At 61.9% G+C, this 41011-nt stretch carries 34 protein-coding genes and 1 pseudogene (1 of these 35 running past the window's edge); 19 read left to right on the forward strand and 16 right to left on the reverse strand.

Features of this window, described 5'->3' with window-relative positions; all coding sequences use genetic code 11:
• The 4 genes from P3T42_RS36275 to P3T42_RS36290 all read right to left on the reverse strand — a co-directional run.
• On the reverse strand, positions 1 to 20 hold the 5' portion of the coding sequence (locus tag P3T42_RS36275; protein WP_429308746.1) for a DUF932 domain-containing protein. Its footprint begins 946 nt before the window's first position; 20 of the gene's 966 nt are visible here — the first part of the coding sequence; it begins with the start codon at positions 18 to 20; its stop codon lies beyond the left edge, outside the window.
• A 97-nt stretch (positions 21 to 117) separates the two neighbouring features.
• Positions 118 to 585 carry a hypothetical protein gene (locus P3T42_RS36280; RefSeq protein ID WP_429308747.1) on the reverse strand — a complete coding sequence of 156 codons (468 nt, stop codon included), beginning with the start codon at positions 583 to 585 and terminating at the stop codon, positions 118 to 120.
• A gap of 684 nt (positions 586 to 1269) precedes the next feature.
• Entirely contained in the window at positions 1270 to 1920 is a 651-nt protein-coding gene (locus P3T42_RS36285) for a hypothetical protein (protein WP_429308748.1), read from the reverse strand.
• A gap of 75 nt (positions 1921 to 1995) precedes the next feature.
• Positions 1996 to 2433, reverse strand: coding sequence for a hypothetical protein (locus P3T42_RS36290; RefSeq protein WP_429308749.1), 438 nt, complete (start codon positions 2431 to 2433; stop codon positions 1996 to 1998).
• 336 nt (positions 2434 to 2769) lie between these two features.
• On the opposite strand from P3T42_RS36290, the gene P3T42_RS36295 reads away from it, so the two are divergent.
• Genes P3T42_RS36295 through P3T42_RS36320 form a run of 6 tightly spaced genes read left to right on the forward strand, consistent with a single transcriptional unit; the run spans position 2770 to position 9627 of the window.
• Positions 2770 to 3000 (forward strand): CopG family transcriptional regulator, encoded by a 231-nt coding sequence (locus P3T42_RS36295; protein ID WP_429308750.1) that lies wholly within the window; start codon positions 2770 to 2772, stop codon positions 2998 to 3000.
• Between the two features lie 45 nt (positions 3001 to 3045).
• Positions 3046 to 4515 (forward strand): hypothetical protein, encoded by a 1470-nt coding sequence (locus tag P3T42_RS36300; protein ID WP_429308751.1) that lies wholly within the window; start codon positions 3046 to 3048, stop codon positions 4513 to 4515.
• A 5-nt stretch (positions 4516 to 4520) separates the two neighbouring features.
• Complete coding sequence (locus P3T42_RS36305) at positions 4521 to 5930, forward strand: hypothetical protein (RefSeq protein ID WP_429308752.1); 1410 nt, start codon at positions 4521 to 4523, stop codon at positions 5928 to 5930.
• Positions 5927 to 7126, forward strand: coding sequence for a hypothetical protein (locus P3T42_RS36310; protein WP_429308753.1), 1200 nt, complete (start codon positions 5927 to 5929; stop codon positions 7124 to 7126). Before P3T42_RS36305 ends, P3T42_RS36310 begins: the two co-directional genes overlap by 4 nt.
• Positions 7113 to 8354 (forward strand): AAA family ATPase, encoded by a 1242-nt coding sequence (locus P3T42_RS36315; RefSeq protein WP_429308754.1) that lies wholly within the window; start codon positions 7113 to 7115, stop codon positions 8352 to 8354. Before P3T42_RS36310 ends, P3T42_RS36315 begins: the two co-directional genes overlap by 14 nt.
• Positions 8338 to 9627: a hypothetical protein gene (locus P3T42_RS36320; protein ID WP_429308755.1), complete on the forward strand. Its 1290-nt coding sequence runs from the start codon at positions 8338 to 8340 to the stop codon at positions 9625 to 9627. The genes P3T42_RS36315 and P3T42_RS36320 overlap by 17 nt, the downstream gene beginning before the upstream one ends.
• A gap of 834 nt (positions 9628 to 10461) precedes the next feature.
• Here P3T42_RS36320 and P3T42_RS36325 read toward each other — a convergent pair.
• Together P3T42_RS36325 and P3T42_RS36330 are read right to left on the reverse strand one after the other, a co-directional pair.
• Positions 10462 to 11826 carry a tyrosine-type recombinase/integrase gene (locus tag P3T42_RS36325; protein WP_429308756.1) on the reverse strand — a complete coding sequence of 455 codons (1365 nt, stop codon included), beginning with the start codon at positions 11824 to 11826 and terminating at the stop codon, positions 10462 to 10464.
• Positions 11827 to 12297: 471 nt separating this feature from the next.
• Positions 12298 to 13110, reverse strand: a complete 813-nt coding sequence (locus P3T42_RS36330) for a mechanosensitive ion channel family protein (protein ID WP_074301025.1) — start codon at positions 13108 to 13110, stop codon at positions 12298 to 12300.
• A gap of 304 nt (positions 13111 to 13414) precedes the next feature.
• Between P3T42_RS36330 and P3T42_RS36335 the strand changes: the two genes are divergently transcribed.
• Both P3T42_RS36335 and P3T42_RS36340 read left to right on the forward strand, forming a co-directional pair.
• Positions 13415 to 13756: a DUF190 domain-containing protein gene (locus P3T42_RS36335; RefSeq protein ID WP_074301024.1), complete on the forward strand. Its 342-nt coding sequence runs from the start codon at positions 13415 to 13417 to the stop codon at positions 13754 to 13756.
• Between the two features lie 57 nt (positions 13757 to 13813).
• Positions 13814 to 14203, forward strand: a complete 390-nt coding sequence (locus P3T42_RS36340) for a DUF190 domain-containing protein (RefSeq protein WP_074301023.1) — start codon at positions 13814 to 13816, stop codon at positions 14201 to 14203.
• Positions 14204 to 14237: 34 nt separating this feature from the next.
• Here the strand turns inward: P3T42_RS36340 and P3T42_RS36345 are convergent, their stop codons facing one another.
• Positions 14238 to 16163, reverse strand: a complete 1926-nt coding sequence (locus P3T42_RS36345) for a hypothetical protein (RefSeq protein WP_429308757.1) — start codon at positions 16161 to 16163, stop codon at positions 14238 to 14240.
• A 764-nt stretch (positions 16164 to 16927) separates the two neighbouring features.
• Between P3T42_RS36345 and P3T42_RS36350 the strand changes: the two genes are divergently transcribed.
• The 4 genes from P3T42_RS36350 to P3T42_RS36365 all read left to right on the forward strand — a co-directional run bounded on the left by P3T42_RS36350 (position 16928) and on the right by P3T42_RS36365 (position 20108).
• Complete coding sequence (locus P3T42_RS36350) at positions 16928 to 17500, forward strand: TetR/AcrR family transcriptional regulator (RefSeq protein WP_074301021.1); 573 nt, start codon at positions 16928 to 16930, stop codon at positions 17498 to 17500.
• A 69-nt stretch (positions 17501 to 17569) separates the two neighbouring features.
• Positions 17570 to 18433 (forward strand): SDR family NAD(P)-dependent oxidoreductase, encoded by an 864-nt coding sequence (locus tag P3T42_RS36355; protein WP_429308758.1) that lies wholly within the window; start codon positions 17570 to 17572, stop codon positions 18431 to 18433.
• An 11-nt stretch (positions 18434 to 18444) separates the two neighbouring features.
• On the forward strand, positions 18445 to 19395 hold the full coding sequence (locus tag P3T42_RS36360; RefSeq protein WP_429308759.1) for an oxidoreductase: 951 nt from the start codon (positions 18445 to 18447) through the stop codon (positions 19393 to 19395).
• A complete protein-coding gene (locus P3T42_RS36365; RefSeq protein ID WP_429308760.1) occupies positions 19392 to 20108 on the forward strand; it encodes an NAD-dependent epimerase/dehydratase family protein in 717 nt (238 codons plus the stop codon). Before P3T42_RS36360 ends, P3T42_RS36365 begins: the two co-directional genes overlap by 4 nt.
• Before the next feature lie 29 nt (positions 20109 to 20137).
• Here P3T42_RS36365 and P3T42_RS36370 read toward each other — a convergent pair whose 3' ends face one another.
• Positions 20138 to 21541 carry a GGDEF domain-containing protein gene (locus P3T42_RS36370; RefSeq protein WP_074301017.1) on the reverse strand — a complete coding sequence of 468 codons (1404 nt, stop codon included), beginning with the start codon at positions 21539 to 21541 and terminating at the stop codon, positions 20138 to 20140.
• Between the two features lie 300 nt (positions 21542 to 21841).
• Here P3T42_RS36370 and P3T42_RS36375 point away from each other — a divergent pair, with 300 nt between their 5' ends.
• From P3T42_RS36375 to P3T42_RS36390, 4 genes are all read left to right on the forward strand, one after another.
• Positions 21842 to 23353, forward strand: a complete 1512-nt coding sequence (locus P3T42_RS36375; RefSeq protein WP_429308770.1) for a sensor domain-containing diguanylate cyclase — start codon at positions 21842 to 21844, stop codon at positions 23351 to 23353.
• Between the two features lie 98 nt (positions 23354 to 23451).
• Positions 23452 to 24057: a DUF2239 family protein gene (locus tag P3T42_RS36380; RefSeq protein WP_429308761.1), complete on the forward strand. Its 606-nt coding sequence runs from the start codon at positions 23452 to 23454 to the stop codon at positions 24055 to 24057.
• 322 nt (positions 24058 to 24379) lie between these two features.
• Positions 24380 to 25930: a methyl-accepting chemotaxis protein gene (locus P3T42_RS36385; RefSeq protein WP_429308762.1), complete on the forward strand. Its 1551-nt coding sequence runs from the start codon at positions 24380 to 24382 to the stop codon at positions 25928 to 25930.
• A gap of 271 nt (positions 25931 to 26201) precedes the next feature.
• The gene (locus P3T42_RS36390) at positions 26202 to 27509 is read left to right on the forward strand and encodes a solute carrier family 23 protein (RefSeq protein ID WP_074301014.1); all 1308 of its coding nucleotides are present in this window, start codon (positions 26202 to 26204) and stop codon (positions 27507 to 27509) included.
• Positions 27510 to 27518: 9 nt separating this feature from the next.
• Here the strand turns inward: P3T42_RS36390 and P3T42_RS36395 are convergent, their stop codons facing one another.
• Complete coding sequence (locus P3T42_RS36395; protein WP_429308763.1) at positions 27519 to 29186, reverse strand: Na+/H+ antiporter; 1668 nt, start codon at positions 29184 to 29186, stop codon at positions 27519 to 27521.
• Between the two features lie 334 nt (positions 29187 to 29520).
• Here P3T42_RS36395 and P3T42_RS36400 point away from each other — a divergent pair, with 334 nt between their 5' ends.
• Positions 29521 to 30798, forward strand: a complete 1278-nt coding sequence (locus tag P3T42_RS36400) for a sensor domain-containing phosphodiesterase (protein ID WP_074301012.1) — start codon at positions 29521 to 29523, stop codon at positions 30796 to 30798.
• A gap of 98 nt (positions 30799 to 30896) precedes the next feature.
• Here P3T42_RS36400 and P3T42_RS36405 read toward each other — a convergent pair whose 3' ends face one another.
• From P3T42_RS36405 to P3T42_RS36435, 7 genes are all read right to left on the reverse strand, one after another.
• A complete protein-coding gene (locus tag P3T42_RS36405; protein WP_429308764.1) occupies positions 30897 to 34490 on the reverse strand; it encodes an indolepyruvate ferredoxin oxidoreductase family protein in 3594 nt (1197 codons plus the stop codon).
• A gap of 183 nt (positions 34491 to 34673) precedes the next feature.
• The gene (locus tag P3T42_RS36410) at positions 34674 to 35690 is read right to left on the reverse strand and encodes an ion channel (protein ID WP_074301010.1); all 1017 of its coding nucleotides are present in this window, start codon (positions 35688 to 35690) and stop codon (positions 34674 to 34676) included.
• A 162-nt stretch (positions 35691 to 35852) separates the two neighbouring features.
• On the reverse strand, positions 35853 to 36098 hold the full coding sequence (locus P3T42_RS36415) for a hypothetical protein (RefSeq protein ID WP_074301009.1): 246 nt from the start codon (positions 36096 to 36098) through the stop codon (positions 35853 to 35855).
• 76 nt (positions 36099 to 36174) lie between these two features.
• Positions 36175 to 36396 (reverse strand): hypothetical protein, encoded by a 222-nt coding sequence (locus P3T42_RS36420; RefSeq protein WP_074301008.1) that lies wholly within the window; start codon positions 36394 to 36396, stop codon positions 36175 to 36177.
• Between the two features lie 112 nt (positions 36397 to 36508).
• The gene (locus P3T42_RS36425) at positions 36509 to 37420 is read right to left on the reverse strand and encodes a carbohydrate kinase family protein (protein WP_429308765.1); all 912 of its coding nucleotides are present in this window, start codon (positions 37418 to 37420) and stop codon (positions 36509 to 36511) included.
• Between the two features lie 5 nt (positions 37421 to 37425).
• Positions 37426 to 38718 carry an AGE family epimerase/isomerase gene (locus tag P3T42_RS36430; RefSeq protein ID WP_429308766.1) on the reverse strand — a complete coding sequence of 431 codons (1293 nt, stop codon included), beginning with the start codon at positions 38716 to 38718 and terminating at the stop codon, positions 37426 to 37428.
• Positions 38715 to 39710 carry a LacI family DNA-binding transcriptional regulator gene (locus P3T42_RS36435; RefSeq protein ID WP_074301005.1) on the reverse strand — a complete coding sequence of 332 codons (996 nt, stop codon included), beginning with the start codon at positions 39708 to 39710 and terminating at the stop codon, positions 38715 to 38717. Before P3T42_RS36435 ends, P3T42_RS36430 begins: the two co-directional genes overlap by 4 nt.
• A gap of 400 nt (positions 39711 to 40110) precedes the next feature.
• On the opposite strand from P3T42_RS36435, the gene P3T42_RS36440 reads away from it, so the two are divergent.
• Positions 40111 to 40428 (forward strand): RHS repeat domain-containing protein, encoded by a 318-nt coding sequence (locus P3T42_RS36440; RefSeq protein WP_429308767.1) that lies wholly within the window; start codon positions 40111 to 40113, stop codon positions 40426 to 40428.
• A 50-nt stretch (positions 40429 to 40478) separates the two neighbouring features.
• Positions 40479 to 41011 (forward strand): annotated as a pseudogene (locus P3T42_RS36445) (RHS repeat-associated core domain-containing protein); the annotation flags it as partial.

A 41011-nucleotide genomic window follows, 5' to 3' on the forward strand; every position in this document is an offset into this window, starting at 1 on the left:
ATGTTGCGAACGAGATGCATGTTTGACTCCTTGGAAAAGACGAGCGCATACAGCCCGGCACGTGGCCGGGCGAAAGCGCGGTGATGGGAAGAAACTGCGGAAGGAAAAAACGACAGCTTAGGCAGATGCTTTGGGCCGACTGAAAGTGTGGCCGCAGGCGTGACAGCGGAAATTATCGAGTACCTTGTCATCGACGATTTCTCCGAAGACGGAGCCCGTGGCGCATCCTGCAGCGCCGCCGATCAGGCCAGCGATCACAGCTCCGGCAATGGCGCCGCAAACGGCACCAGCGGGACCGGCGAGCAGGCCGACGGCTGCACCGGTTTCCGCGCCGGAGAGCGCAAACGCAATGCCGCTCGTGGTGCCCGCCACCGTGCCGATGGCGCTGCCGGTCTTGCGTGCCAGATTACGCGCATCGACACGGGAAGAGTGGCATTTCGGGCAGGGCGGCACAGTGCCGGAAATCGACGCTGAGCTGTCGCGTGGCGGCGGCACCAAGGCATGTTCGAAAGGCTCGTCATCATGCCCGGCGAGATACATATCGTCCTGGTCGAACGGTGCGTGGGAAAGGCGCGGATCATGCATGAGCGATTGCCTCCCGACGAACTTTCTCAGTGTATTGGCGCAAGCCAACCGACGTGAGTGCGCCGGCTGTGAAGACGATCGAGAAGACGATCAAATAATCGAATGGGGACGGGTAGGTGGGCATCACGAGCTCCCAGGGGGTTCGCCAGCAAGGAATTGTGCTGACGGAGCGGCAGACTGATGCTGTGCTCGGAGCTGTGATATAGGTTTGAAAAGATCTAGGATCGCTGCCGAAACTTTGAGCCAGGAAGCCGGTAGGGAAAGCGGGACCTAACCGGCGTCCCACACCCAGGAAGATGGTGACGCCTCCGCATAGTGGGCGTTAATTCGATGGTCGGGCCGCGAGTCGCTCATACAGGTGGCTCTATCCGAGCGATCTCCATCCAGCCCCGGTCGAAAGTGAACGTCCGAGCATGGGCGACGGGGTCCTGAATCATGAGCGCCCGAGCCTTCGCGGGGTCGGTCGCGTGCTCGACCACGTATAACCAGTACCCGGCCCGGTGCCTCGTTGGCGGGCGCAGTCGAACTGGGTGCGCGAGTGCCCTACGGGGCGATCCTCCAGGCTGCCCGTCATTGACTCGACCTCGACCCAGCGAACCGGCTTGCCTCCGTCGTCAACGTCATATAGGACATATCCAGGGTTGCCTTCCGGAGTGCGGCGCAGTGTCGGCTCAAGCCGGGTGATCAGGTCAATGGCGTGCTCCTCGATCCGCATCCGCGTCGCCTGATCGAGCCCGTCCGGATCACGCTCCTCCTTATCAAGATGAGTGCCGACGTAGGAAATGAAAGGGCGCCCTCCCGCTTGGCCGGGAGATCTCTTTCCTTTGTTACCGTCACGCGTTTCGCCTTCCCTCCCGCCACACTCGCCAGGTCGTCCCGAGCCTCCGGTGCCTTTGCTGCCGCCTGACCCACTGTGGAGCCGCTATGGCCTTCCCCACCACGTCCCGTGCCGCCTCCCGCCACGTTGTCGCCTCCGTCTGGATCAGGCGTCCCGGGTGGAATGTCCGGCATGTCGTCGCCGTACAAATCCTTCGCGTCGTCGTAGACGTCGCCGTCCGATGATGTATCAGGTTCAGCCTCCACTCCCGGCTCGTCTTCGCCCCCGGGCGGCAGGTCGGCAATGCCGAGTCGTGACGTTAAGTCGGCGACGCTGGTTATGCCTAGCTTTCGCAACAGATCGAGAGCCGCTGGATCGATTCCTGCTTCTTTCGCGAGCTGGTCGACGATCGGCGGTTTGAACTCGATCTTGGTGAGCAGGAAGGGATTCGGCTTCCATCCCAGGCTGTCGAAGATCACCAGTCTATGAGACCGGAGCTCACCATTTGCATCTGGCACCTATGCTGGCTCATTGAGCAGTCGAACGTAGGCGGCATCAAATCGGGCCACCTTTGACTCATGCGAATAGCCCCATCAATAGGTTCCATAGAAGGCTCCGGTCCCGCGCGTCTCAAGGTCAACCAGTGAGTCCCAGAGCAGCTTGGCTCGTGCCTTTGCATCATCGGCTGATAGCAAGGGAATCTGCGCAAGGAGCTGTGTCAAACCACGGAGGGTGAAATCCTCCGGCTCGCTCTCCCAACTTGCTCGTTCCAACCCCGCTTCTCTTCTGATTCGCGCTCGATCTTGCGAACTCAGCGTTGTCTGGATCGGTGCAGGGTTTAGGTACCGGCTTGCACCACAAGCCACGAGCAGATCTCGAACATCTTCGCCTCGAAAGCAGTCGTAGGCGTTATCGACGATCATCACGTCTGGTACTCCGGCAAACAGCTCCTTCAGCCGATCGGTGGCGATGTAAGCATTCATTGGCTTGTTGACATAGCCAGCCCCATCCCCCGCGTCGACGACCGTCACGAATGCCGTCTCGCGCAAGGCTGTCAGCAGCTTTTCCCGCTGCGTCTTGGAGTCCGTGGTAAATGCCGCGAGGATGTCCGCCAGCCGTCCTTGCCAGTATTACTCTACAGCCGCTACCAAATTATTTACCCATCTTCTTACCCATTCCCTATGGCGCTGTGACGACGAAGTAAGTCGCCCTCCCACCGTTCCCTGCAGGGTTTACAAGAAGCATGGATGCGAATCAAATCGGATGAACGTCTCTCAACCGGCGCGGATCGGAGGGCCCGCCTTGGCAACGCTAGGTGGCCGGGGTTATCATGACGCCCGAAAAGTGATGCAAATAACCGCAATCTGATGACAAGACCGCGCGCAAATCGGAAGACCGTCCGTACGACCGTATCACTCGATGAACGGATGTACTCCGACGTCCTCGCACTAGCGACGGAAAATGACGTGTCCGTTGCGTGGCTTATGAGAAAGGCGCTTGCGGAGCTGCTGGCTCGTCGAGGAGGACCTGATGGTGGGCGAAATATTCGCGACAGCTCTGCGTCGCCCTCCAGCTCGGAAAGTAAAGAACTTGGTTAAAGACTGCACGTTTGCCACCTGCGTCCTCTAAATAAGAAGCGATCTATGATCCCTGAAGACAGCGCACTGCTACTACACTCCTCCCACACGGTCGATCTAACCAGCGTACAAGCGCGCGACTTGCTTTGCCACACAACCCCTACTAGTCGCAAGCGCCTTGGCGCACTGCAACCACCGTACACCGGGACCAAGAACGTGCACGAAAGGTTGAGGGACATCCTCGAGCCGCTCGACACCTTATTCCCTATTCAAGAACGCCTCGATCTGGGACCCTTTGTTCACTGGAAAGGAAACGCTTCTTCGCCAATGCACAGATGGTTACGCTATCGCGAAGCGTATTCGCCGGAACTCATCGACAAACTAGGCCTGGGAGAGCGCATTCTCGATCCGTTCAGTGGTTGCGGCTCAATCCCCATTGGGGCGGCGACAAGAAACCGGAAAGCGTTGGGCATCGACCTAAACCCCATTGCCGCTTTCTCATCTAAAGTTAAGCTGCATCCTCTGAACGATACCCAGTTGGAGCGAGTACGTGTTTTCACGAGAAAACTCCCCAAGCTTATCGAGACGCATGACCGTGCGCCGCTGCCAGAGCTGAGTATTTCAAATAAAGTCTTTGAGCCTCTGATTTTGGATTCAGTATTACGAGCGCGGACAGCATTAGAAAACGTATTTTCTAATGATGCGGAGATCCGCGATTTCGTGTTCCTCGGATGGCTATCGATCCTTGAGATTGTCGGCAGTTATTTCAAAGAAGGCAATGGAATCAAGTACCGAAATAAAAAGAGGCAGAAGGGCCGCTATGAAGACCGCCTAGACGGGGAGTGGCAACTTGCACGTTTCGGGGCAGACCAACGTCAGTTTTACAATGAGACGCTTGCAGCGCAACTGAACATGATGTTGGACGATGCGTGCGCTTGGCGATCAGGGACATGGGATAAACAACAAGTCGTCAAGGGAACTGCATTCGAGCTTAAGAAAATTGTCGGCCGTCGCCGTTTTGATTCCATCATATTCAGTCCGCCATACGCAAATCGGTTCGACTATTTCGAATCATTTAAGGTAGAACTATGGTTTGGTAACTTCGTTAACTCCTACGAAGAACTGAATGCTTTGCGAAAGGCATCTTTACGGTCTCATTTGGGTGCTGACTTTGCACGCCAGTCGGATTATCTGGAGCCGCTCGAAAGGTTAATTCACGTCATGGACCGAGGGGCTAGCAGCTGGCGAATGGGAGTTGCAGAACTGGTTCGCGGTTACTTTCACGATTTGCGGGTCGTGCTGGAGCAGTGCCGCGATGTGTTGCCGACGGGCGGTTGCCACGTTGTAGTCGGAAACTCTGCATTTGCCGGAGTGATTATTCCTACTGACGTGTTAACTGCGCTGGTCGGGCGACAGGCAGGTTTTAAAAAAGCACGGATCATAGAGACCCGACATCTCACGGTCGCCCCTCAGCAACGAAATCAGTTGCGCGGATTTGAGAAATACATGCGCGAATCAATTGTAGTATTAGAATGAAAGATATGTCCCAACTGGCGCTTCTTCCCCTTGACGAACCCGAAGCGGAGCACCGACCTGAAGACCTTTCCTCGGCCGCACTCGCATCGAGCGACTCGTTGCAACCGGTCAACGACTTTCCCGCCTTTGATGAGATTCGGCATGGCGATCTATTAGCTCTTGCCTTATCGACGAACACGACCAGACTGACGCATGGGCTTCATCGTTTCCCGGCAAAGTACATTCCCCAAATTCCCCGATGGGCCATGCGACAGTTCACGACGCAAGCCAGCGTCGTTTTAGACCCATTTATGGGGTCCGGAACAACCCTCGTAGAAGGGTTATGCTCGGTGAACCAAACGTTTGGAACCGACATTGATCCCCTCGCCAGACTGATTTCGGCCGCCAAGACCGCAAAGTACAACGCCCAAAGACTGGCGCGTTTGACGGCGGTCCTGCTCGAGGCACGAAAAGGCCCAAAAGGCGCTTTCGTCCTTCCGATGTCAGAGGTGAAGAACGTTGGTCACTGGTTCAATGACGAGGCGTGGCAAACGCTATCCAGTATTTTCGCGGCAATTGAGCGTTTAGACTGCTCCGAAACAGAGCGAAACTACTTCTTTTGTATTTTCAGCTCGATTTTGCGGTGGGTATCAAACGCTGATGACCAGACGCAAAAAACATACGTCTCGGGGACCCTCAAAAAAAATCCACCGCCTGTTTGGGAGACGTTCGAGAAAGCCTTAATAAAATCGTTAAATGCAGTCAAGTCTTTAGATGACCAACGGGGGCCCGGGGCTGCCAGCCTGCTCGACGGATCAGCCCTGTCGATACCGCTCCCAGACGGTGCGGTTGACCTCGTTGTAACGAGTCCTCCCTATCTCGACTCGGTGGACTATATGTACAATTTTATGCTTGAGTATTTTTGGCTCGGGCCAAAAATAGGGGTACCTTCTCGGTCGGACTTCAACGCTCGTCGACGCACGCCGGTCGGGGCGAAAAATCCGTTGTCTAGAGACCGGACGCTACCTCGCGAGCTTCTCGACCTCGTGAATCTCAACGAGGTCCCGGGCTATCGGAAAGAAGCAATTTTGAACTACTTCGGTGCAATGAAAGCGCATTTCGAAGAGGCGGCTCGCGTTATGAAGACTGATGGCCGCTACGTCCTGGTAATCGGCAACAGCCAAGCCCAATCCGGAGTGATTGCCGTCCACGATTGCTTGCTTCGCCTTGCTCGAAGTGCGGGCCTTCATCTAGAAAAGGCGTTCGCTTATCGCATCCGACGCCACTATATGAAGTTCCCGCGGAAAGGGCGAGGCGGAATCATATTGATGGACTGGGTGATAACCTTGCGCAAAACTGATCGCGCGATCTTACCGGTCGAAGACAGGTTGCCGTTGCCGAACATCACTATTGGGCATGACGAGGTAGCACATTGAGCGCTATATTTCCCGCTCCTCGGGTTCCGCATTTTTGGCGGGTAAATGGTTACGGTTATCCGTGTTTTTTTGGGGAAAGCCAAAACGCTAAAGAGGCGTGGGAGACGCTTCTTACGTTCTACGAATACACCGACTACGACCAACTAAAGTCATTCTGGGATTCAAAGGACGCGCCGCGCCGCCTCAGCTCGCAAGCTGTTGAGAGTTGGAAGGCGGCATTCGAAGAATTCGGTCTCCTTTTCGTTCAATCCAGATCCAACGTAATATCAATTACGCCAGCGGGTGCTCAATTACGCAATGCCGCCGAGCGGGGGGGGCGAGAAGAATTTGCATGGATAGGCCTGAAGCTCCTACTGCGGTACCCCTTGCGTGGATCCCGACGATCGAGAAGCGACTCGCATCGAACTGCTGACCTTCTACTCTACAGATTTTTGTACGGAGCATTGCTCGATTTGGATGGCTATGTTTGGCGCACTGAACTGGAGCGGATATTATGCCGAGTGTTTCGGACCGAGGAAGGACGTGACGCTATCGATGACGTTAAAACATTGCGTGCAAGTCCTGAATTGCTCGGACAGGTACAGCTGCCTGCTGACAAACGCGCGGGGGTCTTTTACAACTCAATTAATCAGGTCGTCGTGCACGCGGGAATGAATCAATTGCTCCTCGGAAGCGAAACGTTGCAAAGTCCCTACGGCGTCACCGAACCGAGGCAGCGAAACTTGATTCGTCAGGAATGGCTAGGAATGGTCCGGCGAGCGCTCTCGGATAATGGTGACGCTGATCAATGTGGCACTGGGGGATATGCCATTGCCAGATTACCCAAAGCACCCGTTTTCACCGACGAAATTGACTACTTCGACTACCTTGGTGCAAAGGTCGAGCCCATGAGTAGCAGTATAAGTGCGCCTTTGTCTAGCATGAGCTTGCAGGGTGAAATCGTGTTCTTTCTCGATTTGAACGCCCAATATGTCATCGAATCGGAGACAGCGATCATTGGGCCCATCAGCGCTCTTTGTCAAATTGCCCGGGGCCAACGCTTGATACTAAGCCACGACGAACGATGGACTTATAAAGTTGTCGAGAAGCAGCTCACCGAGGCGGACCGGGTGGTCGTTCAAGTGCAACGCGCCAGACCAATATCTGACATGGCGATTATTCGAAAGCTTCGAGGAACCGACGATGCCAAACCTTAACGAGTCTGAACTTGTGGAACAGGGCGGCATTCCTCCCATCGATTTCCATGGATCAATAGAGCGTTTGCGCGAGATTGCAGAGTACGACTTGGAAGTACCTGCCGACTTTAATGAGCGGCTTTCAGACGCTGTAAAGGGCCTCGTAATACCGGAACACGTGCTTCGTGCTGCGTCGGCGGCTCTGCGCGTGGGACACGTCGTTTTACAAGGACCGCCTGGAACTGGCAAAAGTTCGTTGGTGAGAGCACTTGCCGAAGCGTTCAACGTGTCAACGTTCGCTGTCACCGCGCATGAAGATTGGACAACTTACGATGTCATCGGGCGCTTGGAACTTCGCCTAACTGAAGACCGAAAAGAGGAAATCACGCCCGTTAATGGCGCTTTGACAGAAGCCGTTATCCGGTGCGGAAACCATATTGTCCAACATTTCGACGAGCCATCCAGCCCGCAAGCTGAGTGGCTCATTATCGACGAATTAAATCGTGCCCATCTCGACAAGGCGTTCGGCGAGCTTTTCTCGGTGCTGGGGACCGACGATCTGGTTCCGATCAATCTGCCGCATCAGCAGGATGGGAATCGGGAGCTGGTGATTCCGCGTCGTTTTCGAATTGTTGCCACACTGAATTCGTATGATAAGCAATTTGTGCAAAGTCTTAGTCAAGCAATACGCAGGCGTTTTACCTTCATCTCTCTAGACTCGCCTGCGCGACGTCCAAAGGATATTCCGTGGGTGTATGACCCCGAGCATCAAGCACCTGCCATTCGGGAGTTCTCTTATGTCATCCAACGAGCGGCGGCGCGTGTCGCGAGGAGGGAGCATTCGATGGATCACAAAGGTGCCGACGAGACAGAAGTGCATTTGCTGGGGCAGCTCAAATCGCTGCACGTTGGCCGTATAGGCTTACTTTTTGATGTCGTAGAGGCAGTGAGGTATGCGGAGGACGGTAGTGAGATACCTCATCTACCGATTGGGACCGCGCAATTACTCGACACGGTCGAGTTGTTCCTGACTCGCAACATCCAGGATGCGTCGGCGGGCGGCGACCCGGATCAACAGATTGACTGGGCGGCGGCAGTGAAGCTTGGCTCGCTATTCGAGTCCGACCTTCTGGGACCTGAACAATTGACTAGATTCGCGCAGAGCTTGTCGTCTCCTTTTTCGGGCCAATTTAGGCGGGAGTTGCTGACTATTGCTTCGTCGGGAATGCACTTTGTTCCGAATCAATGAATTTCCCAAGGGCAGCCGTTTCCTCATCGAGGCGCTACCTTTGGTGGCAACGTATTTCTCCGGCGCGACAGTTGACATCGCGGCGAGCGAAGTACTGCTCGGTGAGGATTCCGATGCCGAAGCTCAGCGCTTTGCATCGCAAGTTAGATTGCGCCATGCACTCGCATGCTGCCAAGAGTTGATCGCTTTGGTGCACTCGATCGAACAGCGACCGTCGAGCCTGAGCCGCGTCGTCCGTTCTGAAACAAGGGGCGCTATACGCGGTAGGCTTGACATACCGCGCTACGTCGCCCGCAGGCCATTCGCGCTTTCATGGCCGAAAACGTACCCGATTCTTATCGCGGAGGAAGCGTGGTCAACGCCTGAGAATGCCTTAACGCAACGGGTGTTTCGCTATCTCCTGCCACGGCTCTCAGACGTCGGATTGCCGTCGAAGTCGGCGGAGGTGGCTCTCGCGCGCGAGGCTAAGGTTTGGATAAATGGCAAGTTGCGGGGAGAACCATGGCGACGCGTCGTGACGAGCTCGCCGGTGCACCGGTTGCGGATGGAGACTGCGAGGAGACTCGCTCGGCGTCAAACCGGTAACGATCGAGCCTATAAAAAGCTTATCGAGTTAGTTGATAATTGGCACCTCGCTGGGCCTCAAGCTGCTGGTTCCACTTCCTCAAAGAAATTCGTGGAGGCACTCCTCGCATTCCCGGCGGATGAGTCGTTTCTCGACCGTATTTACGAGATTTGGTGTGTTCGTGAGATCGCTGCCTGCCTGTCCCAAGCGGGCGCTCAGCTTATCGAAGGACCGGCTGAAATGTCAAAAAGCCGCTCGCATCCAATCTATACATTCCATCTTGATAAGGATCGAATCGAAATTTGGTTTCAGCGAGCGTTGCCCACCGAGGCCGCGACTTGGCGGTATGACATTAGTGGCAGGCTACTGAGGGGCATCCCGGACATCACGATAATTGCTAACGCGAAGCATTATCTATTAGTCGATGCGAAAAATCGATTAGTAACTGGGAATACGAGGTCGGAGGAGACTTACAAGATGCTCGGCTATTTTGAAAATTTCCGTTCATTACTTGCAACGCCTAATACAATTGGGGTCCTAGCGTTCGTTTCACATAACAAGTTTCATCAAGCTCTTAAGGACCAAATGGGCCGTCGACTTGCAATGATTAGCGCTGATCCGGACAACGCGGAAACGTGCCAATTCAATGCCCAGTTTAGTGAGATTCTGACCACGTGGTTAAGTCAATGGCGTAGCGAGACGACCTAAACCAGCTTGAGGTCGCCTATATATAGGTCTCGCGAAACATTCTTATGCAGGCTTAGTAGTGCTTATGTGTTCCAACATGACGACCTTTTGCAATGCAAATTTTGGGCGCCTTTCCCTGCGGATGAAAATTGCGGAGTAACTCGAGTAACGGGAGTAACACCCTTGCGGGGTAACGCGTTCGCCGTTACCCGCCCGTTACCCCTCGCGCTTTCAAGAGTAACAAAAACGAAAAGCGTGGCCGCAGCCCCTGACCGGGTTCGCTCTATCGCTGGCTTCGCCTCAGGTTTCGCCTACCATGTTGGGGGCAGGGCCGAACGTGTCGCGCCTCTCGCGTCCGGCATTCGCTTTTCGCGGCGGGAGGCCAGGCGGTGGCACTGGCTTGGCTTGACGAGCGGCGAACTGGACGCTCGACATAAACTGTATGCTTTTCGCATACACGGACGCGTCAGTTTTGAGGCGGCGGCCGAGGGCGGATTTTTCGTGCTTAGCCGCGTTGCGCGTTAGCGATATTTGGCTGGGGGCACTTTTGGGGGCATCTCTGCCTGCTCAATGCGGTGGATGGTTAGCTGTATTGCGGTCGGGAGTTCGATCCTCCATTTTGTGTGAACACAGCGCCGAGCACTCCACTGGGGCATCTTTTGATGAGCGCATGGCCTCGGAGACCGCTTGATCCTCGAAAATGCTGCTTGGGCGGCGGAGTTCAGCCAACAGAGGCGTATAACACGTGGAGCAAATGGGCGACTACGGTTGCGACGACCTCGATCCCACCCGTCGTCGCGTTAGCTTTCCTGCCACGGCCGGCCGCTCGCGAACAGGTGAACGGTCCGCGTGGCATCACTTCCGCGACTCAAACTCGATCTGCGCTTGCTCTAACATCCACGCCTCAATTTTGTCGTGCCACATACGCAGAAGATCGAGTGGACGGCGCCGGTAGTGTTTCTCGGCGATTGCCGACGGCTTATGTCCTTGGATTTGGGCAACGACGCCGACAGGAACTTCGACCCACTCTGAAAGCGTACCGAACGATCGTCGAAGACCGTGGAGCGAGATATGCGGCAAGCCTGTCGGTCCCAACGCGCGATTGTGCGCGTGACGCGGCTCCGCTATTTTCCCATCCGACGCCGTTTTGCTGGTGAACACCCACTCGGATGGCTCCCACTGCTCGCCCCTTTCTGCGAGACGAGCGGCTTGGCGCTTATTTGGGGGTATTTCGTTCAGACGCTGAAGGTTCCGCAATAGGCTTGCCAAGTAAGGGGTGAGCGGAATAGTCCGGCCGCCAGTGCCTTCCACTTTGTCGTTCATCGTCAGACTCCGCCACCGAAAGTCCACGTCTTCCCAGCGCAATGCGGCTAGTTCCTCCCGACGGGCTCCGGTTATCAGCAGCCCTTGTAGGTACGCGCTGATGACTGGATTTACGATGCCACGTACCGCGCTAAACCAAACAGACAGCTGCTCGCGCTGCAGACAGTCGTCCTTCGCGGCGCTGCGAGGGAGAATGCCCTTGACCTTTGGCGAAGCATAGGCGTCTTGGTGGATGATGCCAGCGTACGTCTCGTGAGTGTCGCACCATCGAATGAACGCCTTGAAGAGGCCGAAGGCATGCCCGGCATTCGTTGGTCCCCTGGGTATTTCGACCTCGAGCCACTCGGACATCGACGTTGCCGTGATCTCGGTCAACCTCCGCGGCATGAGCGGAGCCAATGGTCCACGCACTTTTTCTTTGCCGCCGCGTTTTGCCATATCTCCACCGGGCGACGAGAGGTTGATATGGTCGAGGATGTATCTCTCCGACCGCGGCTTCTTCGTCTTGGGCGAGATCTTTGTTCGCAGATGCTCCAGGTAATGCTCCCACGCTTCACCGACGGTTACGTCCTGACGGCGCTTCGCTGCCTGCCGGGCTTCGTGTGCGGTCTTTTGCTCCGCCTGCTGTTCGCGCGGATCAACGCCGCCGTCGATAAGCGTCTGGAGACCGCGCGCTCGCTCCTGAGCTTGGTCGATCGTCCAGCTCCGCGGGTCGCCGATCGTAACCCGCACGGTTAAGCCATGGATCTTCCCTTGGTAAATGTAAGCCTTCGCTCCCCCAGTCGTGGCTCGCAAACCGAGTCCGGGAGTCTTGCTGTCCCAGAGAAATGACTGCGACTTACCCTGTTCGCAGCGATGCGCCTCAACCCGAGCCGCAGTGAAGTTTACCTTTGCCACCTAGCCTCCTTGCTCGTAAGCCGGCAATCTCATGTAACCGCCATGTAACCGAATTATGCGGCAATAAAGGTATGCGGATCAACATCGACAAGAAGCTTGGTAAGCATAAATCGTTGAAATACAATAACTTATGAAATCAGATCAACTCGGATCTATCTCAAGGAATGCCGACTTGTTCGTATTCGCAATGCGAAGGTCGGGAGTTCGATCCTCCTCCTCTCCACCACGAAGCCATTTAGAAACACCGCACTACGTCTTCGGATGTCGTGCGGTGTTTTGCATTTGGGTGGCCGCTTTTCGCATGTTGCCGCGTGGAGCCGATCTGTGGCGAGAAGCGATTTGGCGAAGCGCTGGATATCGTCAACGTGCGGGGATGGTACACATAAAATAATCTGTGCAACAAAAAACCATATAGCACATGGCTATGATGTATTTTCACTAGGTTACAAATCAACCACTTTTACGCCCTCCTCACCCCATCCCCACCGCACACCCCGCCTCCGCCAACGCCGCTTTCGCATGACCGCGCAAATCCTCAGTAGCAAGCGGCGCGTCCGGACTGCGCACCCACGCCGCAATCCGCAACCGCGCGCCGCCTGACTTCGAATAACTCGCCACCGTGACCACCGGCGCAAGCGTTGTCCCACTCAACACCCGCGGCTCGTCCGCCACCAGCTTCTTCAACTCGCCGATCGCCGCATCCACATCCTTGCGCTGCGCCAGCTCCACATCCACTTCAATACGCTGTGTGCCGCCGGTACTGTAGTTGATGACCGGATTGCTCCAGATCTGGCTATTCGGCACGAACACGGCGTTACCGTCGCTGCGCTCGATGCGGGTGGTGAAGAGCCCCACCTCCCGCACGATGCCTGCGGCCGCACCGCTGCCTTCGATCACGTCCCCGGCGCGAAACGGCCGCAGCATCAGCAGCATGATGCCCGCCGCGATGTTCTGCAGCGTGCCCTGCAGCGCCAGCCCGATCGCGAGGCCGGCGGCGCCCAGCACGGCCAGCACGCTAGCGGTCGCGATGCCGACCTCGCTTAGCGCGGCGATAAACGCCACTACGCGCACCGCCCACGTGCCCATTGCCTTGAGCATGGGGCCGAGCGTGGGATCGGCATGCGTGTGCGCAAATGCCCTCGCGAACAGCGTGCCAATCCGGTTGGACAGCCACCAGCCCACGGCGAGAATCAGCGCGGCGGCAACCAGGTGGAGCACGTCGTACGCCACCGTCACCATCAGTGACGGTTGGACATGCAGGAGTCTTGTCAGCAGGTCGTTCATGGGGCGCTCTCGTTATTCTCGCGGGGGATATATTCCCTGACGTCCTTTGGGCGAATATGTTCCCGTGCAACGAAACGAACCCGCAAGAGAAGCACAAGCGTTCGCGTATTCATCGCATCCCGCGCATAAAATGCCGGTGTTTTATGGTCAGGACTACCGCGCGGTAAGCATTGCGCGTCATGTTGACCGGCTCGCCGCAGACGGTCAGGTTTTCTGATTGGCGCGCACAGCGCCGAACAATTTCCTATCCTTAAGATGACGACCCGCGTGAGCGTGGACGCATCGCAAGGCGGCGGAGGCCCTTATGAAAGGCAGCCAGTTGACCGTGTTCGCGGACAATCAGAGTCATCGCAAGGGTCACAAGACGGTCGTCGAGTGGATTCTGGAGCAGACGACGCAGGCCGGCATCGAGGGCGCGACGGTGATTGAAGTGAGCGAGAGTATCGACGTACACGGCAAGTACCACGCAGCGCGTTTTTTCGAACTGGTCGATCAGCCGGTCGTGGTCACGGTGGCGTCGGACGATTCACGTATCGATGCGCTACTCGATCACCTGCGGCGCGGCGGCGTGCGGCTGTTCTATACGCGCTGCCCGGTCGAATACGACGTGCTGGGAGTGAGCGAAGCAGAGGGCGGCGGGGAGTGAGTTTCGGGGGCTCGCGGGCCGCTGCCGGGCAGGCCGGCATGAGGCGGGGAGGCAACCATGAATGGCTATCAACTGACGTTCTACACAGAGAAAAACCGCAAGCATGGCCATCATACGGTGTGCGAATGGTTGCTGCTGCAGGTTCGCGCACTTGGCATCCACGGTGCGACCGTCATCAATTGTGCGGAAGGCATCGGCCATGCCGGTGCGCATCATGCTGCGCACATGCTCAAGCTCACCGATCAGCCGTTGCAGATCATCCTCGCCGTGACCGAAGAGGAGGCCGAACGGTTGCTCGAAATCGTGCGTGCCGAACGCGTGCACGTGTTCTATGTACGCTCGCCGGTCGAGTTCGGCATCATCGCCGACGACCCGCCCGACAAGCCGTCCCGACACGCTACGCTGTTTGGCCGCTCGTCGCGCCAGCCGCCGGACCCGCACGGCTGACGCGACCGCGAGCATCGCGCTATTGCGCTGTCGCTCAGTTCGCCACGTAGCCGGTCGGCGTCGTCACGTTCGCCTTGGCCACCGTTGCGTTATTCGACACCACGTACACCGGCGCTTCGGTCAGGTTGAGCGTCAGCGTGCCGTTGGTGTAGTTCATCGTCAGCGGATTGCCCATCATGTCGATGACCTTGACGGTGCCGCTCGTGCCAGGCGCATCGACGGCGAGGTTATAAGGCACGCTATACGTCGAGCTGAATCCCGTGCTCGCACTCCACACATTGTTGTTGTGGGTCCACAGCGCCGTGATCACCGCACCGTTGCCGAGCTGCTGGAACGCGTACGCATAGACACCGGAGGGCGTGCCGTTCACCGGCCCCAGCGTGTTGGTGCCGTCCAGAACGTGCGTCAGCGCGCTGACGGCCATCGCGGCCGGCTTCGGGCTGATGTCGGTCGCACCGTACGCGCCCTGTGCATCGGCGAGGTCGAAGAACGTACCGTAGCCGACTTCACCCGGGTAATCCGCACCGTAGAACACGTAGGTCTGATCCACCCCTTCGCCCAGCGTGATGATGTGGGTGCGGGCCACGACCGCGGCTTGCGCGAACAGCACGTTGGCACTCGGATAGTTCGGGCCGTACGAAGAGCCGAGGTCATAGCTGATACCCACCTCGGTCTGGAACAGTTTCATGCCGGGCTTGTAGTCCGTTGCCATTTCCGTGCGCAGCGCGCGAATCTGGCTCATCAACGAGTTGGCGACGTTGGCCGGGTTCGGATCGGTCTCGAGGCGCTCGGGCGGATGCGAAGGCGAGGTGCCCGCGTCGTAGTAGCCGTGCGTCGCGATACCGTCGATATAGTTGCCGAAGCCGAGCGACGCGATACGCTTCAGGCGCGTGGTCGTCAGCGCCGGGAAGGCGTCGGTCGGCCCCATCACCACCGCATGCGGATCGGTCGAGTGGATGCCTTGATACACCGACTGATACAGGGCGACGAAGTTGGCGTCCGTGTCGACCCAGAACTGGTTCGGCTCCCACGTCACCTGGTAGTAGTTGTTCGCCTGGTTCGGGAAATACGTAGTGCGAATCGTATTGGATTCCGTCCCTACCCGGCTCATGTAGTTCTGGTAATACGAGAGGCTCGACGGCGGGTTGGTGTCGTCCTCGAATGCACCGGTCGGGCTCGCCCAGGCGGGAATGCCGTCCAGACGGATCAGGCGCATCACCTTGCCCGAGGTATAGAACGGGTCGAGGTTATTTGCCGCGGGGTTGAAGGTGTTCGCAGCATTCGGTTCCATCGTCGACATCTGACGGTTGTCGATCGTCGACGCAATGCCGAGGTCGGCCAGCAAGGGGCCGTTGTCGTTTTCACCCTGCATGCCGAAGCGATGTTCTTCCTGATGCGCATACGTCACCGCGGGCACGACGCTGGACAGATTCGGCACCACGCCGAACGAGGCGATGCCGGTGGGACGCGTGCCGTCCGACGGCAACTGGCCGCCGTTGGCCGCCAGCGTCGCGGAGGCCGCGAAATAGCCGGCGAGCGTCGAGGTGCAACTGAGCGTGGTGGTGACGGGGCCGTTCGCGACCGGAAAGCTGCCGCTCGCCGCGACGTTGCCGAGCTGGTCGCTGACCGCCCAGTTGACCTTGTCGGCGGTGGGCGCATTGGTCACGAACACAAGCTGGAACGTGCTGCCTGAGGCAAACATGCGGGTGGCGTCGGCGCTTGGCGTGTCGGCGGAAATCAGCGGGCTGCCGGCGGCGGCGCTCGAGGTAGTGGGGGACTGGCAGGACATCAGTTCGCCGGCATTGGCGTTGGCCGTCAGCGTGGCGCTGCTGCCGTTGGTGGAGCCGCTGGTGCCGTTGTTGGCGGTCGTGCCGCTGGAGCCGCTGCCGGATCCGCCACCGCCGCCGCAACCGGCTAGCGCCAATACCAATGAAGAAAGCAATAACGGTTGGAGTTTCATCTGTGGGGCGCAAAAGTAAAAATACCGGTCCTGCGACGTCTTGCATCGGGTGCGTCGCCGCGCGAACTCAGTATTGGGTTTTGACGTCAGCAGGCGACGCCGAGGCTGGGCCTCGTGCTGTCGCTGCCTGCGGATACGGTGGTTCGAAGCGCGGTGTGTCGGAGCGCGGATGCGTCTTGCTGTTGCCGGCACGGCCTGCGGACTCACGATGGATGTCGCACAGCCTGTGACGGCGGCGAAGCATCCGGCCCGGCCGCGTGGTTTTGCGCTGATAGTCCGGTGCCGAAACGCAAAAGTAAGGTTGGTATCAACCTCAATGCAAGGCGGCCCGCGGACCTGAACTTACCGATTTAAGTGGTGGTTTGTTTTTTGCCGGGTGAATCCTACCGGACGATATTTCTTAGGTCTGCCGAAAAGACGTAACGAGCTGTAACGTATGAACAATGGGTCTCGTGACGGTGCGAATCACGCACCAGCCCTGTGAAACAGGGGTCAAACGCTATTCTGATCGTGCGCAATACAGCGTGTTTTGAGGAGAAATTGGTGTGCCACTTTTTTATGATGCACACCTAAATAATTGACGACGCGAGCAAGGCTCCAATCATCATATTTCAACTGTCTTTCATTTCGTCGGATGTGTCGGGCTTGAATCGAAGCTGGTGAGCGTGGCGGAGCGAGACGGGCAAAAGTCGCACTTGCACTAGTCGGTCGTCGTGTTTATGATTGAGTATTCACTCATTATTCAAGTTGGATCCGAAACGCGCATGGCCCGTCCGAAAAGCGAAGACAAACGCAACGCCATCCTGGCTGCGGCCACTCAGGTGATCGCGGAGCAGGGGCTGGGTGCGCCGACTGCGCGGATCGCGAAGGTCGCCGGCGTGGCGGAAGGCACGCTCTTCACCTATTTCGAAAGCAAGGACGCCTTGCTGAACGAGCTGTATCTCGACATCAAGTCGGACATGCGGGAGGTGATGATGGCTGGCTATCCAAAAGCGGCGAGCATTCGGGCGCGTTCGCGTCATGTGTGGCAGAAATACGTGGACTGGGGCGTCGCCTTTCCGCACAAGCGCCGGGCCGTCGCGCAACTGGCTGTCTCCGACCGCCTGAGCGAGCCGACCCGCGCGGCGGGCATGCGGGCGTTTGCCGACGTCAACGAGATGATGCAGGCGAGCGTCGCCAGCGGCGTGTTGCGCGATCATCCGCCGGCCTTCGTGGCGGCCATCATGGGGGCGTTGGCGGACACCACCATGGAATTCATCGAACGCGAGCCCGCTCAGGCAGAGCGGTACCGCGACGCAGGTTTTGAGGCGTTCTGGAACGCCGTCGCTAAAGGCTGAAGTTTGGCCGAGATTTTTTATGTAGTTAATGAGTGATTACATGCTCATCTAAACCGAAAGGAGTGCATCATGGCAAAGGTCTGGCTGGTTACAGGTAGCGCGCGCGGACTCGGGCGCAAGATTGTCGAAGCGGCGTTGGGCGCCGGGGAGCGGGTGGTCGCGACGGCGCGCAATCCGCAGCACCTCGCGGATCTCGTCGAGCAGTATGGCGAGCAGGTGCGCGCGGTCGCACTCGACGTCACGGATGCCGCCGCCGCGCAGGCTGCCGTCGCGGCGACGCTCGACGCGTTCGGGCGGCTCGACGTGCTGGTCAACAATGCCGGCTTCGGTCACCTCGCGCCGTTCGAGCAGGCTAGCGAAGATGACTTTCGCGCGCAGATCGACACCAACTTCTACGGCGTGGTCAACGTCACGCGCGCAGCGATCCCCATTTTGCGCAAGCAACGCAGCGGCCACATCATCCAGATTTCGTCGGTGGGCGGCCGCATCGGCATGCCGGGGTTCAGCGCCTATCAATCGGCCAAGTGGGCAGTGGGCGGATTTACCGAAGTGGTGAGCCAGGAACTGGCGCCGCTCGGCATCAAGGTCACGGCGCTCGAACCGGGCGGCATGAAAACCGAGTGGGGCAACGAAGCAAGTAACGCGCTGCCCGAACTGCTGGAGGACTATGCTCCTTCTGTTGGGGCCATCATCGGGCTGCTGGGCCAGCACGTCGGCAAGGAAACCAGCGATCCGGCGAAGGTGGCGCAGGTCGTGCTGAAGCTTGCTTATCACGAGCAGACGCCGGTGCACCTGCTGCTCGGCAGCGACGCGCTTCACTTCTTCGGCGAAGCGGACAAGGCACGCGCGGCAAGTGCCGCTGCATGGCGCGAGGTGAGCCTCGCAACCGACTTTGCTGCACCCGCTGCACTGCCGGACTTCCCACAATCCTGAGGACGGGCACTATGGCTCACTGGACCACCGACGACATGCCACGGCAAACCGGGCGCCTCGCGGTGATCACCGGCGCGACCGGCGGGCTCGGCTTCGAAACCGCGCTCGCGCTGGCCGGGGCGGGCGCGCAGGTGGTGCTGACCGGGCGCAATGCGGCCAAGGGCAGCGCGGCGCTCGCGGCGATCCGCGCGCAATATCCAGCGGCGTCGATCGCCTACGAGCATCTCGATCTGGCGAGCCTCGCGTCGGTGCGCGAGTTTGCCGAGCGCTTCGCCCGCGAGCACGACGCGCTCGATCTGCTGGTCAACAACGCGGGCGTCATGACGCCGCCCGCTCGCCAGACCACCGCGGATGGTTTCGAATTGCAGTTCGGCACCAACTATCTGGCGCATTTTGCGTTGACGGCGCAACTGCTGCCGGTGCTTCGCAACGGCCGGCAAGCGCGCGTCGTCAATCTGAGCAGCATCGCCCACAAGCTACGCGCCGCCATCCATTTCGACGATCTGCAATGGGCGCGCCGTTATGACCCATGGGCCGCGTATGGGCAATCGAAACTCGCCATGCTGATGTTCGCTCTGGAACTGCAACGCCGCAGCGACGCCAATGGATGGGGACTCCTTAGCAATGCGGCGCATCCAGGGTTCGCGCGTACGGATCTGATCGCCAACGGGCCGGGTGCGGATGGCTTCATGCAAACCGTCAACCGCCTGACGATTCAACCGCTGATGAGTCACTCGGCTGCGGCAGGCGCATTGCCTACCCTGCTGGCGGCCACGGCTCCCGAAGCGATGCCGGGCGGCTACTACGGTCCGAGTGGACTGTTCGAGCTGAAGGGGCCGCCGGGTGTGGCCGCTATCGCGCCGCGAGCGCAAGACCGGGCGGTGGCAGCCCGCCTGTGGGATGTATCTGAAGCGCTGACCAACCTTCGTTGGCCGCGTACCGAACCGGAGCAGGTGTCATGAGAGTTTTGTTATTCGGCGCAACCGGCATGGTGGGACAAGGCGTGCTGCGCGAGTGCCTGCGGGCCAAGGACGTCGAGTTCGTGCGGACCGTGGGCCGCTCGCCGACCGGCCAGCTTGACCCGCGTCTCACCGAGATTGTCCACCCGGACATGATGGACTACCGCGCGATCGAGTCGTCGCTACAGGGCTTCGATGCGTGCTTCTTTTGCCTCGGCGTGTCGTCGTTCCGCATGCAGGAGGCCGACTACAGCCGCCTGACCTACGACCTGACGCTGGCAGCCGCCCGCACGCTGGCGCGCCTCAATCCGCAGATGACCTTCGTGTACGTCTCCGGACGCGGCACCGACAGCAGCGAGCACGGCCGCAGCATGTGGGCGCGCGTCAAAGGCCGCACGGAGAACGCGCTGAAGTTGCTGCCATTCCGCGCGGTCTATCTGTTCCGTCCCGGGGTGATCGAACCGCTCCACGGCATCCAGTCCAAAACGCGCATGTACCGGTTGCTCTATCCGCTCTTGCGGCCGGTGATGGCGCTTATGCGCCTGTTGACGCCGAATCAGATCGTGACGACCGAGGAGGTCGGCCTCGCGATGCTCGCGGTAGCGCGACGGCCCGACGCGGCGCGAGCGGTGCTGGAGCCGGCGGATATCAGCGCGATCTGCCGCACGCCGGCGGGCCCGGCGGGGACGCCGCCGCTGACGCCGCGCGCAGGATAGTGTGATCGTTTGGCGCAACCGGTCTCGCCTCAGGTGGCGATGACCCGGTTGCGGCCCAGATGTTTCGCCCGATAAAGCCGCTCGTCGGCGGCGCGCAGGATAGCGTCGATGGTGTCGCCATCGCGGCCGAACTGCGACACGCCGATGCTCACGGTGAGGGCGACGCTCTTGCCGGACTGCCCCCCAAACACGCCGTTGGCGACCGCTTCGCGAATCCGCTCGGCGACCGATTGCCCGACCGCCAGCACCACCTGCGGCAGCAGCACCATGAACTCTTCGCCGCCCACGCGTGCGACGCCGTCATACGGCCGGATGGCATCGAGACAGCGCTGCACGAAGCCGCGCAAGATCTCATCGCCCACCTGATGTCCGTACGAATCGTTGATCGCCTTGAAGTGGTCGAGATCGAGCGCGAGCAGCGAAAACGGCGCGCCGCCGCGTTTCGCGCGCTCGATCTCGGCGTCCACCATGTCGATGAATTGGCGCCGGTTGGCGGCGCCCGTCAGCGGATCGGTGGCGGCGAGATGCTCGAGCTTGAGGTTGGTGCGCTTCAACTCCTGCAAGGCGCTCTCGGTGCGCGCCATCGCTTCGGCAAGACGCGCCATCAGCTCCTCCTGACTGTAGATCGTCGCGAACGAGCGGGTGGTGCGGAACGCCTGGACGACGCCGTAACTCAGCAAAAAGAACCCTGCGGCGAAGATTGCGTGAGCGAGCCACCACATGTGATTCCACGGCCGCCCCAGGATGAAGGCGAGTGAAGACAGCGCGAACGACGTCACCGAGATGCCGAAAATCTTCATCAGCGGCGAGTAGATCCGCCGCGCCAGCAGGATCGCCACATTCACGCTCGAGAGCAGCAGCGCGCCGCCTTCGAGCGACAGGCGCACCGCGAGCTCGCCTGCGATCGGCGAGTAGGCGAGGATGCCCACCGCCACATCGATTGCGAGGAACAGGGCGATCCATCCGAGCCAGCGGCGCGGCGCGCGGCGCGCGGGCACGGGATCGGGCGGCTGATGCCACGCCAGCAGCGCGACGAGCAGCAGCGCCGACATCGCCAGCCGCGACGCCGGACCGTATAGCAGGAACAGCCACATGTTGTGATGCGCCATGCCGGTGAAGGCGCCGTGCAGCGCGTAGATCAGCACGAAGGCCAGAAAGCCCAGCGTCAGCCAGCGCAGCAGGGGCTCGCCGGACGACAGATAGCATTGCCAGGCAACATAGGCGACGAACAGGCCTTCGAGCGTCGCCGCGGCAATCGCGACTTCGTGGAAGACGTGGTTTTCGAACGTGAGGGCGGGGTTCTGGAAAACGTAGAGATAGGCGATCAGGTAGGCCGGGATCAGCGCAAAGCCGGCGATCAGCAGGCTGACGTAGGCCCGGGTGACAGCCCGCACGGCTGCGGATGGCTCGTCCGCGACAACGCTTGGTGTCATCGATTTTCCTCCGGAAACCTGAACGATTTGCCGTGACCTTGCCTGCGGGCGCGGCCGTCGTGTACTCGCCGTTCGACCATTCTTCAGCTTTAATGATCAGTATAGGCATCGCTGCGGGCCATTAAGCAAAATAAGAAATGCGCCGATATACCGGATAGGCGTCTGTTACGCTACCGCTTCCAGGAATCCGCGCGCGAAGGCATGATCCGCCTCATGCCCACTGCGCTTTCTGGCCGGGCCGCGATTGCAGTCCCCGATAACGCGCGTAGGCCAACGCGCATGCTCGACACAACCAGACACATGGTGACGCGCCGACCGAATGCCGTGATTGTCATCAGCCTCGCGCTAGCCGGCGCGATCCTCGCGATCGCCATCTGGGTGCTGGCGCAGATGCGCGACGATGCCTTGCGGCGCGCCCAGGACTCGGCCAGGAACGTTTCCCTGCTGGTCGAGCGCGACGTGGCGCGCAACCTCGAACTGTACGATCTGTCGCTGCTGGCGGTCATCGCCGGTCTCAAGCAGCCGGGTGTGATGGCCTTGCCGCCCGCGATCCGTCAGCTGGTGCTGTTCGACGGCGCCGCGAGCGCCCAGGACATGGGCTCGATGCTCGTGCTGGACGAAGCCGGCAACGCCATTATCGATTCGCAGTCCGTGCCGCCGCGGCACATCAATTCCGCGGACCGCGACTATTTCGTGGTTCATCGCAATTCACCCGACGTCGGGCTGTACGTTAGCCGGCCTTTCAAGTCGAGGCTCTCCAACGCCGGCATGAGCATCGCGCTGAGCCGGCGCCTCTCGCACCCGGACGGAAGCTTCGCCGGCGTGGTGGTCGGCACGCTGCGGCTCGAGTATTTCCACCGCCTCTTTGCCGGGATGAACCTCGGCAATAGCGGCTCGATGGCGCTGATGCTGGCCAACGGCACGATGCTGATGCGGCGCCCCTACGACCCGAAAATCATCGGCATCAGTCTGGTCGGCACGGCGAACTACACCCGCTTCACGCTGCAGGACAGCGGCGATTTCTTCGGCACGGCTTCCATCGACGGTGTGGAGCGCTGGTACGCGTTCCGCCATATCGACCGCTTTCCGCTGCTGCTCGACGTCGCGATCTCCACGCGCGATATCTACGCCGGCTGGCGGCGCCGCGCCTGGATTATCGGCAGCCTGATCGGCTCGCTCGACGTGGCGATCATCGCGCTCGCGGTGCTGTTCTCGCAACAGCTCAGACGCCGCCAGGAAGTGGAAGAAGCGTTGCGGGTACTGGCCCGCACGGATGGACTGACAGGGTTGAACAACCGCCGCACCTTCGAGGAACGCGCGGAAGAGGCGTGGCTTCTGATGCAGCGCAGCGGGCGGCCCTTGTCGATGCTGCTGATCGACGTCGACAACTTCAAGGGCTTCAACGATCTCTACGGCCACTCGGCCGGCGATGATGCGCTGGTGGCGGTGGCCCGCTGCATCGACGGCAACGTCCGGCGGCCCAGCGACGTGGCCGCGCGCTACGGCGGCGAGGAATTCGCCGTGCTGTTGCCCGACACCGATGCCGGCGGCGCGGCGCAGATCGCCGAACAGATTCGCGCGGCCGTGCAGGCGCTGGTGTTGGGCCATGTCGCCAGTGCGCATCACGTGCTGACCATCAGCATCGGCATTGCCAGTACGGCGAGCCACGCCTTCGCCACCTACCGGGCGTTCGTCAACGCGGCCGACACGGCCCTCTACGAGGCCAAGGATGCCGGCCGCAACCGCATCCTCGCCTATCCGGTCGCGGCGCGTGCCGACAGCCCGGGCATGGTGACGCAACCGGGGCATTAGGCGGGCCGACGCGGGGCGCGGTGTTTTATCCGGGTGATATTGCGGTCTAATTTTACCCGGGTATAATTGACGAAAATCGATGAATGAGGATTTTCGTGATGACCCCGCAAGCAAGCACATGTACCGCCTTCGAAGGCCTTCGACGCATTGCCTCAGGCACACGCAAGGAGGTTGCGCTGGCGCTCAGGCAGGTGACCGAGCGCGGCGAACAGGCGCCGGTGCTGGTGTTCGACGACGAGACCAGTCAGCCCGTCGAATTCGACCTGCGTGGCACGGCGGACGAAGTGCTCGCAAGACTGCAGCGCGACGAGCCGGGTGCAGAAGGCGAGGCCGCAGAGTCCGTTGGGGAAGGCGCGCCTCGCGGCCGCGGCCGGCCGAAGCTCGGCGTAGTGGCGCGCGAAGTCACACTGCTGCCGCGTCATTGGGACTGGCTGAACAGCCAGTCGGGCGGGGCCTCGGTGGCGTTGCGCAAACTGGTGGAAGCGGCGCGGCTCGCGGGCGACGACAAAGACCGTATGCGTCGTGCACAGGAAGCGGCCTACCGCTTCATGACCGCGCTGGCCGGCAATCTGCCGGGTTATGAGGAAGCGACCCGGGCGCTGTATGCCGCTGATCCCGTGCGTTTCGACGCCTCAATCGCGCAATGGCCCACCGATGTGCGCGAGCATACGGCGAAGCTCGCCGCGCGGGCATTGAGCCAGTAACGCCATCGACAAACCAGCAGGCGAAAAAAAACCGCTCACGCTGGGGAAACGTGAGCGGCAAGTCGGAGAGTTACAACATCGCATGCGCAATACATGGGGTCACGCAGCAGAAGCCAGTGTAGCCAGCGGGTAATCCCCGATAAATCAGACAAATCCCAATCCCGATAAGGCTTTGCGAGACGCAGCCTTTCAACATCCTGTCCCGGTTATTCCCGCCATTAGCAGGTCAAGTCGCCCACTGCGCGGCCGTAAAAGGACTGGACGCGCTATTGCGCGTACTGTCGACGCCGCATTGGCGCGAAGCTCAGTCGAGGATGGTGAAATGAAGTGGTTCGAGCGCATGACGGTGTTGCAAAGCCTGCTGTTGGCATTCGCGATCGTGATCGGATTTTGTGCGGTGGTCGGGGCCACCGGCCTGATGACGCTAGCGTCGATGCATGACCTTACCAAGGAGATCGGCAGCCGGCATATGGACGGTCTCTACTGGATGGAAGAAGCGAACCGCAACAAGATCGATGCGGACCTCGCAGCGGCGAATCTCGGCTACGCGGAAGACGATGCCGGTCGCCGGCGTCTCGATGCCGGCATCGTCGCCTCGCTCAAGAGCATGCACGACGCCTACGATCGTTACCGGGCTACGCTCTCCACCAGCAAGGGCCAGGCGCTGTTCGCCGAGGTGCTGCGCAAGTCGGCGGTGTGGGAAGGGATCGTGCATCATCAGATTGGCGCGGAGCCGATTCCGGCGGGTGTCGACAACAAGGAACTGGTGCGCCGCGCGATTGCGTCGAGCGAAGCCTTGCGCGACAGCATCGTGCAGGTGATCGATTACCGCCGCCAGCAGGCGAGCGATGCGCAGGTCCAGGCCGCAGCCAGCTACCGGCAGATGCGTATCGTGCTGTCGTCGCTCGTGCTGGGTGCGCTCGTGGCCGGCATGCTGCTGGCGTGGCTGATTGCGCGTCGGCTCAGGCGCCAACTCGGCGGCGAACCCGGCTACGCCGCGCAGATTGCCAACCGTATCGCGGATGGCGACCTCAGCGTGCGAGTCGACACTCGCGCCGGCGATACCCACAGCCTGCTGTTCGCACTCCGCAATATGCGCGAACGGCTTGCCGGGATCGTCTCGGGCATCAGCGAATCGAGCGAGTCGATCCTGCTTGCTTCCGGCGAGATCGCCCAGGGCAATACCGATCTGTCGCAGCGTACGGAAGAGCAGGCCGCGTCGCTCGAAGAGACCGCGTCGAGCATGGAGCAGTTGACCGCGACCGTGCGGCAGAACGCTGACAACGCGCAGCAGGCGAGCGGCGTGGCGTATGGCGCGTCGGAGGTGGCGGCGCGCGGCAGCGATCTGGTGGGCGACGTGGTCGAGACCATGCGCGAACTGGCTGCGGGCTCGAAGCGCATGACCGACATCATTGCGGTGATCGAGGGCATCGCCTTCCAGACCAATATCCTGGCGCTCAACGCGGCTGTCGAAGCGGCCCGCGCGGGCGAGCAGGGCCGCGGCTTCGCGGTGGTGGCCGGCGAGGTGCGCTCGCTTGCGCAACGCAGCGCGTTATCGGCCAAAGAGATCAAGGAGCTGATCGAAAATTCGACGTCACGTGTCGGCAGCGGCGCCGCGCTCGCCGAGCGCGCCGGGCACACGATGGCCGAAGTCACCCAGGCGGTGAAGCGTGTGACCGACATCATGGGTGAAATCTCTGCTGCATCGCACGAACAGAGCACGGGCATCGAACAGGTGAACCGCGCCGTCGCTCAGATGGATGAGGTCACCCAGCAGAATGCGGCGCTGGTCGAGCAGGCCGCGGCCGCAGCGGCGTCGATGGCGGACCAGGCGCGCGAACTGAAGACCGCGGTCGCGGTGTTTATGCTCTAGGCGCCTCGGGTGGCTCCGGTGCATCAGGCGCACCGCGAGCCGTAGTTGCATCAGGCTTGCATCGGGCGCGCAAGGCCCGTGCTTGCCGCAGCGCGTCCACGAGTTCGCTTGTCAGCGCCAGACGCTCTCCGTACACTCGCGCGTAATTTAAACCACGCGTCGAACAAGGCGTCGATCGGAGTGCGCGCTTGCACGGCGGCTCTGAGAGAGGCGCCGCCCAGGCGGCAGCCACGCCCGACGCACACCACGCCGATAGAGGAGAACCCCCGCCATGGCCGATTCCTACTTCCCCCGCTGGCGCACGCAGCCGAGCGCCGCCGAGGGCCGCGTCGTCAACACCGACGAGCGGCTCGCCTGGCCGCAGATGCTGGCAATGGGCATCCAGCACGTCGTTGCGATGTTCGGCTCGACCGTGCTCGCGCCGCTGCTGATGGGCTTCGATCCGAACCTGTGCATTTTCATGTCGGGTATCGGCACGCTGCTGTTCTTTGTGGTGGTGGGCGGCCGGGTGCCGAGCTATCTCGGTTCGAGCTTCGCGTTCATCGGCCTCGTGATTGCCGTGACCGGCTACGGCGGACACGGTCCCAACCTGAACATCCCCGTGGCGCTCGGTGGGATCATCGCGTGCGGCGTGGTGTACGCGATCATCGGGCTGATCGTCGCGGCGGTCGGCACGAAGTGGATCGAAACGCTGATGCCGCCGCTCGTGACGGGCGCGATCGTCTGCGTGATCGGCCTCAACCTCGCGCCGATCGCCGTCAAGGGCGTGAGCGGCAGCAACTTCGATTCGTGGATGGCGCTCGTCACCGTGCTATGCGTGGCCGCCGTGGCGGTGTTTGCGCGCGGCATGCTGCAGCGGCTGCTGATTCTGGTGGGCCTGCTGGTCGCCTACGTGATCTATGCGATCGTCACGAACGGACTCGGTATGGGTAAGCCCATCGACTTCTCGATCGTCGCCAACGCCGCCTGGTTCGGCATGCCGCACTTCACCGCGCCGGCGTTCAACGCTCAGGCCATGACGTTGCTCGCGCCGATCGCCGTGATCCTCGTCGCGGAAAATCTCGGCCACATCAAGGCCGTAAGCGCGATGACCGGCCAGAACCTCGATCGCTACGTTGGCCGCGCCTTCATTGGCGACGGTCTCGCCACTATCGTCTCGGGCTTCTCGGGCGGCACCGGCGTCACGACTTACGCGGAAAACATTGGCGTGATGGCGGTCACCAAAATCTACTCGACGCTGGTGTTCGTGATTGCCGCCGTGATCGCGCTGGTGCTCGGCTTCTCGCCGAAGTTCGGTGCGGTGATCCAGACGATTCCCGGGCCGGTGCTGGGCGGCGTGTCGATCGTGGTGTTCGGGCTGATTGCGGTGACGGGCGCGCGCATCTGGGTCGTCAACAAGGTCGACTTCTCCGACAACCGCAATCTGATCGTCGCCGCCGTGACGCTCGTGCTGGGCGCGGGCGATTTCTCGCTGAAGCTGGGCGGTTTTGCGCTCGGCGGTATCGGTACCGCTACCTTCGGCGCGATCATTCTGTACGCGCTGTTGCGTCGCAAGCCGGCGCAGCAGCCAGCGGTGTGAGCGTGCCGGTCACGCGCGCGCCACGCCGCGCGTGATCAAGGCAGTCTCCGACAGATCCACTTCGCGCATCAGCTTGTTGAGCGTCTCGTCGTTGATCTTCTGCTCGTTGCGCAGCGCAAGCAGCACCGCGCGTTCGGCGCGCATCGCCGCCAGCTTCATCTGAAACTCCAGCGCTTCCGCGCGCCGCGCCTGCTCGCTCGGCGCGGTGGCTTCATCGCCGAGGGTGGCCAGACGCCGGCGGTAGATATCCATCACGCGCGCCGCCACATCCGCGGCATAGGCGAAGGCCGATTCGTCGAGGTCGGCGCTGGCGGTCTCATGCAGACCGTCGATGGCGCGGATCGCCGCTTGCGCCGCGAGCTTGCGGGCGAGCCGTTCTTCGGCGGCGTTCGGATCGCGCCCGCGCCGCCAGCCGCGCAGCAAAAGCGGCAGCCCGATCACCGCTATCAGCAGCGACGCCAGAATCACACCCGAGGCGATAAAGATCGCGAGATCGCGGCCAGGCAGTGGAACGCCGTTGGGCAACGTCTCCGGCAGCGACAGTACGCCGGCCATCGTCACCGCGCCGCGCACGCCGGCCACGGTCGTCACCGTGACGGTGCGCAGGCCCGGCACCGCGCTGCTCATCCCCTGTTTGGCCGCGCCGCGACTGGCGAACCAGCGCAGCAGCCAGACCCACACGAAGCGCAGCGCGTACAGCGCGAGCGCCACCGCCGCGATATAGCCGATCAGCCGCGCCATCTGTTCGTTGCTGGTCTCGTGCGCATCGATCAGCGCGCGGCCGAGGATATGTGGGAACTGCAGCCCGAGCAGGATGAACACCATGCCGTTGAAGACGAACTCGATCATCGTCCACGTGCTGTTGGCCCGCACGCGCGCCGAGACTGGCCCCGCATTCGCGATGCTGGTGTAGTTCATCATCATCCCGGCGGCCACGGCGGCGAGGATGCCCGACCAGCCGAAATGCTCCGCAAACAGATAAGCCGCGAACGGAATCAGAAGCGTCATCACGACGCCCGGCGCGGGGTCGCCTTCCTCGGTGACGCTCAGAAAGCGTGCGGACGCGAAGCCGAACAGCCAGCTCACGGCGGCTCCCGTCGCCAGACCGCCCAGGGCGATGATCACGAAGCTGACCGACGCGTCGCGCAGCGAGAACACGCCGGTCAACGCGGCGGCAATCGCGAACTTCAGCGCGACGAGGCCCGACGCGTCGTTCATCAGCGCCTCGCCTTCGAGGATGTGCATGAGGTTCGCGGGAATCCGGTTCTTGCCGGCGATCCCGGTCAGCGCGACCGCATCGGTCGGCGACAGCACGGCGGCGAGCGCAAAGGCGACCGGCAGCGAAATCTCCGGCACCAGCGCATGCACGAAGTAGCCGACCGCCAGCACCGTCATGAACACGAGACCCAGCGCGAGCAGCAGGATCGAGCGCCGCGCCATGAAGAACTCGCGTTTCGGGATGCGCCATCCATCCGCGAACAACAGCGGCGGAATGAAGAGCATCATGAAGATTTCCGGATCGAAGGTGACGTGCAGGCCGAGCCTCGGCCACGCGAGCAGCGCACCGAGGGCGATCTGCACGAGCGGCAGCGGCAGCTTGAAGGGCAGCACGCGGACGCCGACACCGGAGACGGCCACCGCGAGCAGGAGAATCAGGACGGTGAAAACAATTTCCATCTGGCAGGCCCGTGAACACCAGCGCGAATTTTAGCCCGAGGCCGCGCCTGGCCGGCGCGAGGTATGCAGCGAACGGCCGGATTGCGCCGCGCCGCGTGCGCTCCCCAATAGCCTTTGCCGGCTAAGGGTCATGCACCCGGGTGGTGCATCGCGCGCCCGGACGGGAGGCACGTAGCTACTGGCGGTGCAGCCGGGCATGCAAACTTCATTGGAATGTGCGGCTGCGTGCGCACGGAGCTTGCTTAAGGAGTGGCGATGACGCACATTTTGAGAAACGGCGCCGTGGTTGTTTGCCTCCGCACGAACCGGCCCTGATCTCGCGTGAGAGGAATGCATGACGATTGCGCAACAGGAAAGGACGACCGCCGCACCGCACGGCTTCGAGGTGAGTGTGACTTCGGGGCTGGAGCGGTATTCGGTGCGGCATGGCGAGCTGGAGCTGACGAGCGTGTTTCAGCCGATCTTCAGTTTGTCGCACATGCGCGCGGTCGGTTACGAGGGTTTGCTGCGGGCCCACGACGCGCTCGACCGGCCGGTGTCGCCGCTCGACGTCTTCGGCCAGGCCGCCCGGCTCGGCGACGTGCTGCAGGTGGACCGGCTGGCTCAGGCGCTGCACCTGGAGAATTTCAAGGTGCTCGGCGCCGAGAAGGAGTGGCTGTTTCTGAACGTCCATCCGGGGGCGTTGACCGATCCGTATCACGCCGCTGCGCTACTCGCGAATCTGCGGCGGCTGGATCTGTCGCCGCGACGCATCGTGCTCGAGGTGCTGGAACAGCGCGCGGAAGATCTGGAGCGTCTCGCGGACGCCGTGCGCAAGTTCCGCGAACTCGGCTTCCTGATTGCGCTTGACGATTTCGGCGCGGGACATTCGAACGTCGAACGGATCTGGCAACTGAATCCGGACATCGTGAAACTCGACCGCATCATGCTCTCGCATGCCGCCCATCGCGCCGACATGGCGACGATCCTGCCGGGTCTGGTCGCGCTGCTGCACGAAGCGGGCAAGCTGGTGCTGATCGAAGGCGTGGAGACCGAACATGAGGCGCAGATGGCGCTCGCCTGCGACGCCGACTTCGTGCAGGGCTTTTTCTTCGGCCGGCCGAATCCGGGTGCCGCGGACAGCGTGCAAGCGGTGACCTGCATCAGCGAAGTCACCGAGCGTTATCGCGACCAGGCAGAGGCTCGCGAGCGGCGCAATGCGAGCCGGCTGGCGCCGTATGTCCGCGCGTTCGAACGCGCGGCGGAACGGCTCGCCGCCGGTGAGCCGCTCGATGAAGTGTGCTGGAACTTCCTCGCGCTCGATCACGCGGCGCGCTGCTTCCTGCTGGATGCGAAGGGTCGTCAGGCTGGCCGCAACGTGGTGCTGCGGGCGGATCGCGCGGCGCATGAGACGCGCTTTTTGCCGCTCGCCGATGCGCAGGGGGCCAACTGGCTGCGTCGACCGTATTTTCGGGCGGCGATCAATGCGCCGGAGCGGGTGCATGTGACCCGGCCGTATCTGTCGATCAACGAGGCGCTGCCGTGCGTGACGTTGTCCGTGGTGACGCATGTCGGTGAACAGACCTGCGTCTTGTGCGGGGACATTGATTGGGTGGATGAAGAGCGGTTTTGAAAACGGGCCATGCAGGTGGGAGCCTGTCGGCTTGAGTCAGAAAGTGCCGTGCACCGCTGCGAATGAATCCTCTGCGCAGCGGCGCACGCTTCACACGCTTACTTCGCCACCACCACCGGAATCCCCCGCAAGGTCCCGGCGCCCTTCGCTTCCTCCAACGCTTGCTGAACCGCCGCGCCCGTCGCCGCTGCGATCTGCAGACGCGCAGCCAAATCCCGTTCGCTGCGCTTCACGCCAGCCAGATTCGCCAGCTTCACATGCCCATAGCCACGCACGCGGGCATGCAGATCCGCCAGCTTGACGATCTCTTCAACGTTGCCCGCATCGAGCTTCGCAAACGCCTGTTGCAGGGTGGCTTCGTAGTCGTCGGCCAGTTCGCGTTCCATGCGGCGTTCGAGCGTGCGGCCAAACGGATCGAGCATCGTGCCGCGTAGTCCGCGGAACTTCGCCATGGTGCCGAGCAGCGGCCACAGCCATTGACCGAAGGTCTTCTTCACCGGTGTCGCGCCATGCTTCGGACGCGACAAGGTCGGCGGCGCGAGATTGAACTTCACGCCGAAGTCCTTGCCCGCCACGCCTTCGAATTGCGCTTCGAGCGAGGCGCGGAACGCGCTGTCCGTATGCAGGCGCGCCACTTCGTATTCATCCTTCACCGCCAGCAGCCGGTAGAACGTCGTCGCCACCGCACGCGTCAGGCGCTCACCTGACGAAGCACCGCCGATACCCGCCTCGGCCCGCCGCGCGGTATCCACCAGCGTACGATAGCGCTTCACGTACCGCTCGCCGCCATACACCGCCAGGCGCGTTTCGCGATGCGCGATCAGTTCGTCCAGCGTATCGATACGCAGCGGCTGTTGAGCCGCATGCCGTTCCTGCCACAGCGCTTCGAGCGCCGCCGGATCAGCCGCGGCAAGACGGCCCACCGAAAACGCCAGTTGATTCATCTGCACGGCAACGTTGTTCAGTTCGATCGCACGCATCATCGCGCCGAACGACACCGGCACGAGACCCAACTGCCATGCAAAGCCGAGCATCAGGATGTTGGCGCCGATCGTGTCGCCGAGGAACCGCGTCGCGAGCGCTTGCGCATCGCAACTCGACATGCGTTCTTCACCCGCCGCGTGACGCATCTTGTCGATCAGCGCATCCGCGTGCAGGTTCGCGTCCGGGTTCTGCACGAAGGTCGCGTTCGGAATCGCATGCGTATTCACGACAATCCGTGTCCGGCCATGACGCACCGTTTGCAGCGCGTCGGAACTCGCGCCCACCACCATGTCGCATGCGAGCAGCACGTCGGCCTGCTGCGTGTCGATACGCACCTGGTTGAGCCATTCGTCGCGCGCGGCGAAGCGCACGAACGACAGCACGGAGCCGCCCTTCTGCGCAAAGCCCATGAAGTCGAGCACCGACGCGCTCTTGCCTTCCAGATGCGCGGCCATGCTGATCAGCGCGCCTACCGTCACGACGCCCGTGCCGCCGACGCCCGTGACCAGAATGTCGTACGGCGCGGCATCGAGTTGCGTGGCCGGCACCGGCAACGCGTCGACGCGGGCAGCCAGCGCGGCGGCATCGAAGGCGGCGCCGGCGGCCTTCTTGAGCTTGCCGCCTTCGATCGTCACGAAGCTCGGGCAAAAGCCGTTCACGCAGGAGAAGTCCTTGTTGCACGACGACTGGTCGATGCGGCGTTTGCGGCCCAGCGCGGTCTCAACCGGTTCTACCGACAGGCAGTTCGACTGCACGCCGCAATCGCCGCATCCTTCGCAGACCTCTTCGTTGATAAAGAGGCGCTTGTCCGGATCGGGGAATTCACCTTTCTTCCTGCGACGACGTTTCTCGGCCGCGCAGGTCTGGTCGTAGATCAGCACGGTGACGCCGTCGATATCGCGCAGCACGCGCTGCACGGCATCGAGTTCGCTGCGATGGTGGAAGGTGGTGCCTTGCGGAAACAGCCCATGATGGCCGTCATATTTTTCGGGCTCGTCGCTGACCACCACGAAACGCGAGACGCCTTCTGCTTCCACCTGACGCGCAATCTGCGGCACCGAGATGCTGCCGTCGACCGGCTGGCCGCCCGTCATCGCCACGGCGTCGTTATAGAGAATCTTGTAGGTGATGGTGGCCTTCGCCGCCACCGCCTGGCGGATCGCCAGAATGCCCGAGTGAAAGTAGGTGCCGTCGCCGAGGTTCTGAAACACGTGACGCGTCTTCGTGAACATCGAATGCGAAACCCAGTCCACGCCTTCGCCGCCCATCTGGATCAGCCCGGTCGTATCGCGCTCCATCCACGAAGCCATAAAGTGGCAGCCAATGCCGGCTTGCGCAATCGAGCCTTCGGGGACTTTCGTCGAGGTGTTGTGCGGGCAGCCGGAGCAGAAGTACGGCGTGCGCTTGACTGCGTCGGCGGCATTCGAAAGGATTTGCGGCGCCACCAGATCGACCACGCGTTCGCGGCGATCGAGCGCGGGCTTGTGCCGCGCGAGCCAGTTGGCGAACACCGGCAGGATGCGCGAAGGCCGCAACTCGCCAAGCGACGACAGCAGCAACGAGCCATCCTCGGCGTACTTGCCCACCACGACAGGACGTGCGCCGTCGCGACGGTTGTACAGGTAGTCCTTGATCTGCTGCTCGATGACCGGGCCTTTCTCCTCGATCACCAGCACTTCCGAAAGGCCTTCGACGAACCTGTCGATGCGTGTCATCTCCAGTGGGAACGACAGCCCGACCTTGTAGATACGCACGCCGGCCGCGTCGAGATCGGCGACGGTGAGGTCGAGGCGGCGCAGTGCTTCCATCAGATCCAGATGCGCCTTGCCGCAGGTGACGATGCCGACGTTCGCCTGCGGACTCGGTGCAATCCATTTGTCGATGCTGTTGCTGCGCGCGAAATGGCGCACGGCGTCGAGCTTGGCGGCGAGCCGCGCTTCGATGGTGAGGCTCGGCAGATCGGGCCAGCGGTTATGCAGACCGCCGGCGGGTTCCTGGTAGTCTTGCGGATCCGTCCACTGCGTTTGCAATGCATCGAGGTCGACGGTCGAGCCGGATTCGACCGTCTCCGAAATCGCCTTGTAGCCGACCCACGCGCCCGAGAAGCGCGACAGCGCCCAGCCGTACAGGCCGAACTCCAGCATGTCGGCGACGTTCGACGGATTCACCACCGGCATATGCCAGGCCATCATCGCGAAGTCGCTCTGATGCGGCATCGACGACGACACGCAGCCGTGGTCGTCACCCGCCACCACCAGCACGCCGCCATGCTTCGACGAACCGTAGGCGTTGCCGTGCTTGAGCGCGTCGCCGGCGCGGTCCACGCCCGGGCCTTTGCCGTACCACATTGCAAACACACCTTCGACGGTGCGCTCCGGGTCCGACTCGACCCGCTGCGTGCCGAGCACCGCGGTGCCGCCCAGTTCCTCGTTGATCGCGGGCAGGAAGCGGATATCGCTCGCCGCGAGCAGCTTCTTCGCCTTCCACAACTGCTGGTCGACCATGCCGAGCGGCGAGCCGCGATAGCCGCTGATGAAGCCGGCGGTGTTCATGTCGCGCGCCTTGTCGAGCGCGCGTTGCATCAACACGAGACGTACCAGCGCCTGCGTGCCGGTCAGGAAAATGCGGCCGCGGGTGGCGGTGAGGTTATCGGACAGCTTGTAATCGGCGAGGGCGGGCGTGCCGTCGACAGGCAGGCGAGCGGTCATGGTAAGTCTCCGTTTTTATGCGTTCGCGCGAAGTGGATGGGGACCACAAAGGCTTCGCGTCGAAAGAGACTCTATTTTTTAGCGCCGATTAGAGATTATTTTTGCTTGTTTCCGGCTTTGTTGCCCGAAAGGAGTGAAGTACTCCGCGAATTCGCGCGGTTTTGAGATAGATCTGCCGGTGTCTCAGGCGCCCGGCACCGCATGCGGGTCCATCTGGGCGGCCGGGACGGACGGCGCCAGCGGTTCCAGCGGTTCTATTTCGTCGAAGTGGATGTAGTCGATATGGCTTACGCCGTCTTCCTCGCGGAGCAGGTCGACGTATTTGTGTTGCCAGCGGATGCTATCCGCTTCCCAGGTGTGACGCGCCTGCATGGTCTGCGCGGTCTCTTCGTCGGCGCCTTCGATGGAGATCAGCAAGGACGCTTCGCGCGCCTTCATCGACTCGGCCGTTTCGCCGAAGAGTGGGCTGGTCTCGTCGATGATGTGCATCAGGGTCCAGCTAAACAGAAACGCCGGATGCTGGTCGCGTACGAGCGTCAGGTCGTAGAGCTTGCGCAGCCGGTAGCCTTCGGCCGACGTTTCGACGCGCATCATGCGCATCCTGCCGTGGGCCTCGGCGATCATATTCTGGCGGCCATTCGCCGCGCGGGCCTGCAGCGTCATGTGGCCGTCGATTGGCCGGATTACCGCGTAACGGGAAAACATGATTTTGGCGCGCGGCCGCGAGAAGCGCGCGAAGATCAGGCCGGTCGCCAACGCGATGCCCGACATGCCGACGAAGATTTCGAGCGTGGCGATCCAGTGAGCGTAGACCGTCTGCGGATGCATGTCGCCGTAGCCGACCGTCGCGAGCGTTTCGACGCTGAAGAAAAACGCACCGCCGAAGCCTTTGGGAAACTGATTCGCAATCGGCGCGGTGCCGAGCATATAGAGCGAGGCAAACGTCGCGTTGAGCAGCAGGAACATCAACGCGAGCGACACGAAGAACGTGGGCCACTTGATCGTCAATGCACTGTGGTAAATATCCTGCCAGAAACGGATCGGCATGCCGTGCGCAATGATCGTGCGCGAACCGAAAGGGATCTCGCGGCTGCCGCGCGGCAGGCGCTTGCGTGAAGATGCCGTTGCGTCCGCGCCGGCAGCGCGGGTGCCCGTTTCGGCGCCGGCGCCGGGTGTGCGGTCTGACGTGTCGGTGGCCATTGCGTGTTCTTCAGCGTGAAAACGCGCAAAGCGTAGCACGCCGCACGACGCGCTTTTACGGATTTTCGCTGCGGGTCGAGGTGCCGCAAAGCGAACGCTCGCATGGCTCGCACATCGCACATCTCGCGCGGCGCGCAATCCGCCGCGTGCGAACTCACACCATCACGGAAACGTTCGTGGCTTCGGGATGCCGGCGCCGTGTTCGATATCCGCGACCGCCTGCCGGTGCGCCGTATCGACGGCTTCGGTTTCGCTCGCGTAACCGCTGTCGCCGCCCACCGTGGTCCACGCCTGCACTGCGCGGTCGAGCTGGCGGATTTCGTACTCCGCATCCCAGCGCGCGCCTTGCAGTTCGAGGGGACGCACGTGAATCGAGTACACGCCATAGGGGAAGTGCTGTTCAGCCATCTTCGCCTCCATCCGCCGGGGTCGGGACAAGCGCCACGCAGCGGGAATACGCCGGCGCGCGCGGCGCCGGGTCTGCCTAGAATTCGATCTCGCCGAGGATGCGATGGGCTAACGCTTTCGCTTCCTCGAGCGCTTCTTCCTCGGAGGCCGAGGTGGCCTCGACTTCATAGAGCGTGTCTTCCAGCTCGCCGCCTTCGTCGCGCGAGAGCGTGACCACGCCGCGATACGCTCCGCCGTCTACCGGACGCGCCGTGGCGGTGGCCGTGTAGAGTCCTTTGGTATAGGTGACGTCCTCCATGATGCTTCTCCAGCAAGGGGGAGATTCCATCGTAGCACGCCGATTTCGGACTCACCGACCTTCCTGCGAGCGTCGCGCACTTCTTTGCTCACCCCTCTCGCCCGGCGCCTCGTCACCCCTCCAGCAACGCCACCACTTCGTCCAGCGACGGGGAGTGCGCGCCCGCATGCCGGCATGCCGCCGCGCCCGCTGCCAGCGCGAACGCAAGATGCTCCTGCCACGTGCGCTGCGGCGCCGTCATCAGACTGAACAGGAAGCCGCCGATCGATGCATCCCCCGCGCCGACCGTATCGGCCACTTCGACGCGCGGCGGCTGTGCCTCGACGATCGTATCGCCGTCGAACAGCGTGGCCTTTTCCGCGCCACGCGTGACCAGCACCATCGCCTTGGGATTCATGGCGCGCAACTCGGCAAGCGCCTCGGCTTCGCTGCCTTTGAAGAGCAGGCGCAGATCCTCGTCGGAGACCTTGATCAGGTCGGCGAGTGCGGCCATCTTGCGCAGCGTCGGCTCGTAGCCGTGCGCCATCAGATTGCGGTAATTCGGGTCGAAGCTGATCTTGACGCCGCGCGCGCGCAGTTCCGCGGCCAGCGCCGCGAGCGTGTCGCCGAGCGGTTGACGCACGAGACTGATGCAGCCGAAGTGCGCCCACTTCGCCTGGTTCATCCAGCCTTCGGGCAGCTTGGCGGGATCGAAGGCGAGGTCGGCGCCGTTCTCGCCCATGAAGAAGTACGCGGGCGGATGCGTCTGATGGACGATCGCAAGCAGCGGCGGCCGCTCGACGCGCTGCATGAAGCGCATGTCGAGACCCGCGGCGACGCTGGCGTTCCACAGTTCGTCGGAGAAGTTGTCGGTGCCGAGCGAGCCGACGCAGGCGGTCGGCAGACCGAGGCGCGCGACCGCACGGGCGACGTTCCAGCCGGCGCCGCCGGGGCGCGACAGCCATTGCGAATCGCCGGTGCGCACGAGGTCGGTCAGGATGTCGCCGGGCGAGACGAAGAGGGGAAATTCAGTCGTGGCGCTCATGGTGCTCACCGTGCGGAGTCGTTCGTTGTGGAGGGCGTGTGCGGCAGTGCATGCATCAGCACTTCGTAGCATGCGCCCATCGTGTGGTAATCGGTCTTGCCGGCCGGGCTTTTTTCGTCGCTGTACTTGCGATTGTCGCAGGTCAGGATGCGGTACCACGCGCCGTACTTGTGGTCGACGAAATGCGTCCAGCTATAGCGCCAGATCTCGTCGTACCAGTCCCAGAAGCGTTCGTTGCCGGTGCGCTTGCCGAGCAGCGCGGCGGTCGCGAAGGTTTCGGCCTGCACCCAGAAATACTTGTCGTGATCGCAGACCGTGCCGTCCGGGCCGAAGCCGTAGTAGAGGCCGCCGTGGTCGTCGTCCCAGGCGTGCGTCATGGCCGCGTCGAACAGTTCGATGGCGCGCGGCAGCAGCCAGGGCAGCGGACGATGCCGCTCGAGGATCAGCAGCAGCTTGGCCCATTCGGTCTGATGACCTGGCTGGAAGCCCCACGGACGGAAGATGTTCGAACTGTCTTCCTCGTTGTAGTGCCAGTCCACCGACCAGTCAGCGTGGAAATGCTCCCACACGAGGCCTTGCGAGAGCTTTGCCTGGCGCAGCGTGATGTTCGACGCCACCCGTTCCGCGCGATCCAGATACACCAGATGGCCGGTCGCCTCGTAGGCGGCGAGCAGCGCCTCGGTGGTGTGCATGTTGGCGTTCTGGCCGCGGTACGAACTCACGCGCCAGTCGGGCGTCGCTTCGTCGGCATAGAGACCGGCGGCGGCGTCCCAGAAGCGGTGTTCCATCAGCTCGAAGGTGGCGCCGATCATCGGCTTCGCTTCTTCGATGCCGGCCATCGCGGCGTGCGAATACGCCAGCAGCACGAAGGCGAGACCGTAGCAATGGCGGGTGGCGTCGAGCACGTGCTTGCTGCCGTCGCGCCAGTCGAGTTCCCAGTCGTAGCCTTTGAGTTCCGCGTCCCAGTGTGCGTCGCGCAGGAAATTCAGGCCGTGGCGCGCGTACTCCAGATGCTGCGGATCGCCGAACTCGCGGTACGCCATCGCGTAGTTGAACACGTAGCGGCAACTGCTGACGAGATGGCGCGTCGTGCGGTTATAGATCGAACCGTCGTCGCGGAAGAAGTGGTAGAAACCGCCGCTCGGGTCGAACACGTTCGGCGCGTAGAAGCGCAAGGTGTCCTGGATATGCGCGAGCAGGAAGTCGCGCTCGCGGAAGCTGGCGACCGCAGGCGTCGCGGGTGTTGCGGACGAGGGGCCGCCGGCGTGGGCAGGCTGAAGCGTATCGGATTGCGTCATGGCTTTTTCACCGAGGTACTGGCACGGGCAATGAGATGAACGGGCAGGTGGACTTCGCGTTCGGCAGGCGACTCCTCGAGCAGCAGCTCGACGCCGCGCCGGCCGAGCGCTTCCTTGTCGACGGAGATTGTCGACAGCGGCGGCGTGGCGTGGGCGGCGGCGGGGATGTCGTCGAAACCGATGATCGCGATGTCCTGCGGAACGCGCAGGCCGCGCGCAAGGCAGACGCGCAGCGCGGCGAGCGCGGCGGCGTCGTTGTAGGCAAATACGGCATCGGGACGCTGGCCGGTGGCGCCGGCCATGTCGAGCAGCCGCTGCATGGCGAGCGCGGCGCCGGTGTCGGGGTCGAGCCCGGCGTCGATGGTCACTTCGAGCGACGGATCGAACAGCAGGCCGGCTTCGAAGAACGCCCGGCGGTAGCCGAGCGCGCGCTGCGCAATGCTGAAATGCGCGAGCGAACCGCCGATGAAGGCGATGCGCTTGTGCTGGTGGGCGAACAGATGCTGCATCGCGAGAGCGGCGCCGGCGGCGTTGTCGAGATTCACCGAGCGCAGGCCGGGCGCCCACAGGTCGATCAGCACCAGCGGACGCTGCATGGCGACCAGCGTGGTGAGCGTCTCGGGCTCGACGAAGCCGGCGATCGCAACCGCGTCGGGCGCATGCAGGCGCATCTGCTGGATCACGTCTTCCGTGGGGCCTGCGGTGAGCACAGAAGGCACGATGCCGCGTTCGCGGCACGCGTCTTCGACGCCGTGCAGGACATGCGAGAAGAACGGACTGGCCGCGAAATTGTTGTGCTGGCGATGCAGCAGGAAGGTGAGCCGGCGGATGCGCGGGCGCAACTGGGCGTGGTCGTAGCCGAGCTGGCGCGCGGCCTCGACGACCCGCAGGCGGGTGGCGTCGGAGAGGCCTGGCTGGTTCTTCAGCGCGCGGGAGACGGTGCCGATCGACACGCTGGCGGCGCGGGCGACATCGCGGATGGTTGTGGCCATCTGGGTGGGCGGCGAGCGCTCGGCTGACCGCGGGTTAGTTGATTTTCGGGGATTGTATAGTAAAACCGGTTGGAAAGTCCCTCGGGTGGTGCGATTTGATACGCGTAAATACCCGTATGTATGGGTTAAATACAGTTTTATTGTGTTTAGTAAAATTCACTAAACAGGGTGATGGGGTGCGGTGACGGACTTGGTGTAGCTGTCACTCAGATTTGCGATGACTGATGCTGACTGTGGTGATGTCGCCAGATGCCCACATCGGCGATGCGTTGAAGTTTTGCGTTGGCGTGCGGATTCTCCTACGCAATTTCAGGGCAGCCTGATACCGAGTCGAATCGGTATTCGATATCTTTCAGAATTATTCAGTAAACCTTACTGTTGATTCTTGGGGGAGATATTGATGGCTGCTGTCTGCGCCCGCGTCCGGGCTGCTTCTGCGTTATCCGGCTGTGCTAAAGCGAGTGTCGTTCAGGGGCTGGCCGGTGGATTCGCCGCGGTGTGCGTGCTGCTGTTTTCTTCGCTCTCCCATGCTGACGACATCACTTATGGCTACGACGCCGTGGGGCGTCTGACCTTGGTGACGGTGTCGGGCAACACCGCGTATTACGACTACGACGCGGCCGGCAATATCACCGCGATTCGCCGGCAGGGGAGTGTCGCTGCCACGCGTGCGGATGATGCGTCGAATGCCACCGCCAGCCAGGCCGCTGCGCGTTGAGCCGGCTGGCCCGCGTGTTTCTTTCCCGCATCTGATCTGTCAGGTTTTCCATGCGAACTGTTCACGTTGCTGCCGCGTGCCGGCAGTCCCTGCAGCGTCCGTTCCTGCTGCTGCTGTTTGTCTTGCTGTCGTGGTTTGCCGCACCGCACGCGCATGCCGTCGACTGCCCGTCGAAGTACATTGCTGCGGGCGCTTATCCCGCCGATCCGGCGTGCCCGCTTAAGGCATCGACGGCCGATTTCGGCGGAATGGGCGGGTACGTCTGCGGTGACCCCGGTGAGATCGCGTCGTACTGCAGCGGGCCGTCCGCCGGCGCGACGGTTGAACCGGTCTCGCCGGATGAGAGCGTGGTCATCGACGGTGACGGCGTGGATGGCAACGCCGGCGGCGCGGGCGGCTGCGGTGGCGGCGATGCGACGGCGGGTTGCGGCAGCAGCACGTCGGGCGGGGATCCGGTCCGGCTGTACACAGGCCAGTTCCACCTTGTCGCCCATGACCTGCATGTTGCGGATCCGGCAGGCGCGCTCGATCTCGCACGGGTCTACCGCAGCAGCGCCTATGACACCTCGGGCAGACCGATGGC

The organism is Paraburkholderia sp. GAS38 (assembly GCF_050434965.1).
Taxonomy (GTDB): domain Bacteria; phylum Pseudomonadota; class Gammaproteobacteria; order Burkholderiales; family Burkholderiaceae; genus Paraburkholderia; species Paraburkholderia phenazinium_A.

Excerpts from the sequence above, each read along its gene's own strand:
- P3T42_RS36340 (WP_074301023.1), top strand. The coding sequence starts at position 13,814 with ATGAATGGCTATCAACTGACGTTCTACACAGAGAAAAACCGCAAGCAT.
- P3T42_RS36345 (WP_429308757.1), bottom strand. The coding sequence starts at position 16,163 with ATGAAACTCCAACCGTTATTGCTTTCTTCATTGGTATTGGCGCTAGCC.
- P3T42_RS36435 (WP_074301005.1), bottom strand. The coding sequence starts at position 39,710 with ATGGCCACAACCATCCGCGATGTCGCCCGCGCCGCCAGCGTGTCGATC.
- P3T42_RS36440 (WP_429308767.1), top strand. The coding sequence starts at position 40,111 with ATGGCTGCTGTCTGCGCCCGCGTCCGGGCTGCTTCTGCGTTATCCGGC.
- P3T42_RS36315 (WP_429308754.1), top strand. The coding sequence starts at position 7,113 with ATGCCAAACCTTAACGAGTCTGAACTTGTGGAACAGGGCGGCATTCCT.
- P3T42_RS36390 (WP_074301014.1), top strand. The coding sequence starts at position 26,202 with ATGGCCGATTCCTACTTCCCCCGCTGGCGCACGCAGCCGAGCGCCGCC.
- P3T42_RS36425 (WP_429308765.1), bottom strand. The coding sequence starts at position 37,420 with ATGAGCGCCACGACTGAATTTCCCCTCTTCGTCTCGCCCGGCGACATC.
- P3T42_RS36395 (WP_429308763.1), bottom strand. The coding sequence starts at position 29,186 with ATGGAAATTGTTTTCACCGTCCTGATTCTCCTGCTCGCGGTGGCCGTC.
- P3T42_RS36295 (WP_429308750.1), top strand. The coding sequence starts at position 2,770 with ATGACAAGACCGCGCGCAAATCGGAAGACCGTCCGTACGACCGTATCA.
- P3T42_RS36380 (WP_429308761.1), top strand. The coding sequence starts at position 23,452 with ATGACCCCGCAAGCAAGCACATGTACCGCCTTCGAAGGCCTTCGACGC.
- P3T42_RS36280 (WP_429308747.1), bottom strand. The coding sequence starts at position 585 with ATGCATGATCCGCGCCTTTCCCACGCACCGTTCGACCAGGACGATATG.
- P3T42_RS36430 (WP_429308766.1), bottom strand. The coding sequence starts at position 38,718 with ATGACGCAATCCGATACGCTTCAGCCTGCCCACGCCGGCGGCCCCTCG.
- P3T42_RS36330 (WP_074301025.1), bottom strand. The coding sequence starts at position 13,110 with ATGAACGACCTGCTGACAAGACTCCTGCATGTCCAACCGTCACTGATG.
- P3T42_RS36355 (WP_429308758.1), top strand. The coding sequence starts at position 17,570 with ATGGCAAAGGTCTGGCTGGTTACAGGTAGCGCGCGCGGACTCGGGCGC.
- P3T42_RS36405 (WP_429308764.1), bottom strand. The coding sequence starts at position 34,490 with ATGACCGCTCGCCTGCCTGTCGACGGCACGCCCGCCCTCGCCGATTAC.
- P3T42_RS36400 (WP_074301012.1), top strand. The coding sequence starts at position 29,521 with ATGACGATTGCGCAACAGGAAAGGACGACCGCCGCACCGCACGGCTTC.
- P3T42_RS36415 (WP_074301009.1), bottom strand. The coding sequence starts at position 36,098 with ATGGCTGAACAGCACTTCCCCTATGGCGTGTACTCGATTCACGTGCGT.
- P3T42_RS36350 (WP_074301021.1), top strand. The coding sequence starts at position 16,928 with ATGGCCCGTCCGAAAAGCGAAGACAAACGCAACGCCATCCTGGCTGCG.
- P3T42_RS36300 (WP_429308751.1), top strand. The coding sequence starts at position 3,046 with ATGATCCCTGAAGACAGCGCACTGCTACTACACTCCTCCCACACGGTC.
- P3T42_RS36410 (WP_074301010.1), bottom strand. The coding sequence starts at position 35,690 with ATGGCCACCGACACGTCAGACCGCACACCCGGCGCCGGCGCCGAAACG.
- P3T42_RS36365 (WP_429308760.1), top strand. The coding sequence starts at position 19,392 with ATGAGAGTTTTGTTATTCGGCGCAACCGGCATGGTGGGACAAGGCGTG.
- P3T42_RS36305 (WP_429308752.1), top strand. The coding sequence starts at position 4,521 with ATGTCCCAACTGGCGCTTCTTCCCCTTGACGAACCCGAAGCGGAGCAC.
- P3T42_RS36335 (WP_074301024.1), top strand. The coding sequence starts at position 13,415 with ATGAAAGGCAGCCAGTTGACCGTGTTCGCGGACAATCAGAGTCATCGC.
- P3T42_RS36370 (WP_074301017.1), bottom strand. The coding sequence starts at position 21,541 with ATGACACCAAGCGTTGTCGCGGACGAGCCATCCGCAGCCGTGCGGGCT.
- P3T42_RS36375 (WP_429308770.1), top strand. The coding sequence starts at position 21,842 with ATGGTGACGCGCCGACCGAATGCCGTGATTGTCATCAGCCTCGCGCTA.
- P3T42_RS36360 (WP_429308759.1), top strand. The coding sequence starts at position 18,445 with ATGGCTCACTGGACCACCGACGACATGCCACGGCAAACCGGGCGCCTC.
- P3T42_RS36385 (WP_429308762.1), top strand. The coding sequence starts at position 24,380 with ATGAAGTGGTTCGAGCGCATGACGGTGTTGCAAAGCCTGCTGTTGGCA.
- P3T42_RS36420 (WP_074301008.1), bottom strand. The coding sequence starts at position 36,396 with ATGGAGGACGTCACCTATACCAAAGGACTCTACACGGCCACCGCCACG.